The 55,345-nt window shown below is 74.4% G+C and carries 55 protein-coding genes (1 of these 55 cut by a window edge); 21 read left to right on the top strand and 34 right to left on the bottom strand.

Features of this window, described 5'->3' with window-relative positions; all coding sequences use genetic code 11:
• A protein-coding gene (locus KME80_RS20205) for an acyltransferase family protein (RefSeq protein WP_219507364.1) crosses the window boundary here: on the top strand, nucleotides 1–221 show its 3' end. The gene continues 1,015 nt to the left of window position 1, outside the view; 221 of the gene's 1,236 nt are visible here — the last part of the coding sequence; its start codon lies off the left edge, out of view; its stop codon occupies nucleotides 219–221.
• Between the two features lies 1 nt (nucleotide 222).
• On the opposite strand, the gene KME80_RS20200 is transcribed toward KME80_RS20205, so the two are convergent.
• The gene (locus KME80_RS20200) at nucleotides 223–954 is read right to left on the bottom strand and encodes an alpha/beta fold hydrolase (protein WP_219507363.1); all 732 of its coding nucleotides are present in this window, start codon (nucleotides 952–954) and stop codon (nucleotides 223–225) included.
• 78 nt (nucleotides 955–1,032) lie between these two features.
• Nucleotides 1,033–1,455, bottom strand: a complete 423-nt coding sequence (locus tag KME80_RS20195) for a DUF4279 domain-containing protein (RefSeq protein WP_504739716.1) — start codon at nucleotides 1,453–1,455, stop codon at nucleotides 1,033–1,035.
• Nucleotides 1,456–1,893: 438 nt separating this feature from the next.
• Between KME80_RS20195 and KME80_RS20190 the strand changes: the two genes are divergently transcribed.
• The 3 genes from KME80_RS20190 (at nucleotide 1,894) to KME80_RS20180 (ending at nucleotide 5,559) form a co-directional block, all read left to right on the top strand.
• Nucleotides 1,894–2,940 (top strand): serine hydrolase domain-containing protein, encoded by a 1,047-nt coding sequence (locus tag KME80_RS20190; protein WP_219507361.1) that lies wholly within the window; start codon nucleotides 1,894–1,896, stop codon nucleotides 2,938–2,940.
• A 150-nt stretch (nucleotides 2,941–3,090) separates the two neighbouring features.
• Nucleotides 3,091–4,257: an FAD-dependent monooxygenase gene (locus KME80_RS20185; RefSeq protein WP_219507360.1), complete on the top strand. Its 1,167-nt coding sequence runs from the start codon at nucleotides 3,091–3,093 to the stop codon at nucleotides 4,255–4,257.
• Nucleotides 4,258–4,413: 156 nt separating this feature from the next.
• Nucleotides 4,414–5,559, top strand: a complete 1,146-nt coding sequence (locus tag KME80_RS20180; RefSeq protein WP_219507358.1) for a mandelate racemase/muconate lactonizing enzyme family protein — start codon at nucleotides 4,414–4,416, stop codon at nucleotides 5,557–5,559.
• Nucleotides 5,560–5,625: 66 nt separating this feature from the next.
• Here KME80_RS20180 and KME80_RS20175 read toward each other — a convergent pair whose 3' ends face one another.
• The 10 genes from KME80_RS20175 to KME80_RS20130 form a co-directional block, all read right to left on the bottom strand.
• Nucleotides 5,626–6,633, bottom strand: coding sequence for a dihydrodipicolinate synthase family protein (locus KME80_RS20175; protein ID WP_219507356.1), 1,008 nt, complete (start codon nucleotides 6,631–6,633; stop codon nucleotides 5,626–5,628).
• 1 nt (nucleotide 6,634) lies between these two features.
• Nucleotides 6,635–7,660, bottom strand: a complete 1,026-nt coding sequence (locus KME80_RS20170) for an NAD-dependent epimerase/dehydratase family protein (protein ID WP_219507354.1) — start codon at nucleotides 7,658–7,660, stop codon at nucleotides 6,635–6,637.
• Complete coding sequence (locus KME80_RS20165) at nucleotides 7,647–9,113, bottom strand: beta-N-acetylhexosaminidase (RefSeq protein WP_219507353.1); 1,467 nt, start codon at nucleotides 9,111–9,113, stop codon at nucleotides 7,647–7,649. Before KME80_RS20165 ends, KME80_RS20170 begins: the two co-directional genes overlap by 14 nt.
• On the bottom strand, nucleotides 9,110–9,880 hold the full coding sequence (locus KME80_RS20160; RefSeq protein ID WP_219507352.1) for a sugar phosphate isomerase/epimerase family protein: 771 nt from the start codon (nucleotides 9,878–9,880) through the stop codon (nucleotides 9,110–9,112). The genes KME80_RS20165 and KME80_RS20160 overlap by 4 nt, the downstream gene beginning before the upstream one ends.
• The gene (locus KME80_RS20155) at nucleotides 9,877–10,884 is read right to left on the bottom strand and encodes a Gfo/Idh/MocA family protein (protein ID WP_219507351.1); all 1,008 of its coding nucleotides are present in this window, start codon (nucleotides 10,882–10,884) and stop codon (nucleotides 9,877–9,879) included. The genes KME80_RS20160 and KME80_RS20155 overlap by 4 nt, the downstream gene beginning before the upstream one ends.
• A 36-nt stretch (nucleotides 10,885–10,920) precedes the next feature.
• Complete coding sequence (locus KME80_RS20150) at nucleotides 10,921–11,733, bottom strand: carbohydrate ABC transporter permease (protein ID WP_219507350.1); 813 nt, start codon at nucleotides 11,731–11,733, stop codon at nucleotides 10,921–10,923.
• Nucleotides 11,726–12,658 carry a carbohydrate ABC transporter permease gene (locus KME80_RS50440; RefSeq protein ID WP_219507349.1) on the bottom strand — a complete coding sequence of 311 codons (933 nt, stop codon included), beginning with the start codon at nucleotides 12,656–12,658 and terminating at the stop codon, nucleotides 11,726–11,728. The genes KME80_RS20150 and KME80_RS50440 overlap by 8 nt, the downstream gene beginning before the upstream one ends.
• Nucleotides 12,655–13,950 (bottom strand): ABC transporter substrate-binding protein, encoded by a 1,296-nt coding sequence (locus tag KME80_RS20140; RefSeq protein WP_219507348.1) that lies wholly within the window; start codon nucleotides 13,948–13,950, stop codon nucleotides 12,655–12,657. Before KME80_RS20140 ends, KME80_RS50440 begins: the two co-directional genes overlap by 4 nt.
• A gap of 169 nt (nucleotides 13,951–14,119) precedes the next feature.
• The gene (locus KME80_RS20135; protein ID WP_219507346.1) at nucleotides 14,120–15,241 is read right to left on the bottom strand and encodes a GntR family transcriptional regulator; all 1,122 of its coding nucleotides are present in this window, start codon (nucleotides 15,239–15,241) and stop codon (nucleotides 14,120–14,122) included.
• Nucleotides 15,242–15,368: 127 nt separating this feature from the next.
• The gene (locus KME80_RS20130; protein WP_219507345.1) at nucleotides 15,369–17,579 is read right to left on the bottom strand and encodes an Ig-like domain-containing protein; all 2,211 of its coding nucleotides are present in this window, start codon (nucleotides 17,577–17,579) and stop codon (nucleotides 15,369–15,371) included.
• A 230-nt stretch (nucleotides 17,580–17,809) separates the two neighbouring features.
• Between KME80_RS20130 and KME80_RS20125 the strand changes: the two genes are divergently transcribed.
• Nucleotides 17,810–18,994, top strand: a complete 1,185-nt coding sequence (locus KME80_RS20125; protein WP_246645263.1) for an SGNH/GDSL hydrolase family protein — start codon at nucleotides 17,810–17,812, stop codon at nucleotides 18,992–18,994.
• Between the two features lie 26 nt (nucleotides 18,995–19,020).
• Here the strand turns inward: KME80_RS20125 and KME80_RS20120 are convergent, their stop codons facing one another.
• Complete coding sequence (locus KME80_RS20120; protein ID WP_219507341.1) at nucleotides 19,021–19,359, bottom strand: transposase; 339 nt, start codon at nucleotides 19,357–19,359, stop codon at nucleotides 19,021–19,023.
• 168 nt (nucleotides 19,360–19,527) lie between these two features.
• Here KME80_RS20120 and KME80_RS20115 point away from each other — a divergent pair, with 168 nt between their 5' ends.
• A complete protein-coding gene (locus KME80_RS20115) occupies nucleotides 19,528–20,382 on the top strand; it encodes an NmrA family NAD(P)-binding protein (protein WP_219507340.1) in 855 nt (284 codons plus the stop codon).
• 6 nt (nucleotides 20,383–20,388) lie between these two features.
• Here KME80_RS20115 and KME80_RS20110 read toward each other — a convergent pair whose 3' ends face one another.
• On the bottom strand, nucleotides 20,389–21,741 hold the full coding sequence (locus tag KME80_RS20110; RefSeq protein ID WP_219507339.1) for an MFS transporter: 1,353 nt from the start codon (nucleotides 21,739–21,741) through the stop codon (nucleotides 20,389–20,391).
• 123 nt (nucleotides 21,742–21,864) lie between these two features.
• Between KME80_RS20110 and KME80_RS20105 the strand changes: the two genes are divergently transcribed.
• Nucleotides 21,865–22,419, top strand: coding sequence for a TetR/AcrR family transcriptional regulator (locus KME80_RS20105; RefSeq protein WP_246645262.1), 555 nt, complete (start codon nucleotides 21,865–21,867; stop codon nucleotides 22,417–22,419).
• On the opposite strand, the gene KME80_RS20100 is transcribed toward KME80_RS20105, so the two are convergent.
• On the bottom strand, nucleotides 22,416–23,258 hold the full coding sequence (locus KME80_RS20100) for an alpha/beta fold hydrolase (RefSeq protein ID WP_219507335.1): 843 nt from the start codon (nucleotides 23,256–23,258) through the stop codon (nucleotides 22,416–22,418). The two genes, KME80_RS20105 and KME80_RS20100, sit on opposite strands and share 4 nt — an antisense overlap.
• Nucleotides 23,255–23,845, bottom strand: a complete 591-nt coding sequence (locus KME80_RS20095) for a TetR/AcrR family transcriptional regulator (protein ID WP_219507334.1) — start codon at nucleotides 23,843–23,845, stop codon at nucleotides 23,255–23,257. The genes KME80_RS20100 and KME80_RS20095 overlap by 4 nt, the downstream gene beginning before the upstream one ends.
• A gap of 78 nt (nucleotides 23,846–23,923) precedes the next feature.
• On the opposite strand from KME80_RS20095, the gene KME80_RS20090 reads away from it, so the two are divergent.
• Nucleotides 23,924–25,282, top strand: coding sequence for a CoA transferase (locus tag KME80_RS20090; RefSeq protein ID WP_219507333.1), 1,359 nt, complete (start codon nucleotides 23,924–23,926; stop codon nucleotides 25,280–25,282).
• Between the two features lie 19 nt (nucleotides 25,283–25,301).
• On the opposite strand, the gene KME80_RS20085 is transcribed toward KME80_RS20090, so the two are convergent.
• Nucleotides 25,302–25,949, bottom strand: coding sequence for a TetR/AcrR family transcriptional regulator (locus KME80_RS20085; RefSeq protein ID WP_308125844.1), 648 nt, complete (start codon nucleotides 25,947–25,949; stop codon nucleotides 25,302–25,304).
• Between the two features lie 87 nt (nucleotides 25,950–26,036).
• On the opposite strand from KME80_RS20085, the gene KME80_RS20080 reads away from it, so the two are divergent.
• Entirely contained in the window at nucleotides 26,037–26,414 is a 378-nt protein-coding gene (locus KME80_RS20080) for a nitroreductase family deazaflavin-dependent oxidoreductase (protein ID WP_219507331.1), read from the top strand.
• A gap of 7 nt (nucleotides 26,415–26,421) precedes the next feature.
• On the opposite strand, the gene KME80_RS20075 is transcribed toward KME80_RS20080, so the two are convergent.
• A complete protein-coding gene (locus KME80_RS20075; protein WP_219507330.1) occupies nucleotides 26,422–27,645 on the bottom strand; it encodes a cytochrome P450 family protein in 1,224 nt (407 codons plus the stop codon).
• A 46-nt stretch (nucleotides 27,646–27,691) separates the two neighbouring features.
• The gene (locus tag KME80_RS20070) at nucleotides 27,692–28,312 is read right to left on the bottom strand and encodes a TetR/AcrR family transcriptional regulator (protein WP_219507328.1); all 621 of its coding nucleotides are present in this window, start codon (nucleotides 28,310–28,312) and stop codon (nucleotides 27,692–27,694) included.
• Between the two features lie 168 nt (nucleotides 28,313–28,480).
• Between KME80_RS20070 and KME80_RS20065 the strand changes: the two genes are divergently transcribed.
• The gene (locus tag KME80_RS20065) at nucleotides 28,481–28,813 is read left to right on the top strand and encodes a hypothetical protein (protein ID WP_219507327.1); all 333 of its coding nucleotides are present in this window, start codon (nucleotides 28,481–28,483) and stop codon (nucleotides 28,811–28,813) included.
• Nucleotides 28,814–28,870: 57 nt separating this feature from the next.
• On the top strand, nucleotides 28,871–29,470 hold the full coding sequence (locus KME80_RS20060; RefSeq protein ID WP_219507325.1) for a DUF305 domain-containing protein: 600 nt from the start codon (nucleotides 28,871–28,873) through the stop codon (nucleotides 29,468–29,470).
• Nucleotides 29,471–29,476: 6 nt separating this feature from the next.
• Here KME80_RS20060 and KME80_RS20055 read toward each other — a convergent pair whose 3' ends face one another.
• Genes KME80_RS20055 through KME80_RS20045 form a run of 3 tightly spaced genes read right to left on the bottom strand, consistent with a single transcriptional unit; the run spans nucleotide 29,477 to nucleotide 31,991 of the window.
• A complete protein-coding gene (locus KME80_RS20055) occupies nucleotides 29,477–30,427 on the bottom strand; it encodes a M56 family metallopeptidase (protein ID WP_219507323.1) in 951 nt (316 codons plus the stop codon).
• A complete protein-coding gene (locus KME80_RS20050; protein WP_219507322.1) occupies nucleotides 30,424–30,798 on the bottom strand; it encodes a BlaI/MecI/CopY family transcriptional regulator in 375 nt (124 codons plus the stop codon). The genes KME80_RS20055 and KME80_RS20050 overlap by 4 nt, the downstream gene beginning before the upstream one ends.
• Nucleotides 30,798–31,991 carry an NAD(P)/FAD-dependent oxidoreductase gene (locus tag KME80_RS20045; RefSeq protein ID WP_246645261.1) on the bottom strand — a complete coding sequence of 398 codons (1,194 nt, stop codon included), beginning with the start codon at nucleotides 31,989–31,991 and terminating at the stop codon, nucleotides 30,798–30,800. The genes KME80_RS20050 and KME80_RS20045 overlap by 1 nt, the downstream gene beginning before the upstream one ends.
• A gap of 132 nt (nucleotides 31,992–32,123) precedes the next feature.
• Between KME80_RS20045 and KME80_RS20040 the strand changes: the two genes are divergently transcribed.
• The gene (locus KME80_RS20040; RefSeq protein WP_219507321.1) at nucleotides 32,124–32,333 is read left to right on the top strand and encodes a heavy-metal-associated domain-containing protein; all 210 of its coding nucleotides are present in this window, start codon (nucleotides 32,124–32,126) and stop codon (nucleotides 32,331–32,333) included.
• A 78-nt stretch (nucleotides 32,334–32,411) separates the two neighbouring features.
• Here KME80_RS20040 and KME80_RS20035 read toward each other — a convergent pair whose 3' ends face one another.
• The 5 genes from KME80_RS20035 to KME80_RS20015 are packed head-to-tail and all read right to left on the bottom strand — an operon-like array spanning nucleotide 32,412 to nucleotide 35,805.
• On the bottom strand, nucleotides 32,412–32,549 hold the full coding sequence (locus KME80_RS20035) for a hypothetical protein (RefSeq protein WP_219507320.1): 138 nt from the start codon (nucleotides 32,547–32,549) through the stop codon (nucleotides 32,412–32,414).
• Nucleotides 32,550–32,575: 26 nt separating this feature from the next.
• Complete coding sequence (locus KME80_RS20030; RefSeq protein ID WP_219507319.1) at nucleotides 32,576–32,908, bottom strand: cupin domain-containing protein; 333 nt, start codon at nucleotides 32,906–32,908, stop codon at nucleotides 32,576–32,578.
• 43 nt (nucleotides 32,909–32,951) lie between these two features.
• Entirely contained in the window at nucleotides 32,952–33,338 is a 387-nt protein-coding gene (locus tag KME80_RS20025; protein WP_219507318.1) for a VOC family protein, read from the bottom strand.
• A gap of 26 nt (nucleotides 33,339–33,364) precedes the next feature.
• Nucleotides 33,365–34,579: an MFS transporter gene (locus KME80_RS20020; RefSeq protein ID WP_246645260.1), complete on the bottom strand. Its 1,215-nt coding sequence runs from the start codon at nucleotides 34,577–34,579 to the stop codon at nucleotides 33,365–33,367.
• A complete protein-coding gene (locus KME80_RS20015; RefSeq protein WP_219507317.1) occupies nucleotides 34,576–35,805 on the bottom strand; it encodes an MFS transporter in 1,230 nt (409 codons plus the stop codon). Before KME80_RS20015 ends, KME80_RS20020 begins: the two co-directional genes overlap by 4 nt.
• An 80-nt stretch (nucleotides 35,806–35,885) precedes the next feature.
• On the opposite strand from KME80_RS20015, the gene KME80_RS20010 reads away from it, so the two are divergent.
• The 7 genes from KME80_RS20010 (at nucleotide 35,886) to KME80_RS19980 (ending at nucleotide 42,627) form a co-directional block, all read left to right on the top strand.
• Nucleotides 35,886–36,779 (top strand): LysR family transcriptional regulator, encoded by an 894-nt coding sequence (locus KME80_RS20010; protein ID WP_219507316.1) that lies wholly within the window; start codon nucleotides 35,886–35,888, stop codon nucleotides 36,777–36,779.
• Nucleotides 36,780–36,792: 13 nt separating this feature from the next.
• Nucleotides 36,793–37,812, top strand: a complete 1,020-nt coding sequence (locus tag KME80_RS20005; RefSeq protein WP_219507315.1) for an ornithine cyclodeaminase family protein — start codon at nucleotides 36,793–36,795, stop codon at nucleotides 37,810–37,812.
• A 65-nt stretch (nucleotides 37,813–37,877) separates the two neighbouring features.
• Nucleotides 37,878–38,252, top strand: coding sequence for a helix-turn-helix transcriptional regulator (locus KME80_RS20000; RefSeq protein WP_246645267.1), 375 nt, complete (start codon nucleotides 37,878–37,880; stop codon nucleotides 38,250–38,252).
• Between the two features lie 10 nt (nucleotides 38,253–38,262).
• On the top strand, nucleotides 38,263–38,679 hold the full coding sequence (locus tag KME80_RS19995; RefSeq protein ID WP_219507313.1) for a VOC family protein: 417 nt from the start codon (nucleotides 38,263–38,265) through the stop codon (nucleotides 38,677–38,679).
• A 132-nt stretch (nucleotides 38,680–38,811) separates the two neighbouring features.
• Complete coding sequence (locus tag KME80_RS19990) at nucleotides 38,812–40,953, top strand: amylo-alpha-1,6-glucosidase (protein ID WP_219507311.1); 2,142 nt, start codon at nucleotides 38,812–38,814, stop codon at nucleotides 40,951–40,953.
• Between the two features lie 44 nt (nucleotides 40,954–40,997).
• Nucleotides 40,998–42,119 carry a glycosyltransferase family 4 protein gene (locus KME80_RS19985; RefSeq protein WP_219507310.1) on the top strand — a complete coding sequence of 374 codons (1,122 nt, stop codon included), beginning with the start codon at nucleotides 40,998–41,000 and terminating at the stop codon, nucleotides 42,117–42,119.
• A 73-nt stretch (nucleotides 42,120–42,192) separates the two neighbouring features.
• A complete protein-coding gene (locus KME80_RS19980) occupies nucleotides 42,193–42,627 on the top strand; it encodes a DUF2267 domain-containing protein (RefSeq protein ID WP_219507308.1) in 435 nt (144 codons plus the stop codon).
• A 13-nt stretch (nucleotides 42,628–42,640) separates the two neighbouring features.
• Here KME80_RS19980 and KME80_RS19975 read toward each other — a convergent pair whose 3' ends face one another.
• The 3 genes from KME80_RS19975 to KME80_RS19965 form a co-directional block, all read right to left on the bottom strand.
• Nucleotides 42,641–43,213, bottom strand: coding sequence for a hypothetical protein (locus tag KME80_RS19975; protein WP_219507307.1), 573 nt, complete (start codon nucleotides 43,211–43,213; stop codon nucleotides 42,641–42,643).
• Between the two features lie 86 nt (nucleotides 43,214–43,299).
• Nucleotides 43,300–43,959: a lytic polysaccharide monooxygenase auxiliary activity family 9 protein gene (locus KME80_RS19970; RefSeq protein ID WP_219507306.1), complete on the bottom strand. Its 660-nt coding sequence runs from the start codon at nucleotides 43,957–43,959 to the stop codon at nucleotides 43,300–43,302.
• A 248-nt stretch (nucleotides 43,960–44,207) separates the two neighbouring features.
• Nucleotides 44,208–44,576 carry a peptidase inhibitor family I36 protein gene (locus KME80_RS19965; RefSeq protein WP_308125845.1) on the bottom strand — a complete coding sequence of 123 codons (369 nt, stop codon included), beginning with the start codon at nucleotides 44,574–44,576 and terminating at the stop codon, nucleotides 44,208–44,210.
• A gap of 239 nt (nucleotides 44,577–44,815) precedes the next feature.
• On the opposite strand from KME80_RS19965, the gene KME80_RS19960 reads away from it, so the two are divergent.
• Nucleotides 44,816–47,209 (top strand): glycoside hydrolase family 3 N-terminal domain-containing protein, encoded by a 2,394-nt coding sequence (locus KME80_RS19960; RefSeq protein ID WP_308125843.1) that lies wholly within the window; start codon nucleotides 44,816–44,818, stop codon nucleotides 47,207–47,209.
• Nucleotides 47,210–47,214: 5 nt separating this feature from the next.
• Here the strand turns inward: KME80_RS19960 and KME80_RS19955 are convergent, their stop codons facing one another.
• Nucleotides 47,215–51,384 (bottom strand): nSTAND1 domain-containing NTPase, encoded by a 4,170-nt coding sequence (locus tag KME80_RS19955; RefSeq protein ID WP_219507302.1) that lies wholly within the window; start codon nucleotides 51,382–51,384, stop codon nucleotides 47,215–47,217.
• A 290-nt stretch (nucleotides 51,385–51,674) separates the two neighbouring features.
• Here KME80_RS19955 and KME80_RS19950 point away from each other — a divergent pair, with 290 nt between their 5' ends.
• Nucleotides 51,675–51,842, top strand: coding sequence for a hypothetical protein (locus KME80_RS19950; protein WP_219507301.1), 168 nt, complete (start codon nucleotides 51,675–51,677; stop codon nucleotides 51,840–51,842).
• Nucleotides 51,843–52,089: 247 nt separating this feature from the next.
• On the opposite strand, the gene KME80_RS19945 is transcribed toward KME80_RS19950, so the two are convergent.
• From KME80_RS19945 to KME80_RS19935, 3 genes are all read right to left on the bottom strand, one after another.
• Nucleotides 52,090–52,599, bottom strand: coding sequence for a hypothetical protein (locus KME80_RS19945; protein WP_219507299.1), 510 nt, complete (start codon nucleotides 52,597–52,599; stop codon nucleotides 52,090–52,092).
• A gap of 573 nt (nucleotides 52,600–53,172) precedes the next feature.
• Nucleotides 53,173–54,333, bottom strand: a complete 1,161-nt coding sequence (locus KME80_RS19940) for an acyltransferase family protein (RefSeq protein WP_308125842.1) — start codon at nucleotides 54,331–54,333, stop codon at nucleotides 53,173–53,175.
• A gap of 274 nt (nucleotides 54,334–54,607) precedes the next feature.
• Nucleotides 54,608–55,345 (bottom strand): alpha/beta hydrolase (locus KME80_RS19935; protein WP_219507297.1); only part of this gene is annotated, 738 nt, incomplete at its 5' end.

Genomic DNA, 55,345 nt, shown 5'->3' with positions numbered 1-55,345 from the left:
TGCTGCCCCTGTACGTGCTGCACCAGCCGGTGGTGGTCGCGGTCGCGTTCTGGGTGGTGCGGATGGAGGCGCCCATCGCGGTCAAGTACGTGATCATCGCGGTCGTGTCGTCGGCCCTGACGCTGCTCGCCTACGACCTGCTGGTGCGGCGGACCCGGGTGACGCGGTTCCTGTTCGGCATGCGTACCCGGGAGAAGGCCGCGGCGGCCGAGCGCGCGTGACTCAGGCCAGCCAGGCGCGCACCCGCTCGGCGAACCAGGCCGGGCGCTGGAGCGGGATGCCGTGCCCGGCCCCTTCGACGATCTCCAGCCCGCTGCCCGGCAGCGCCTCGTGCAGCAGCCGGGCCGACGCCAGCATGACGCGCCGCTCCCGCCCGCCCGCGAGGACCAGCGCCGCCCGGGGGAAGCGCGCCCACCCCGGCGGGACGGTGAAGCGGATGTTCTCGCCCACGGCCGCCAGCAGGGTCTGCTTCGACACGGCCGCGGACGTGCGGACATAGTCGCCGAGCAGCTCGTCCGGCACGAACAGCGCCTTGGCCTGCGCCCTGGCGAACCACTCCCGGCCGGCCAGCCCCGCCGTCGCGCCGAGCAGGCCGAGCGTGAGGCCGGGTGCCGCGCTGGGCCGGGCCTGCGCGCTCACCACCATGACCCGCTCCACCAGCTCCGGCGCCTCGGCGGCCAGCAGGACGGCGAGCTGGGCGCCCAGCGAGAACCCCGCCACGCGGACGCGCCCGCCCTGCTCGCCGAGGACCCGGATCAGCGCCTCGACCGTGCGGCCGTGGGAGTGGTACGGCTCGCCGGCGCTGCGGTCATGGCCTGGCAGGTCCGGGACGATCAGCCGGTGATCGCGCGACAGCCGCTCGCGGACCGGCTCCCACATCCAGCCGGCGACCCCGCCCCCGTGCAGCAGGAGCACCGGCGGCGCGCCGGCCGGACCGTACGTCTCGACATGCATCCGAACAGCTCCCCGTATCACCTGCGGCGGACCGCCAACCTATCGCGCCGGGCCGGGGCGCCTCGGGGGCGGTGCCGGTCACAGGTCGTGGCCGTACTCGTCGACGTCGAGCTCGGCGCGGGTGGCGCGCAGGAAGTCCAGGACGTGCCGGTCCAGATGCCATCCCAGCGGCCGGTCCGGGGTGCCGGCGGCGGGGGCCTCGTCGGTGAAGAAGCGGACCACCTGGAGGGTCGCCGAGTTCCCCGGCTCGCGCCGGTCCAGCTCGCCGGCCAGGTCGCCGATCGCCTCCGCGTACGGATACAGGCGCTCCACCAGGGTCAGGATCATGTCGTCCAGCGGCAGGCTCGACCGGGGCGGGCCGTCGACCCGCCACACGTGCACGGCCGGGTGGGGCGGGTCGGGCAGTTTGCCGCCCATGACCGTGATCCTGTCCGGTTCGAGGGCGAGGCGGGCCGTCATCTCCGCCGCTGGCATGCGTTCACTCTTCAGTGCGAAATACACGTACTGCTCGACCTGCACGGCCCTCCGTTCCCGAACGTGTCCCCGGCCGCCCGGACGTGCCCGGTCCAGGGCGTGATCCGTCGGCCGAGGGTGCCGCCCGACAGCATGTCATGATCGGCCACACGGCTGTCGCGTCGCCGCACCGGCCGGCGGCCCGGACACCGGCAGCGGGCTGACCTGCCGGGGACGGAACTCTCCGGCCCGGACAGGACCCGCGCCGTGACGGATCCGGTGATTAGCAGCAGTACGGCACACGACACGATGGCCCAGCCCCGTCGGCGCACGGCCGTAGAAGGTAGCAGAGCGGTGGAAACGGCTGGCCGCCCCTGTTCCGGTAGGGCCCGCCCTACCGGAACAGACGCGCCCGCATGACTGATCTTGACCCCGGAACGCCCAAAGATGAGGACATTCACCACCTAACGCAGGAGATGTCCTCTGATGCACAAGCACCTCGCCGTCGCTGCCGCCGCTGTCACGCTGCTGGGAGCCGTCGCCGCGCCCGCCGCGGCCGCCACCCCCCTGAGCGTGCAGCAGCAGGCCGACCGGTTGACCCGGCAGGACGGCCTGGCCGGCGCGGTGGTCTCGGTGCGGGAGCGCGACGGCCGGACGGCCACGTGGACCTCCGGCACCGCCGAGCGGGGCACGGGCAGGCCGATGGTCGGCGGCGACGGCCGCTTCCGCGCCGCCAGCGTGACCAAGCCGGTGATCGCGGCGACGGTGATGCGCCTGGTCGCGGCGGGCAAGGTGAGCCTGGACGAGCAGGCGGAGCACTACCTGCCCGGCTCGCTGGGCGGCGCCCGCGTCACCGTGCGCCAGCTGCTCCAGCACACCAGCGGCCTGCCCGAGTACTTCGACCTGGTCGACTGGACCAAGCCGGCTTCCCCCGCCGAGCACCTGGCCCTCGCCCTGACCCGCCCGCTGGGCAAGCCGGGCGCGCAGTGGTCCTACTCCAACACCAACTACCTGGTCATCGGCATGATCATCGAGAAGGTGACCGGCAAGGACTTCCGGCGCGTGTCCGAGCAGGGCGTGCTCAAGGGCCTGCCCGGCACGTACTGGCCCAAGCCGGGCGAACTGGGCATCCGTGGCCGGCACGCCCACACGTACGGGCTCAACCCCGCCGCGCCGGAGGACGGCGAGACGGACACGACGCGGCTTCCCGCCCACGCCTTCGGCGCCGGCGGCGGCCTGGTCTCCACGCCGGACGACCTCAACCGCTTCTGGCAGAGCATCCCCGAGCGCACCCTGCGCACCATGCTCGCCGGGGCCGTCCCCGCCTCCGACCCCCGGGGCAGCCGGTACGGGCTCGGCGTCTACACCTATCCGCTGAGCTGCGGGCGGGTCTGGATGCACGACGGCGGGCTGCCGGGCACGCGCGTGCTCAGCGGGCGCACCCGCGAGGGCCGGGCCGCCACCGTCTACACCACCGGCACCCCGAAGAGCGACCGGCACCTGTTCGCCACCCTCGACGCCGCCCTGTGCTGACTTCGGTGAATCCGGGAGTCCGCGCCCGCCGCGCCCGCCGTGCCCGCCGCGCCCCCGCCGTGCCCCCGCCGTGCCCCCGTGCGGAGCCCTTGCTAAGATCACCTTTCGTACCATACGGGATGGTATGTTGATCACGCTGGGGGTAAGACGGTGACTTCCTCGTCCGCGCTCGTCGTCGGCGGCGGCATCGGCGGTCTGGCGACCGCGATCGGGCTTCGCCGTAACGGCTGGCAGGTGACGCTGCTGGAACGCGCGCCCGCGTTCCGGCCGCTGGGCTCCGGCATCACCCTGGCGCCCAACGCCGTGCGCGCGCTGGACGCGCTCGGACTGGGCGCCGAACTCCGCGCCAGGGGAATGGCGCAGGGCTCGGCCGGGCTGCGCAGGCCGTCAGGGCGCTGGATCATGCGCGGAAGGGTCCAGGACCTGGAGCGCCGCATGGGCGTGCCGGCCTTCGCGCTGCACCGGGCCGACCTCCACGACCTGCTGATCGGCGCACTCCAGGACGCCGACATCCGGCTCGGTCACACGCTCACCGGCCTGCCGGGACCGGGCACGGTGGCCTTCGACGGGCCCGACGGCCCGGGGGAGCTGACCGCCGACCTGATCGTGGGGGCGGACGGCATCCGCAGCAAGCTGCGCCGGATCCTGTTCCCCGCCCATCCGGGCCCCGTCTACGCCGGCTACATCACCTGGCGCGGCATCGTCGCCGCAGATCGCACTCCCCCCGGGATGCCCAGGTCCATCACCGAGAGCTGGGGACGTGGACGGCGCTTCGGCGTGATCCCCCTGGCCGACGGGCGCGTCTACTGGTACGCCACCCAGTCCTGCCCCGAGGGCGCCGGGGCGGGCGACACCCTGGCCCAGCTCGGGGCCCGGTTCGCGAGCTGGCACCGGCCCATCCCCCAGCTCCTCGCCGCCACCTCGCCCGACGCCCTGATCAGGCACGACATCCACTCCCTCGTCACCCCCTTGGAGACCTACGTCTCGGGCCGGGTGGCCCTGCTGGGCGACGCGGCGCACGCGCTGACCCCCGACCTCGGGCAGGGCGCGGCCCAGGCGCTGGAGGACGCGGTCACCCTGACGGCATTCGCGAGCTCCCGCGGCGGCATCGAGGAGGCGCTCGTGCGCTACGACCGGGCGAGGCGGCCCAGGGCGCAGCAGGTGGTGCGGACGTCGGCCCAGGTCGGCCGCATCATCCAGCTCCGCAACCCCGTGGGCGCGGCCGTGCGCGACACGCTCGCCTCCCTGGTCCCGGCCGACACCTACCTGAACGCGACCGCCCGGACCCTCGACTGGCACCCGCCCCGCCCGGCCTGAGCCGGCCGCGGATCGGCAATGGCCGGACTTTCGCCCGGGGCGCCGTTGTTCCGGACCCATGAATTCATTCCGTGAATTATGCCTTTTCTGCCTTCATGCTATTTTGGCATTTCGCGATAAAAGAAAAGGCATCAATTCATGCTGTGGGAGTCGTCGATGGATTCGCTGGTCGTCGAGCGGGTGGAGACCTTCGTCGTGGAATTGCCGGCGATCCGGTCGTTCAGCATCTCGGGCGGGAGCGTCACCAGCCCCGACCGGCCCGCCGTCCGCGTGCTGGTGAAGGTGACCGCCGGTGGGCTCACCGGCTGGGGTGAGGCGACGCCGACGCCCGCGTGGACGTACGAGACCACCGAGTCGATCTCGACGACGATCCACCACTACCTCGCCCCGGCCCTGATCGGCCGGCCCGCCTGGGACTTCGACGGGGCCGGCGCGGCCTTCGAGAGGGTGATCAACCGGGGGCTGACGATCGGCTCCCCGATCGCCAAGTCGGCGCTCGACCTGGCGCTGCACGACCTGATCGGGCGGGCGCTCGGCGTGCCCGTCGGCGTGCTGTGGGGGCAGCGCAGGCTCGACCGGATCAAACTGGGCTGGATCGTCGCGGGTCAGACCGCCGACGAGGTGCGGCGGGCGGTCGAGGAAGGCCGCGAGCACGGCTACGGGGCGTACAAGGTCAAGGTGGGGCTGCACGACGAGGCGACGGACTTCGCCGTCGTGGCGGCGGTCCGGCGGGCCGCGCCGGACGCGCCCGTCTGGGTGGACGCCAACCAGGCCTACACCGTCGACGGCGCGCTGCGGATGGCCCGCAGGCTGGCCGACCTGGACGTGTCGGCGTTCGAGCAGCCGCTGCCCGCCAACGACCTCACCGGCCTGCGGCGCCTGCGCGACCACAGCCCGCTGCCGGTGGCCCTGGACGAGAGCCTGCGGCACCCGTCGGACCTGGCCACGTTCGTGAAGCTTGACGCGGTGGACATCGCCATCGCCAAGGTGCAGCGGTCGGGCGGCCTCACGCTGTCGCGCCGCCTGTGCCAGCTCGCCGAGGACGCCGGGCTCCGCATCATGGGGTCGGGGCTGACCGACACCGACCTCGGGTTCGCCGCGTCGCTGCACCTGTTCGCGGCGTTCGGCGTGGACACGCCGGTGGACCTGAACGGCCGGCAGTTCGTCCGGTCGGCGTACGTCGGGGGGAGCACGGTGGAGGTCGTGGACGGCGCCGCACTGGTGCCGTCCGGTCCGGGGCTCGGGGTCGAGGTGGACGAGCAGGCCGTCCGCTCGCTGGCCACCGCCCACTGGACCGCCTGACCCCTCGAACGGCCGGAAGGACCGGGGCGGTCCTCCCGCCCCGGCCCTTCCGGCCCGCGCGCCGGGTCAGCGGAGCCAGTCGTCCAGGTGGGCGGCCACGAAGTCGTCGTCCACCAGCCACGGGTACGCCGCTCGCACCCGGGCGATCTCCTCCGCCTGCCCCGGCGACAGGGTCTCCTCCGGGTCCAGGCACCACGTCCCGGCCAGCAGCCCCTGCCCGCGCAGCACCTCGTGCACGCCGGCGACGCAGCCGCGGAAGCCGCCCGCCACGTCGAAGACGGCGCCGTTGGCGTCGGTGAGGTCGGCGGCGCGGGCCAGCAGCGAGCGCAGGGCCGCGTCGTCCCCGGCCCGCGCCCGCCGCACCTCCTCGAACATGAGCACGGCCGCCCGGGTCCACACCGCCCACTGGCCGAGCAGCCCGCCGGCGACGCGGTGGCCGGCGAACGAGGTGAGCAGGTCGCCCAGGATGTTGTCGTCGTTGCCCGTGTAGAGGGCGACGTCGCCGCCGCGGCCGGACTCGGCGACCGCCCTGGCCACGTCCACCGTGCGGTAGCGGTCGAACGGCGCCGTCTTGATCGCCACCACGGACTCCTGCCGGCTCAGCCCCCGCCAGAAGGCCGGGCTCAGCCGCTGCCCCCCGACCGCCTCCTGCAGGTAGAAGCCGATGACCGGCAGCACCTCGCCCACCGCTCTGGCCCGCTCCAGCAGCTCCGGCTCGCTCGCGCCGGGCACGGAGGGTGACAGCAGCACCGCGTGGTAGCCGAGCGAGGCGGCCAGCTCCGCCTCGGCGACGGCCTGGGCGGTGCCGCCGCAGGCCCCGGCGACCAGCACGAACGGCCGTCCGGACTCCTTGGCCACCACCTCCGCGGCGAGCTCCAGGACCGGCCGGAGCAGCCCGGCCTCGCGGATGGCGAACTGCGTGGTGTGCACGCCGACGGCCACCCCGCCGGCCCCGGCGGCCAGGTAGTAGCGGGTGAGCGCGCGCTGGCGGCGCTCGTCCAGGGTGCGGGCGGCGGTGAGCGCCAGCGGGTGGGCGGGGATGACGCTCCCCTCCCTGAGCAGGTCGATCGACACGTCAGAACCTCCCGTCGCGTACGGAGAACTTGGTCGGCTTGCCCGCCAGCGGCAGGCCGCGCGTCAGCCAGGCGGCCTGCCAGGCGACGAGGGTGTCCAGGGGGACGTCCGGGTAGCCGAACAGGCCGTGGCAGCGGGAGGCGTCGCTGAGCAGCGCCGTGCCGGACTCCTCCCCGGCGAAGCGGGGCCCGGCGCCGAGGAGTGCGGCCAGCCGGGTGGCGGCGCGCCGCACGGAGGCGGTCTCCGGCCCGGTCAGGTTGAGCACGAACGGCTCCGGGGCGCGCGCGTGCAGCAGCGACCGCAGCGCGACCTCGTTGGCGTAGCCCTGCCAGACGACGTTGACGTGGCCGGTCGTGACGTCCACGGGCCGGCCGTCCCGCACGGCCGAGGCGAGGTCGGCCAGCACGCCGTAACGCAGGTCCACGGCGTAGGACAGCCGCAGGATCGCCACCCGCGCGCCGAGGACGGCGGCGGCGTGCTCGAAGACGCGTTCGCGGCCCAGGCAGCTCATGGCGTACTCGCCGACCGGGCCGGGCTCGTCGTCCTCGGCGCTGCCGCCCCGGGCCACGTCCACGAGCGGGTACACGTTGCCGGTGGAGAACGCGGCGATGGCGGCGTCGCGGTAGCGGCGCCCGACCGCGGCAGGCAGCGCGGCGTTGACCGCCCACGCCCGGTACGGCTCGGCCGAGGTGCCGAACTTGGCCCCGGCCAGGAACACGACGCCGCCGGCGTCGGGCAGCCCGGCCAGGTCGTCGCCGCCCATGAGGTCGTGGCGGACGACGTCCACCCCGTCCTCGCGCAGCGCCCGCGCCGCCGCCTCGTCCGACCAGCGCGAGACCGCGTGCACGCGGGTCCCGGAACGCCCGGCGGCGTCCAGGGCGCGGCGGGCCAGCCGGGCCAGGCTGGGGCCCATCTTGCCGCCGGCGCCGAGGAGGACGAGGTCGCCGTCGAGCCGGGCGGCGTCGGCGACCAGCGCGGCCGACGGGGTGGCCAGCCGCTCCTCGAGCTCCTTCTCAGACCCGAACATGCCGCGCTCCTTCCGCGAGGCCGGAGGCCCCGGCGTGGCCGGGCCGCCGGTAACGCACGCCGAGCTCGTCGAGCAGCGGCAGGTGGGCCGACAGGCGGCGGGTGAAGCCGCCCAGGTCCCGGCCCCGTGACCAGGCGGCCTCGGCGACCGCGCACAGCCGGGGGAAGGCGTTGTAGTCGAACCGCTCGCGCGTGGGCAGGTACTCGCCCCATAGCTGGGCCTGCAGGCCGAGGACGGCGTCACCGGCGTCGAACCCGTAGACGGTCTCCAGCGGCAGCGGCCCGGAGATGCTGACGGGCTCGCCCGGCCCGTCGGACTCGGCGTAGTCGAGGTAGGTGTGCGTGTGCGGGGCGGCGACCACGTCGTGCCCGGCGCGCAGCGCGGCCTCCACCCGGTCCACGCCCCGCCACGCCATGATCACCATGTCCTCGGGCGGGTCGTGGTCGAGCATGTCGTCCCAGGCGACCGCACGACGGCCGAGCCCGCGCAGGTGACCGGCCAGCAGGCGGCCCCACCAGCCGAGCAGGGCGGCGGGACCGGGCAGCCCCTCGTCCGCCACGCGCCGCGCGGCCTCGGGGCTGCGCGCCCACTCCTCGCCGCGGACCTCGTCCCCGCCGATGTGCACGTACGGGGACGGGAACACCTCGCACAGCTCGTCGAGCACGTCGCGGGCGAACGCGACGGCGCGGTCGCCGACGTTCAGCACGTGCGGCGAGATGCCCCAGGTGGTGCGCACCTCGACGGGCTCGTCACCGGGGTGGCCGAGCCACGGGCAGGCGGCAACGGCGGCCTGGGAGTGGCCGGGGAACTCGATCTCGGGGACCACGGTGACGCCGCGCGCCGCCGCGTACGCGGCCAGTTCCCGCAGCTCGCGCTGGGTGTAGAAGCCGCCGTGCGGGGTGTCGTCGGACACGCCGTCGCGGGCGTGCCCGGCCGGGGACCGCCTCCGGTACGCGCCGGCCTCGGTGAGGCGGGGATGGGCGCGGACCTCGAAGCGCCAGCCCTGGTCGTCGGTGAGGTGCAGGTGCAGGACGTTGAACTTGTGCAACGCCAGCAGATCCACGTACGCGTACAGGAAGGACAGGGGCCGCCACCAGCGGGCGACGTCGATCATGACGCCGCGCCAGGCGTGCCGGGGGACGTCCCGCACGGCGCCGCACGGCAGGCCGGCGGGGGTGCGGAGCTGGCGCATGGTCTGCACGCCCCACCGCAGCCCGGCCTCGGCGGCGGCGGCCACGTCGGCGCGCTCGGGGGTGACGGTGAGGACGTAGCCCTCCGGACCCAGGGCGGCGTCGTCCACGAGCCGCAGCGTGATCTCGGCCGGGCCGTCGCCGTCCGGGGGCAGGCCGAGCAGGTCGCGGGCGAGCCCCGCCTGCGGCCCGCGCACCCGCGCGCCGGCGCCGAGCGGGAACAGCCCTGCGCCGGGCCGCCACGAGGTGACCTGGGGGATCATCGGCCGAGCACCTCCCGGAAGGCGGTCAGGGCCGCGCCGACGGGCGGCGCGTCGGGGTACCAGACGCGCTCCCACTCCAGGGCCAGGTAGCCGGCGTAGCCGATGCGGTCCAGCTCGGCCAGCACGGCGGGCACGCCGACGGCGCCGTGGCCGGGCAGCACCGGCGCCAGGTCGGCGGGCGAGGCGGCGTCCTTGATCTGCACGTGCCGCAGGTGCGGCGCGAGCAGGTCGGCGGTGCGCGCGGGCGGCTCGCCGGCCCGCCACGGGTTCACGACGTCCCACAGGGCGCCGACGCGCTCCGAGCCGACCCCGGACAGCACCGCCGCCACGGCCTGGCCGGTGAGGAACACGTCGTGGGTCTCCAGCAGGACGTCCACGCCGTTACCGGGCAGCCGGGCGGCGACCTCGGCCAGCCGCTCGGTGGCGGCCGGGGCGGGGTCGGCCTGGCCTTCGACGCCGCCGAAGACGCGGACGTAGCGGGCGCCGAGCGCCTCGGCGATCTCGACGTGGCGCAGCACCTCGGCGACGGGGTCGCCGTCGGGGCGGGCCACACGGGTGTAGGAGCAGACGGCGACGATCTCGACGCCGGCCTCGGCGAAGGCGCGCTCGACCGCGCGCAGCTCGGCGGCCGTGCTGTCAGGCGCGATGAGGTCGCCGTCGGCGCACCGCAGCTCGACGCCGGCGCAGCCGTGTTCGGCGGCGATCCGGACGACCTCGTCGACAGGGGCTCCGGGGGTGCCGAGCGTGCTGAAGGCGAGCGGGTTCACGGGTGTCCTTTCACGGTGACGGTGGAGCCGAGACGGGCCGACTCGTAGACGGCCAGGGCGACGTCCAGGACGGACAGCGCGTACTCGGGGGTGACCTGGGGCGGGGTGCGCCCGGCGCAGGCGCGGGCGAAGTCGTCGAGCTGGGCGGCGAAGGCCGCGGCCATCTCGCCGGGCTCGGGGGCGGCCACCTGGGTGGCGGCGCCGGCGCGGAAGGACCACACGCCGTCGCCGCGGCTGATCCGCACCGCCCCCTCGCCGCAGACGATCTCGGTCTCGTCGGTGAACGGCAGGCCGGTGCCGGTGACGTTGATCGTCGAGCGGGTGCCGTCCGCGTGCCGGGCCAGCGCGACCGCCTCGGTCTCCACGGCCTTGCCGCCGGGCACGGCCACGTGCGCGGTCACCTCGGTGATCGGGGAGCCGACGAGCATCTGGAGCTTGTCGATGCTGTGGGTGCCGACGTTGAGCACGATCCCCCCGCCCGCCATGCCGGCGTCGAGGAACCAGCGCGGCCGGGCCGGGTCGGCGTAGTCGGCGGTGCGCCGCTCGGAGGCCACCACGACGCCGCCCAGCTCGCCGGAGGACAGGTAGGCCGCCGCGGCGCGCAGCGTCGGCACGAAGCGCAGCACGTGGCCGGCGGCGAGCACGACGCCGGCGGCGCGGCACGCCTCGATCATGGCGAGGGCGTCCTCGCGCGTGGTGGCGATGGGCTTCTCCACGAGCACGTGCAACCCGGCCGCGGCGGCGTCGAGCGTGATGGGGGCGTGCAGGGCGTGCGGGACCGTGACGACGACCGCGTCGAGGCCGCCCGCGTCGAGCATCGCCCGATGGTCGGTGTGGACGCGGGCGCCGGCCTCGGCGGCCAGCTTCTCCGCCGCCTCGGCGCGCACGTCGCACACCGCGACGACGTTCACCCGCCCGGCGCTCCGGCGGGCGGCCGCCAGGTGGAACTCGGCGATGGTGCCCGCGCCGATGACGCCCAGGCGCAGCCCGGATGTAATGGTCACGATGTCCTTTCTGAGGTGGACGGGGCTGAGAGGGGCTCAGCCCTTGAGTCCCGCGGACATGGTTCCGCGGACGAAGTAGCGCTGGGCCAGCACGAACACCACGAGCATCGGCAGGAGGCTCATCATGGCCGCGGCCGTGACGAGCTGGTCGTTGCCCACCCACTGCCCCTTGAGGCTCAGCACGCCGACGGGCAGCGTGTAGTTCTCCGGCGAGGTGAGGTAGATGACCGGCTCCAGCACGGCCTTCCACGAGGTGGTGAACGTGAAGACGGCCAGCGTGGCCAGGGCGGGCTTGGCCAGCGGGAGGTGCACCCGCCAGAACACCTGCCACGGGTTGGCGCCGTCCAGGCCGGCGGCCTCCTCGAAGTCCCTGGGGATGGCCAGGAACGTCTGCCGCATCAGGAAGATCCCGATGGGCGTGGCGAGCCAGTACGGCACGATGAGCGGCAGCAGCGTGTCCAGCCAGCCCAGCGACCGGAACAGCAGGAAGTTCGGCACGATCGTGATGACGGTGGGCAGCATCATCGTGCCGAGCGCCATCGTGAGCAGGGCCTGCTTGCCCGGCAGGCGCATCCTGGCCAGGGCGTGGCCGACGGTCGCGCTGGTGACGACGTTGCCGATCACCGCCAGCACGGCGATCACGAGGCTGTTGGCCAGGTAGATCCCGAACGGGGCGCGTTCCCACACCTCGGCGTAGTTGCTCCACTGGACGGGGTCGGGGACCCACACCGGCGGCACCTGGATGTACTGGGCGAAGCTCTTGAGCGAGTTGCCCAGCGCCGCCAGGAACGGCACCAGCATGACCGCCGCCCCCGACAGGACCAGCAGGTACGACAGCGTCTTACGCATAGTGCACCCACCTGCGCTGGAGCCGGAACTGCACCAGGGTGAGCACGAGCACCAGCACGAACAGCACCCACGCCACGGCCGAGGCGTAGCCCATCTGGAAGAACTGGAAGCCCTGCCGGTACAGGTAGAGGACGGTCAGCTCGCTGGCGCCGTGCGGGCCGCCGTCGGTCATCACGTACACCTGCTCGAACGACTGCAGCGTCTCGATGGAGGTGAGCACCAGCACCAGGAACGTCGTGCCGGAGATCCCGGGCAGCGTGATGTAGCGGAAGCGGTTCCACGCCGAGGCGCCGTCGATCTTGGCCGCCTCGTACCGCTCCTCGGGGATGGCCTGCAGCCCGGCCAGGAACAGCACCATCATGTAGCCGACGCCCTTCCACACCGCGACGGCGGCCAGGGTGGGGATGACCAGGGCCGGGTCCTGCAGCCAGTTCTCGGCCGGCAGCCCGACCAGGGCGAGCACCTGGTTGGCGATGCCGGTCTGCGGGTTGAACACCGAGTCGGCGACGTAGGCGACCACCACCCACGAGGAGACCACCGGCACGAAGTAGGCGGCCCGGAACAGCGCCATGCCGCGCAGCCGCTGGTTGAGCGCCATCGCCAGCAGCAGCGCCAGCGCCGTCTGGGTGGGCACGAACAGCACCGCGAAGTAGGCGGTGTTGCCGAGCGTGCGCCAGAACACCTCGTCGCCGAGCAGCCGGGAGAAGTTGCCGAACCCGACGAACGTGGGCGGGGACATCAGGTCGTAGTCGGTCATGCTGAAGAACAGCGAGGCCAGCACCGGCCAGGCGGTCAGCGCCACCAGGTGGAGCAGGTAGGGGGAGGCGAAGGCCAGGGCCCAGGCGCGTTCCCTGGCCCTGCGCGTGCGCGCCGTCGCGGGAGGCCCGGCGGCGACCGGCCGCGCCTTGCGGGTGAGGACCGTCACTGCGTCTGCCCCGCGTAGAAGCGGTCGATGACCTGCTGGGCCTCCTTCTGCCCGGTCGCCAGCGCCTCGGCCACCGGGGTGGCGCCCGACAGCGCCTCGTTGACGCGCTTGGCCAGGGCCTCGGTGTACTCCGACCAGACGGCGTTGGTGCCGAGCGTGTCGGAGGCGTCCAGCGCCTCCAGGAACACCGGGCCCCGGTCGGCGGGCAGCGCCGTGGCGGCGGCCTTCTTGTTGATCGGGATGGCCTCGCCGAGCTCGGCCCAGCGGCTCTGCGGCTTCTCGCCGGAGAAGTACGTGATCCACTTCCAGGCGGCGTCGGCCTGCTCGGGCGTGGCGGCCTTGCTGACCACCCACGAGTTGACGATGGCGACGTTCCCCCGGCCGCCGGGCCCCTTGGGCAGCGGGGCGACGCCGAAGTCGACCTTCGCGCTCATGGCGGGCAGGGTCCGGGCGTAGATGCCGTACGACATGGCCACGCGGCCGGTGGCGAACAGCGTGTGCACGGCGCCCTTGCCGAAGGACTCGGTGGTGACGTAGTCGGGGGCGAACCCGTCCTTGCCCATCGCGGCCAGCATCCAGTCGAGCGCGGCCCTGGACTCGGGGGTGTCGATGGCGACCTTGCGGTTGCCGTCGGTGACGACGTCGCCGCCGAACGCCTTGACGATGGGCCACCAGCTCTCGGTGAAGCCGGGGGAGTAGGCGCGGAAGCCGTAGGTGTCGGGCCTGCCGTCGCCGTTGGTGTCCTTGGTGAGCTTCCTGGCGGCGGCGGCCAGGTCGTCGTAGGTCCAGTCGGCGGTCGGCTCGGCCACGCCGGCCTCGGCGAACAGCTTCTTGTTGTAGAACAGCACGGGCGTCTGGGCGCCCTGGGGGAAGCCGTGGACGCGGCCCTTCCCGTCGCGGTTCAGCTCCAGGCCGGAGTAGGCGGCGGCGTCGACGGTCCTGACGCGGTCGGTGAGGTCGGCCAGCGCGCCGCGGGCGGCGAACTCCTGCACGAGCACGCCGTCCGACAGCCACACCTGCGGCGCCTGGCCGCCGGCGATCTGCGTGCGCAGCCGCTCGAAGAACTTGACGTACGGTGCGACCTCCAGCTGCACCTTGATCGACGGGTTGGCGGCGGTGAACTCCTTGACCAGTTCCCGCATGAGCGTGTCGGCGGGGTCTCCGGCGCCGGCGTAGAAGCCAAGGCGCAGGGTGACGGCGCCCGGCTCCCCGGCCGGGCCGCCTCCGCACGACGCCGTCCCGGCCAGGGCGAGCACGGCCAGCGTGCCGGCGGCGAGCATGCGAACTTTCATGGGTCCTCCACGGGCGAAGGGGGGATCAGGGGGGTGAAGGGGACGAGCGCGTGCCTGGGACCGCGCGCGCCTCTCGGGGGGCGTGCGCGGTTGCCGGACCGTGCGCGTTCTGGGGGTGTGCGTTCTGGGGGTGTGCGTTCTGGGGGTGTGCGTTCTGGGGGTGTGCGTTCTAGGTGGGGACGCGTACTTCCACGAGGCTGCCGGAGGCGGCGCCGCAGGAGGCGCGCACGGCCAGGCGGGGCTGGAGCACCACGCGGCAGACCGGGGCGGCCGGGCCGAGCTCGATGCGGCGCAGCAGCAGCTCGGTCGCCATGCGGCCGACCTCGGCCTTGGGCGGCGACACGGCCGTCAGCGGCACCTCAGACAGGTCGGCGACCTCGTCGTCGTAGGCGACCACGGCGATGTCGTCGGGGACGGTGAGCCCGACCCGGCGCAGGTAGGGCAGCAGGGCGGTGGCCTCGCGGTCGCCCAGGCACACGACGGCGCGCACCTTCTCGGCGACCAGGGCGTTGGCGTAGGCGAGCAGGTCGGGGCCGGTCCAGACGGCCTGCCGGGCCGTGGCCGCCGGGATCTCCGGCAGGCCGAGGTCGGCGACGGCGCTGCGGAATCCGGCGAACACCTGCTCGGAGGTCGCGGTGCCGACGCGGCCGAGGTAGCCGATCCGGCTGCGGCCGAGCCCGCTCAGGTGCTGCACGGCCGCGTAGCCGCCGCCGGGCACGTCGGTGCAGACGTAGGAGGTCGGGTCGGCCGGCCTGGGGTCGGCCGGCCGGCGCTCGACCAGCACGTACGGCACCGGCAGCGTGCGCAGCCTGGCCAGGTGCGCGGCGGGGTCGGCGGCCAGGTGCAGGTTGGGCACCAGCAGCAGGCCGGCGACGCCGACGTCCACGAGCTGCTGGAGCTGGGCCGACTCGGTGGCGGGGTCGTAGTTGGAGCACGCGAGCACGAGCCGGACGCCGGCCGCGGTGGCGGCCCGCTCGATGCCCTCGACGATCCGGGGGAAGTAGTAGGTGGTGGACGGGACGAGCGCACCGATGAGCCGCGGCCCGGCGCCCGGGGTGGCCGTGACGGAGTTCGCCACGAACGTGCCCGACCCCTGCCGCCGGCGGACGAGCCCCTCCTCGACCAGGAGGTCCACGGCGCGGCGCACGGTGTTGACGCCGACCGCGTAGGTCCGGGCGAGCTCGGCCTCCGTCGGGAGTCTCGCGCCGACCGGCCAGCGGCCCTGGGCGATCTCCTGCCGCAGGCGGGCGGCGAGGGTGCGGAAGCGCCGACCCCTGGGGAGGGAATTCATTCCATCGGATGGCTCCATGACCGGATTCTTCGCCATATTCCGTCCATAAGTCAATCCTGAATTCATGCTTTATCCATTCGATAAATAGCATGAATTCATTCCTTTATTGCGGGCGCGCGTGCAGGGGTCACCAGGACGCGGTGACGTCCCGGTCGCGGTCATAGGCGCCGGCCCAGTAGCGGTCCGGGGCCGTCAGACGGTGCACGGCGAAGCCGGTCTCGCCCGTCGCCTGCTTCAGCGTCTCCGACGTGGCCGTGGCCCATCCGCCGGCGTCGGCGGTCACCGTCACGTACCGGCCGGCGGAGAAGGTGAACCGGCCCCGCACGGTGGCGGCCACCGGCTCCCCGGTCTCCTGGTCCACCACGCGCAGCCGCACCCGCGCCACGCCGTTCTCCAGCGTGACCGCCATCGACTCCACCACCGCCGGGCGCAGGCCGGTGCCGCCCGTCGTCACCGTCACCGGGGCGGAGGCGGGGCCGCGGTTCCCGGCCACGTCCACCGGGACGACCCGGTAGTGGTAGGCGGTGCCCGGCAGCAGCCCCGTGTCGGTGTGCGTCAGGCCGCGCGCCCGCCCGGCGAGCGTGTCCGCCCCCGGCGTGAAGCCCGCCCGCGCCGACCGGTGCACCTCGTAGAAGGCCACCTCCGTGTCGTCGCCGGCCCGGCCGTAGGCCAGGTCGACCGTGGCGTGCTCGAACGCCGTGGCCGTCGGCGGGGAGGCCACGCCGGTCGGCGGGCCCGCGTCGGCCGGCGGGTCCGGCCACCGGGCCGACGGCCCCCAGACCGTGGGCAGCTCGCGGTAGGAGTCGTAGTGGTGCAGCGCCACCCCGGCGAAGGCCGGGCTCGCCGAGAACGCCGTGTAGACCTTGGCCAGCTCGGCCTCCAGGGCGTCCCTGCCCTCCTCGCGGAAGGTGATGCTGGAAGGGTCGCCGCTGGTGGCGATGTCGAGCGTCTCGACCCCGACCACGACCGACAGCGGCTTGCCGATGCGCTCGGCGTAGGCCAGCTCGCCGGCGGCCTGCGCGATGATGCCCGCGCTCCCGTCGGCCGTGTCGCGGTAGTCCATGATCGCGATGTAGTCGGACAGGTCCTGCACGTGCTCCGACAGCGGCCGGGTGACGCCGCCGTACGGGACGGCCGTGCAGCACGCCGACACGTCCAGCCAGCGGGGCACCGCCGGCCCGAACAGCAGCGGCTGGCCGGAGGCGTCCCGTCGGGCGATCATCGCCCGCAGCGTGTCCAGCCACTGGATCTGCGGCTCCGGCTTGGCGCTGGCGAACCACGGCAGGATGTACGGCTCGATGTCCACGTTGATCCCGTCGAAGCGCTGCTCGGGCGCGGAGGACAGGTTGTAGTTCAGCACCCGCTCCATCTCCCGCACCGCGCGGTCGCGGTAGCGGGGCAGCGCCCCCAGGTACGGCGGCCGGGTGCCGCCGGCGACGGTGGCGTGCACCCGCATGCCGCGGCGGTGCGCCCAGGCCACGAAGTCGCGCAGCCGGGGCCGGGCGTCCTCGATCACGTCGCGCCCGGCGTGGACGTCCACGCCCAGGTAGATCGTCGAGCCAGGGTCGAGGACGGTCTCCAGCAGGCGGCGCGAGCCCGGGTTGAGCACCAGGTTGTAGGAGGCCTTCTCCCAGATCCACATCGCCCGGTCCTGCCGGTGCGGCACCGGCCGTTCCTTCTCGGCCGTGCCCAGCAGCACGTACCTGGTCGCGGACCGGGACACGTGGCCGCGCGCGTCCACCGCCTCGGCCTCCAGGCTCGCCGCCACGTCACCGTGGTGGGAGGGGGTCAGCAGCGCCGTGTAGCGCCCGGCCGCGCCGGTGGCGCGCGTCCACGGCCCGCCGTTGACCCGCACCCGCACCGTGCGCACGTCGTGGTCCCGCACGTCCACGCGGATCGGGGTGGGTTTGGAGAGCCGGGCGCCGTCGGCGGGCGCGGTGATCGCCACCTCGGGCGCGCGGGCCGCCGGGTCGTCCAGCCGCAGCGTCGTCGGCCGCGACCACACGCCGTAGCGGGTGCGGGCGTCGCTCGCCCTGGCGTAGACCTCGACGTCCCCGTGCAGGTCGCGGGTGTCCAGGTCGTAGGACCAGGTGCCGGTGTCGTCGGCGTCGGGGTCGCTGACGCGGGCCCGTTCGATCCGCTCGCCGCCGACGACGAGGGTCACGTCGTACGCGCCGGTGAATCGCCCGGCCAGGCGGACGACGCCGGGAGCCGTCTCGGCGGAGTCGATCACCACCGAGGGGGGTTCGACGGCGCCGGCGGCGGGCGGCGGCAGGGCCGCGACCCCGGTCAGGGCGAGCAGCAGCCCGCCGGAGATCCGCGAGAACCGTAAAGGCATGGGAGGCCACCTCCATAGGAATGAATCACGGTCGGAGGAAGGAATGTCCGGGCAGAGCGCCCAGGAATGGCGCAACAATAACGGGAGGTTTCCGGAATAAAAATGGCGTGAATTCCCTCCTGCACGGCAGGCGACATAAGAGCGGCCGCCGACAGAAATGTTTCAATCGCCTGACATGCGGCTTGTATGCTGCTGCGGACCCATCCCCCGAAAAGTTTCGAGGTGCCGGCTTGCCGGACGAGCCCCGCTGGGTGACCACCTGGGCCTCGGCCCCCCAGCTCACCGAACCGGGCGACCTGCCGCCCGCCCCCTACACGCGCGACGGCCTCGCCCTCGCGGGCAGCACGCTGCGGCAGACCGTGCGCGTCTCCGCCGGTGGGCCGAGGATCCGGCTGCGGCTGTCCAACGCGTTCGGCGGCGCCCCGCTGCGGCTCACCCGCGTCCTGCTGGCGCTGCCCCGCGACGGCCGGTCGGGGGAGCGCGCCGTCCGGCCGGGCACGTCCCGGCCGGTGACCTTCCACGGCCGGACCCCGGCCGTCGTGCCGCCCGGCGCGCACGTCGTCTCCGACCCGCTCGACCTGGACGTGCCGCCGCGCGCCGCGCTCACCGTCACCCTCCACCTCGCCGGCGGGCACCCGGCGGCGGGCCTCACCTCCCACCCCGGCTCCCGCACCACCTCCCACCTCGCTCCCGGCGACCAGGCAGGCGCCGCCGACCTGGCCGGCGCCACGCCCGTCGACCACTGGTACCTGCTCAGCGGCGTCGAGACGTGGTCCACGGCCTCCGCGCTCGCCCTGCTCGGCGACTCGCTCACCGACGGCCGGGGCTCCACCACCAACGGCGACGACCGCTGGCCCGACCGGCTCCTCGACCGGCTGCCGCCGGGCGCGGCCGCCGCCGTCGTCAACCAGGCGGCGGGCGGCAACCGGGTGCTCGCCGACGGCCTCGGCCCCGCCGCGCTGTCCCGCCTCGACCGCGACGTGCTCGCGCAGAGCGGCGTCGACCGGTTGCTCGTCTTCGAAGGCGTCAACGACCTCGGCACCGCCCCGCCCGCCCCGGACGCGCAGAAGGACGTCACCGGCGAGCTGATCGCCGCCTACCACCAGATCGTCGTGCGCGCCCAGGCGCGCGGCATGCTCGTGTACGGCGCCACGCTCACGCCGTTCGGCGGCCACGTCCCGTACGACGATCCGGACGGCCACCGCGAGGCCGCCCGGCAGGAGGTCAACGCCTGGATACGCGGCGGCGGCGCGTTCGACGCGGTGGTGGACTTCGACCGGGCGGCCCGCGACCCGGCGGACCCCCGGAGGCTGCGCCCGGCCTACGACGAGGGCGATCACCTGCACCTCAACCCGGCCGGCTACCGGGCGCTCGCCGCCGCCTTCCCGCTGGATCTGCTCACGGCGGCGCGGTGACGGGCCACGTCTCTTTTGGTGATTTTTCAGTCGTAAACACGTGATGACGCGCAGTCACGGATCACCCGCGTCCAGTCGGCCAGCGCGGGATCGCCCGCCGTGGCCTCGCACAGCCGCTGCCACAGACCGGCCCTGGTCCAGCGGGTGAACCAGCGATGCGCCGTGGGCACGGTGACGCCGAACGCCGCCGGCAGGTGCTGCCACGCGCAGCCGCTCGTGACCACGTACACGACCGCCGTCATGACCGTGCGCGCGTCGGCGGCGGCCCGGCCGCCGCCCTGGCGGCGGGGCGGCGGCTCCGGCACCAGCGGACGGACCGCCTCCCACAGCTCATCAGGGACCAGACGCCGGGCGAGTGCCTCCATGACGCAGATCCTCCTCCATGATCCGCGCGCACGCGCGCTGAGCTGCCAAATGAGACGTGAGCCGAGGTGCGCGACGGCGATCGGCGCGGCTAGCCTCGGCGCTCGATCGGCGGCCCCCGGCCGTCCGCCGAGGGGACTCTCGGCGCCATCGACGAACGGAGCACAGCTATGACGATCCTCGTGACCGGCGCGACGGGCACGGTCGGGCGCATCGTGGTCGACCGCCTGCTGCGGGCCGGGCAGCGCGTCCGGGCCCTGACGCGCAACCCGGCGGGCGCCGCGCTGCCCGACGGCGTGGAGCTGGTGGCCGGGGACCTCGCCGGCGCGGCGGCGGCGCTCGACGGCGTGGACCGGGTCTACTACCTGGCCGGCATGCTCGCCCCCGAGACCGCGGCCGAGCAGGCCCGCGCCTTCGCCCGGCGGGCGGCCGAGGCCGGGGTGACCCGCGTGGTGACGATGACCGGCGTGGCGGTCACGGTCCGGCGGCCCGGCAGCTACGAGATGCTGCTCGAGGTGGAGGAGGCCGTCGAGGCGTCCGGCCTGGAATGGACGCACGTGCGGCCGGGCGAGTTCGCCGCCAACAAGCTGGACCTGTGGGCGCCGTCGATCCGGGCCGAGGGCGTGGTGCGCAGCGCCTTCCCCGACGCGCTGGGCGTGCCGATCCACGAGGCCGACATCGCCGAGGTCGCCGTCGCCGCCCTGCTGGAGGACGGGCACGCCGGTCGCGCGTACTCGCTGAGCGGCCCGCAGGCGCTCAGCCATCGCGAGCAGGCCGCCGCCATCGGCGACGGGCTCGGCCGGACCCTGCGCTTCGAGCCGCTCACGTACGGGCAGGCGCGCGCCGCCTGCATCACCGCGGGCATCCCGGCCGAGATCGCCGAGTACCTGCTCGGCTACCAGGCCGAGTACGCCGAGGAGCCGCCCGCGGTGCTGCCCGACGTTGAGCGGGTGCTCGGCCGGCCGGCGCGCACGCTCGCCGAGTGGGCCGCCGACCACCGGGCCGACTTCACCCCGGCCGCGTAGCGCCGGTCAGCGGGCCGCCTGCTGCGCCACGGGAGGACGGGCGCGCTGCGGGCGGGGGAGGAGCTGGACGAGCCCGGCGACGGCCAGCGCCACGGCGATCACGTAGATCAGCCCGTGCTGGAACGCCTGGCTCACCCCGCCCGCCAGGCCGCCGTAGAAGACGATTCCGACGATCCCGACGCCGAGCGCGGCCCCGACCTGCTGGACCGTCGTCAGCACCCCGGCCGCGGACCCGGCGTGGCGGGGCGCGACCCCGGCCAGCACCGTGCCCATGATCGGCGCGAGCCCCAGCCCCATGCCGAACCCGTCCACGGCCAGGATCGGCACCAGCCACCCGAGCGGCACCTGCGCCGCCACGGCGGCGAACAGCACGGTGAGGGCGACCGCCCTGGTCAGCCCGCCCACCGCGATCGCCTGACGGCCGAGCCGCGCGACGAACCTGGGCGCGAGCCGCGAGGCCGCCAGATAGCCGAGCCCGATCGGCGTGAAGACCAGCCCGGCCTCCAGCGCGTCCAGCCCGGCCGCGCCCTGCACGTACAGGGCGAAGATCAGGAAGTACGCGGCCATGCCCATGGTGAAGGCGAGCTGGGTCAGCAGGCCGGCGGTGAACGCCCGCTCGCGGAACAGGGCCAGGTCGATCAGCGGCGAGGCGTGCCGGCGCCGGCCGTAGGAGGTGAAGAGCGCGAGCGCGACGAACGGCGACAGCCACGTCCACAGCGGCCAGCCCTGTTCGCGGCCCTCGATCAGCGGCAGCAGGGTCGCCACCAGCGCGCCGGTGACCAGGGCGGCCCCGCCCAGGTCGAGCCGCGCGGCCGTGCCGGCGCGGCTCTCGGGCACCACGGCGCGGGTCAGCGCGAGCGCCGCCACGCCGATCGGCACGTTGATCAGGAAGCAGGCCCGCCAGCCGAGCCCGAACAGGTCGGCCTGGATCAGCACGCCGCCGATGAGCTGCCCGAACACCGCGGCCAGCCCCATGGTCAGCGCGTAGGCGTTGAGGGCCCTGGCCTGGGCGGCGCCGCTGTAGGCGGTGCGCAGGATGGCGAGCACCTGCGGGGTGAGCGCCGCAGCGGCCAGCCCCTGGGCGACGCGGGCGGCGATGAGCGTGCCGGCGTCGGGGGCCAGGCCGCACGCCAGCGAGGCGAGCGTGAACAGGGCCAGCCCGATGGCGAACACGCGGCGGCGGCCGAACAGGTCGCCGAGCCGTCCGCCGAGGATCAGGCCGGACCCGTAGGCCAGGCCGTAGCCGGCGACGATCCACTCGACCTCGGCGGCTCCGGCGTGCAGGTCACGCTGGATGGCGGGGATGGCGACGTTGACGATGAAGAAGTCGAGGATCGTGACGAACACACCGGTCAGCACGGTGGGAAGGGTGCCCGCGCGGGGCATGGCAGCTCCAATAGATAGAACGATCGGTATACGTCGCCATTAGATAGAATGGTTGGTCTAAGTGTCAATCCGCCGTTCTTCGATCGGATGCGTGTGATGAGCAGACCGGGCCCGCGCGAGCGGCTTCTCGAAGCCGCCAGCGACCTCACCTACGAGCACGGCGTCCACGTGGGCGTGGACGCGATCCTCAAGCGGGCCGACGTCGCCCGCCGCTCGCTCTACCAGCACTTCGGCGGCAAGGACGGGCTGATCGCCGAGACGCTCGCGACCGCCGGGCTCGACGCCCGCTACCGGCAGGTGATGGACGGCGCCGGCGACGACCCCCGGGACCGGGTGCTGGCCGTCTTCGACGCGCTGGACGAGATCACCACGCGGCCGACGTTCCGCGGCTGCCGCTACACGGCGGCCGACCTGGCCCTCACCGACCGGGACCACCCCGCCCACGCCGAGGTCCGCGCGTACAAGGAGAGGCTGCGGGGGCTGTTCGAGGACGAGCTGCGCCGCCACGGGCACCCCGAGCCCGGCTTCGGCGCCGACCAGATCCTCGTGCTGATCGACGGGGTGCTCGCGCACGCCGTCACCCGCCCCGGCGCCCACCCCGCCCGCGCCGCCCGGGCGATGGCCGAGGCGGTGCTCGACCGGCGCGGCTAACCGGCCAGCGTCTCGCGGAGCAGCTCGGCGAACGCGGCGGGGTGGGTGCTGAGCCCGGTGTGCCCGCCGGGGAAGTGCACGAGCTCGGTGCCGAACCGCACGGCCAGGCAGGCGGCGGGGCGGTAGGGCAGCTCGCCGCGCGATTCGTCGCCGGCCGCGAGCACCAGCCGGCCGGCCAGGGCCGCCAGCCGGTCCACGTCGGGGGCGTAGGCCATGAAGGCGGGCACGATCCGGCCGAGGAAGTAGGGCAGGTTGGCCATCGTCCGCTCCGCCCGGGCCGCCGCGCCGGGCGGCAGCTCGGCCGGGGCGGCGGGCCCGGCGGGTTCGGCGCCGCCCGGCCGCCGCAGGGCCGCCGCGAACTCGGCGACCGCCGGCATCAGGCCCTCGCGGTGGAAGGTGTCCTGCACGCGGGCGAGCATCGCGCGGTGCTCGGCGGCGTCGGGCAGCACCTCCACCACGGGCGGCTCGTGCGCCACCACGCGCTCGACCCGGTCCGGGTGGGTGGCGAGCAGGTGCAGCGCGACGATCGCCCCCGAGCTGCACCCGGCCACGCGGGCGGGCGCACCGGGCGACAGCAGCTCGATCAGCCGGTACGCGTCGTCGGCGTGCGAGGCGACATGCTGCTCGGCGCCGGGGTCGTCGAGCGGGCTGCGCGACATGCCGCGCGCGTCGTACGAGGCCACCGTCCAGTCGGCGGCCAGCACGTCGGCGACGCCGTCGTAGGAGGCGGCGTCGCCCGCGCCGCCGGGGATCAGCAGCAGGAGCGGGCCCTGCCCGCGCACCTCGTAGTGCAGGGTCGCGCCTGCCACGCGCAGGCGGCCGGTGGCGGGGACGGTCATGACGGATCTCCTTCACGTGCGGGCCAGCGCTCCAGGAGCGCGTGCAGGGCGTCGAGGCAGCGGGCCCAGGAGTCCGCAGCGGGCCGCGCGTGCGCGAACCCGCCGGCCGCCTCCAGGCTGACGAAGCCGTGCAGCGTGCTGCGCACCAGCCGGACCGCGTCGGTCAGGTCGGGCTCGGCCAGCGCGTAGGCGCGCAGCATGCTGTAGGTGAGCTCGATCGCGCGCCGCGGCCCGGGGGCCCGGGCGGCCAGCTCGGGATCGATCCGCGCCGGGACCTGCGTCGCGGTGTAGCGGCCCGGGTGGTCGTGGGCGTAGGACCGCCACGCGTCCGCGAACGCCACCAGCGCGTCCTTCCCGGCCCGCCCGGCGGTCGCCTCGGCGATGCGGATCGTCTTCTCGTCCGCCGCCAGCAGCGCGATCCGGCCGCGCAGGTCCTCAAGTCCGCGTACGTGCACGTACAGGCTCGCGTCCTTGACGCTGAGCCGCCGCGCCACCGCCGACATGGTCACGTGCTCCAGCCCGACCTCGTCCGCCAGCTCGGCGCCCGCGGCCGTCACCCGGTCCGCCGTCAGCCCTGCCCGCGCCATCCGCACTCCTAGAGTCGCTAAACAAAACCTAATGGTCCTAGGCTATTCCTTGCTGTTCCAGGATGGCAAACTGGTTCGATGACGTACGAACAGGACGCGGCGACCGCTCACGCCTGGGCCGCGCTCGGCGGGCCGCCCGAACTGGCGGCGACGGTCGCGTACGAGGGGGCGGGCGACGTCCTGGCCGCGCGGCTGCCGGTGCGGGAGCTGGCCCGGGCGAGCGTGGGCGTGTGCTCGCTGGCGGCGGCCGAGCTGCTGGCGCGGCGCAACGCGACGCCGCTGCCCCCGGTGCGGGTCCGGGAGGCGGCGGTGGCCACGGCCTTCGTCAGCGAGCGGCACCTGCGCGTCGGCGGCAAGTCCCCGCGGGCGTTCGCGCCGCTGTCGCGCTTCTGGCGCGCGGCCGACGGCTGGGTCCGCACCCACGCCAACTACCCGCACCACCGCGCCCGGCTGCTCGGCGCCCTCGGCGTGGCCGACACGGGGGACGACCCGGACCTGGCCGAGACCCTGGCCGCCGAGCTGGCCGCCCGCCCCGCCCGGTGGATCCAGGAGACCGTCTACGCGGCCGGCGGCCTGGCCGTCGCCGTCGCCCCGCCCGGCGGCGCCGCCCACCCGCTCGTCGAGACCGCCCCCTCGGACGTGAGCTGCCGGGCCCCGCTGCCCCCGGCGCCGCTGCCCGCCGCCGGGGTGCGCGTCCTGGACCTGACCCGGGTCATCGCCGGCCCCGTCGCCACGCGCACCCTGGCCCTGCTGGGCGCCGACGTGCTGCGCGTCGACCCGCCGAACCTGCCGGAGAGCGCCGACAGCCACGCCGACACCGGGATGGGCAAGCGCTCGGCGCTGCTGGACCTGACCGCCGCCGACGGCCGGGCCGCCTTCGCCGAGCTCGTCGCCACTGCCGACGTCGTCGTGCACGGCTACCGCCCCGGCACGCTGGAGGCGCTCGGCCTCGGCGACGTGCTCGCGCGGCGTCCCGGCCTGATCGTCGCCCGGCTGTGCGCCTGGGGCTGGTCGGGGCCGTGGGCCGCGCGGCGCGGCTTCGACAGCCTGGTGCAGGCGGCGAGCGGCATCGCCGTGATCGAGGCGGGACCCGACGGCAGCCCCGGCGCGCTTCCCGCCCAGGCGCTGGACCACGGCACTGGCTACCTGCTGGCCGCCGCCGTCCTGCGCGCGCTGACCGACCGGCAGCGCACCGGGCTCGGGCGCTCGGTCCGGCTCTCCCTCGCGGGCACCGCGTCCTGGCTGATGAACGACCTGCGTCCCGTCCCGGCCGAGGGCGACGGCTACGACGCGGGCCCGTGGCTGGCCGAGACCGGCTCCCCGTACGGGCGGCTCCGCCACGCGCTGCCGCCGGTCCACTACGAGGGCGCGCCCCGCACCTGGCGCACCCCGCCGTCCCTGTGGGGCGGCGACGCACCCGCCTGGACGCCCGCCTAGCCGCGCCGCATCCCGGGCGCTATCCGCGCCGGGCCTCGAGCGCGTCCAGGATGAGGTCGAGGCCGTAGCCGAACTCCTCCGCGTAGTCGTAGCCCGGCCGCAGCGCGTGGCCGGTGATCATCTCCCGCAGGTACGGCAGGCCGTCCGGGAGGTGCTCCAGGATGTCGCCGGCCACGTCCTCCACCTCGGCGGGCGTGGACAGCGGCAGGTTCGCCTCCTGCAGCACGAACCCGCCGACGTAGCTGTCGACGAGCGAGACGGCGTGGGCGGCCATCGGCAGCGAGAACCCCGCCTCCCGCAGCACGCCGAGGACGGCGTCGTGGTGGCGCAGCGTCGCCGGGCCCGGCCGGCGGCGGGAGTCGATCAGGCCGAGGGCCCAGCTGTGCCGCGAGAGCACCGCGCGCGCGGAGCCGGCGCGGGCCCGGATCGCCGCGCGCCAGTCGCCGTCGCCGGGCCGGGGCAGCTCGATCGCCGCGAACACCGCGTCGACCACGCCGTCGAGGATCGCGTCCTTGTTCGGCACGTGGTGGTAGAGCGACATCGCTTCCACGCCCAGCTCCTGCGCCACCCGCCGCATCGTGATCGCCTCGGCGCCGCCGCGGTCGGCGACCCGGATCGCGGCCTCCAGCACGAGCTCCCTGCTGAGCGGCTGGCGAGGTGGTGACACGACGGCTCCCGGGGCGGCGGCAGGGGTTGACAGCCTTACGAGTGTAAGTCAGCCTTACGGGCGTAAGCCCGAGATGAGGAGATCCCGATGCCGATGCCGCTGTGGTGGGGGCGCCTGAACAAGCGCGTGTTCAACCCCCGGGCGGTCGCCCGGGGGTCGTGGCCGGTCCTGACGCACGTCGGCCGCGTCTCCGGCGCCACCTACCGCACGCCGCTCGACGCGCACCCGGTCGACGGCGGCTACCTGTTCGTCCTGGTGTACGGGTCGGGCACCGACTGGGTGCGCAACATCCTGGCCGCCGGGGAGGCGCGGCTGCGGGTCGGCGGCAAGGAGGTGGCGCTCACCGCCCCGCGCGTCGTCGGGCGGGAGGAGGCGTTCCGGGCGCTCCCCGCCGGGGTCAGGCGCCCGCCGAGGCTGCTGCGCATCACCGAGTTCCTCCGCATGGACACGATTCCGCTGGGCTGAGGATCCCTCAGGACGCGCCGCCGTCCGTGCGCACCGGCAGCGCGGTCAGGGCCCGCTGCATGCCCGGCCGCCAGCCGATCTCGGCCGCCGGCACGGCCAGCTCCAGGCCGGGGAAACGGTCGATCAGCGTGCGCAGCGCGATCTGCGTCTCGGCCCTGGCCAGCGCCGCGCCCAGGCAGTAGTGGATGCCGTGGCCGAACCCCAGGTGGGCGTTGTCCTCGCGGCCCACGTCGAGCAGCTCCGGCCGGTCGAAGCGGCGCGGGTCCCGGTTCGCCGCCGCGTACACCACCTGCACCGCCTCGCCCGCCGGGATGCGCGTGCCGCCGAGCTCCACCGGCTCGAGCGTGTAGCGCATCACCGCGATCTCGGCCGGTCCGGTGGCGCGCAGGAACTCCTCCACGGCCGCCGGGACGGCGTCCAGGTCGTCGCGCAGGCGCGCGAGCAGCTCCGGGCGGGTCAGCAGCAGCCGCACGCTCTGGCTGATGAGCGAGACCGTGGTCTCGTGCCCGGCGATCAGCATGCTGATCCCCAGCGCCACCAGCTCCTCGTCGGCCAGCCGGTCGCCGTCGTCCTCCTGGACGCGGACCAGCGCCGACAGCAGGTCCTCCGCGCCGTCGACGCCGTCCGTGCCGGCGACGCGCTTGGCCGCGACCAGCTCGCTCATGTACGCGACCAGGCCCCGCGCCCCGGCGGCGATGCGGGCGGGGTCGGGCGCGGTCAGGTCGCCGGCCCACGCCCGCCAGATGTCGCGGTCGGCCGAGGGCACGCCGAGCAGCTCGCAGATGACCTGGATGGGCAGCGGGTACGCGAACCGCTCGATCAGGTCGAACTCCGCCGGCAGCCCGTCGAGCAGCGCGTCGGTGATCTCCTGGATGCGCGGGCGCAGCCGCTCCACGCGCCGGGCGGTGAACCCGCGCGACACCAGCCGCCGCAGCCGCGTGTGGTCCGGCGGGTCGTAGGCGCCGAGGGTGCGCAGCAGGTAGGGGGCCACGTCGTCGGGCAGCCCGGCGGCCGCGGCCACGTCCAGCTTGGACTGCCGGGAGATGTCGCTGCTGAAGCGCGGGTCGGTCAGCGCGGTCACGCACTCGTCGTAGCCGGTGACCAGCCAGATCAGGGTGCCGTCCAGGTAGCGGCCCTGGCTGACCGGTCCGTTGCCGGCCAGCCCGGTCAGGAAGGCGTCGCGGTCGGCCGCGGTCATCAGGCCGAGGATCTGCGGCTCGGTGGTGCTCATGCTCATGACTCCAGAAGGTCGAGGGGAAGGGGAGGGGGAGGCGCCGTCATGGGGACCGCCGCTCCTCGCGGACCGCGTCCCAGGCGTCCAGGACGCGGTCGTCGGCGAACAGGCCGCGGGTGAAGATCTCGATCCCGGCGCGGGAGGTGCGCAGCGTCCGGTCCGTCTCGGACCCGCCGCCCGGCAGCGCCCGCGCGAGGTGCTCGCCGAACGTCAGCGGCGCCAGCAGCCACGTCACGTAGACGGCGGCGCGGGCGCGCGGGTCGTCGCTGGGACGCACCCGGCCGGTGCGCACGCCCTCCTCCAGCCAGCGTTCGGCCGCCGCGACGATGTCGTCGAACAGCGCCGCCGCCGCCGGGCTGCCGTCGAGGAACGCGCGCCCCAGGTAGAGCCGCATCGCCGAGCTCGCCTCCAGCATGGCCGCCAGGCCGCTGACGTCGTCGAGGTCCGCGCCGGGGCCGCCGCGCACCATCTCGACCACGTACGCGTCGCACGCCTTGCGCAGCCCTTCCTTGGAGCCGAAGTGGTGCAGGACCAGCGCGGCGGACACGCCCGCGCGGGCGGCGATGGCGCGCACGCTCACCCGGTTGACCCCTTCGGCGCCGAACAACTCCAGTGCCGCGTCCCGGATCCGGGCCCGCCCGGTCAGGTCACTGTCTGAACGCATGAACAGGATGCTAAACGATTGTTCAGCTCGATGGGAAACTACTAACTGGCTTAGTAGCTGGTCGGCATGTCGCTGCTGGGTTTATGAGTTTCTTACTATGGCGCGTAGTAGCCTGCCGTTCTGGTCGTCACAGGAGGAGCGGTGGGAGTTCGGCAGCGGCGTCTCGCGATGCGTGTCGCGCGTGCCGTCCTGCTGGTCGCCGTCGCCCTCGGGGTCTACGGCATGCACACGCTCGGCCACCACAGCGGCCACCAGGCTGGCGGGCATCACGCGCACGAGCCCGGGTTCGCCCAGGGGCAGGAGCTGCCCGATCTCGACCCGGCCGCCGTGTGCCTGGCGGTGCTGACCTCGTTCCTGATCGTCGCCACGGCGGCGGCGTGGATCGTGCGACGGCGGGGGAGCGCGACCCCTGGGCGGGCCCCCTCGGCGCGGCGGGTCGCCAGGCCGCCGCCCGACCCCGTCTCCGTGCGCCTGGCACGACTCTCGGTGCTGCGCATATAGGCCGGCGTCCGCCTCCGCGACGGATGCCCGTACCCACGAACCGAGAGAACGACAACCATGCGCACCAACCGTACGATCACGATCACCGTCACCGCCGGCGCGCTCGCGCTTCTGACCGCGTGCGGCGCCACGGCCTCGAACGACGCCGCTCCGGCCGCGAGCGCCACCGCCACCGCCGCTACGGCGGCGACGCCGTCGCAGGCCGGGTTCAACGACGCCGACGTCATGTTCGCGCAGATGATGATCCCGCACCACGAGCAGGCGGTCGAGATGGCCGAGCTCGCCCCGGACCGCGCGGGCGACCCGCAGATCAAGGAGCTGGCGGCCCGGATCAAGGCGGCGCAGGACCCCGAGATCGCGACCATGCAGGGCTGGCTGACCACGTGGGGCAGGCCCGCCCCCGAGGGAGGCATGGGTCATGAGATGCCCGGCATGATGTCCGAGGCGGACCTGGCCAAGCTGAAGTCCGCCAAGGGCGCGGAGTTCGACAGGCTCTTCGCCGAGCAGATGATCGCCCACCACAAGGGCGCGATCGAGATGGCCCGCACCGAGCAGGCCGGCGGCGCCGACCCGGCCGCCAAGGAGCTCGCCAAGACGATCGAGACCGCCCAGCGGGCGGAGGTGGCCGAGCTGCGGAAGATCCTCGACCGGCTCTGAGCCGGGCTAGAAGGGCAGCACCGCGTGACAGTGGTGCACCAGCAGGGCGCTTAGCCCGGGCGCCGCGGCCAGCGTCGCGGGCCCGGCGAGCAGCAGCGTGACCGTCAGCCCCCCGGTGAGCCGCTCACGGCGGCCGAGCGGGGGCTGCGGGCTCAGCATGCGGCGGATCCGCAGCAGGGCCGTCTCGCCGCCCGCCCCCAGGGCGGCGGCGGGCGCCCGCCCGGTGGCGAGGCGGACCAGGGCGGCGGCCAGGTGGGCGCGCGGATGGCGGCGGGCGGCCACGTCGTCGGCCAGCAGCTCGACCAGCCGCGCTACTTCCGCCCGCGCCTCGGCGAACAGCGGCACCCGGGGGCAGGCCCGCGCGAACGTCTCGGCGGCGGCCAGCAGCAGATGGTGGCGGCCGCGCAGGTGCGCCCGCTCGTGCGCGAGCACGGCGGCGACCTGCTCGGGAGCCAGCGACCGCAGCGCGCCGGTGGTGATGACCGCCTGCCCCCTGCGGCCGGGCACGCAGTAGGCCAGGCGCTCGTCGTGGTCGACGACGAGCGCGCCGAGCCGGTTGTCGTGCCGCCCGAGCAGCGACAGCGCCTCGGCGTGCCGCGCCCGCTCCCGGCGCGCGCCCGCCAGGACGGCCCCGCCCGCGCACGAGCCCCACACCACCACGGACGTGGCGACGGCGAGCGCGGCCAGGACCCGCGCGAGGTCCGGGCGCGCGTCACCGGCGAACATGGCCGCGCAGATCTCCAGCCATCCCGCGAGCCCGTGACCCACCACCGGCCCCGGCACGGCGGCCGCGAACACCGCGAGCAGTGCGGACACGGGCACCGACCCGCAGGCGGCCAGCCACATCGCGATCGCCCGCCGGGGCGCCCGGTCGGCCCAGCCCGCCCGCCGCAGCAGCCGGGGCAGCGCCAGGGCCCCGGCGACGCAGTGGAGCGCGAGGATCACCGCGACGATCACGTGTCGCGTCCCCCCGGGGGGTATACCTGAAGGGCCGCCTCCAGGGCCTTGGCCTCCTCGGGCGTGAGCCGTTCGAGGAAGTGCACCAGCGTGGCGGCCCGGTTGCCGCTCCCGGCCAGCGACGCGCGCATGACCTCGGCGGTGTAGGCCTCCTTGGAGGAGACCACCTCGTAGACGTAGGCCCGGCCGACCGGCTCGCGGCGCAGCAGCCCCTTGGTGTGGAGCTTGTCCATCACGGTCATCACCGTCGTGTAGGCGATGGCGCGCTCCCGGCGCAGGTGGGCGAGCACGTCGCGGACCGTGGCGGGCTCGTTGGTGGCCCACAGATGATCCATGATCGTGGATTCGAGCTCTCCCAGACCCCGCGCCATCACCCCATGCTAGCGGCGAGCACCGACTCCAGCGGGTCACCGGCCGCGACGGCCCGCTTGATCCGGACGAAGTCCCTCGGCGCGTCGACCCCGACCACGCCGACCAGCGTCCCGGCCCTGGCGAACGCGACGGCGAACCGGCCCTCCTCCGGGTCGCCGGCGGCCACGCGCGCCTCGTCCGCCAGGTGCGGCAGCCCGGCCGTCTGGACGCGGACGCCGTGCACGTGCGTCGCGAACGCGGGCAGCCCGGCGTAGGGCGTGGCGTCCTCCCTGCCGGCGAGCAGGTTCAGCGCGGCGGCGGCGCCCTGCTCGTTGGCGTTCGCCCAGTGCTCGACGCGGACGGACGCGCCCCCGTACCGGGCGTGCGGCCAGCGGGCGACGTCGCCCGCCGCCACCACGCCGTCGGCGCCGGTCGCGAACAGCGCCGCGTCGCACACCACCCCGTCGTCGAGCGTCAGCCCGCTGCCGCGCAGCCAGCCGGTGTCGGGGACCACGCCCGTCGCGGCGATCACCAGGTCGGCGGGGAGCGTGCGCCCGTCGTCCAGCCGCACCCCGCTCACCCGGCCGGCCCCCTCCAGGCCCGTCACGCGGCGGCCGGGGACGAGGTCCACGCCGTTGCTCCGGTGGTGACCGGCCAGCCAGCGCGAGGCCAGGTCGCCCAGCACGCCGCTCATCGGGTACGGCGCCGCGTCGACGAGGGTGACCGCCAGGCCGAGCGAGCGGGCGGTGGAGGCGACCTCGCCGCCGATGAAGCCGCCGCCGACGACCACGACGCGGCGGTGCCCGGCGGCGAGCTCGGCGCGCAGGGCGAGGGCGTCCTCGACGGTGCGCAGCGTGTGGACGCCCTCGAGGGCGCCGGGCAGCGGGCGCGGCCGGGCGCCGGTGGCGATGACGAGCCCGTCGTAGCGGACCTGCGTGCCGTCGTCCAGGGTGACGAGCCGGTCGGCCGTGTCCAGCCGCACCGCGTTGCGGCCCCGCAGCCAGCGGTCGCCCAGCTCCTCGGCGCCGGGCAGGGTGATCTCGTCGTCGCCCCTGAGCATGCTCTTGGACAGCGGCGGCCGGTTGTAGGGCAGGTGGCGCTCCGCGCCGACGACGACGATCTCGCCCGCGAAGCCGGCGCCGCGAAGGGTCTGCACGGCACGGAGCCCGGCCAGTGACGCGCCCACGACCGTGATGGTGTTCAACGTTGTCATGCCGGGGACTATATACCGGGAGGGGGTATGAGCCATACCCCTGCGGGGTTGGGGTTGCGCCGACGCGCATCGTGCCGTAGGTTCAACCCGGCGATACCCGATGGGGGTATCCGGGACCGAAGGGGAGTCGGCATGAGCAGCAGCATCTACACCGTGAGCGGGATGACGTGCGGCGGCTGCGCGGGCACGGTGAAGACCGAACTGGGCAAGATCTCCGGCGTCACCGCCGTGGACATCGAGCTGGCGACCGGCCGGGTGACCGTGACGGGCGACGGGCCCGTGGACGAGGCCCTGGTGCGCGACGCCGTCGAAGGGGCGGGCTACGAGCTCACCGCCGTCTGACCTGCGGGGCGAGCGCGGGCGGCCACCGGTTGGGTGTGGCCGCCCGCGCCCCTTTCCCGGGCGCCGGCCTCTGGGGCGTCAGCGCGTCTGGACGCGGAGGGAGATGATCGTGCCGGGCGGGATGGTGGCGGACGAGACGGCCCCGGGGGAGACCCACGGGCCGACGTTGTAGACGTAGCCGACGGCGGGGTTGACGTGCAGGACGGTGATCGCCACCTGGTGCTGGCCGTCCCCCGGCCGGGTCAGGGCAGCTTGGCGACGGTCAGCAGGACCGCGGAGTCCTCCAGCGCCTCCAGGTCGTGGCGGGCGTCCGGCACGATGAGCAGGTCGCCCGTGCGCCCCTCCCACGACTGCGCCCCGGCCGACATGCGGACCCGGCCGTGCAGCACGTGCACCGTCGCCTCGCCGGGATTCTCGTGCTCCGCGAGCCGCGCGCCCTGCCGCAGGGCGATGACCGTCTGGCGCAGCACCTTCTCGTGCCCGCCGTAGACCGTGCCGGCCGCGTGACCGGCGGTGGTGCCGGCCGCCCGGTCGGCTTGCTGACGGGCCAGGGCGACGAGCGAGATCTTCTGCATGCCGCCATTATCGCAACCCGCCCCGCCGCCGCCCGGGCGCGGCTCAGCGCTCGGCGTCCTGCGGGTACCAGCGCAGCTCGACGGTGTTGCCGTCGGGGTCGAGCACGTACACCGACTGCGCGGTGCCGCGCGCGCCGAACCGGGGGACCGGCCCCTCCAGCACGGTGAAGACACCGGAGTCGATCACCTCCTGCCAGTCCAGCGGCTCCACCACGAGGCAGAGGTGGTCCACGTTGGACTCGCCGCGCGGCTTGGCCACCAGGTCGATGATGGTGGACTCGCTGACCCGCACCGACGGGAACGGCGCCCTGCCCGCCCGCCACTCCTCGACCCGCACCTGTGCCAGGCCGAGCGTCCCCGCGTAGAACTCCAGGGACCGCTCGACGTCGGCGACGTTGAGCACCAGGTGGTCGAAGTCCTTCACGCGCATCTCGTTCTCCCGTTCTCTCAGGTGGATCACTCGCCGGCGGTCAGCACGTCCTCGCGGGCGGCGGGCGCCTTCCCGCGGCCGGTGCCGAGTGTGAGGAGCAGCGAGGCCGCTGTCAACGCGACCCCGAACCACACCACGCCGGCGACGCCCAGCCGGTCGGCGAACAGCCCGCCGAACAGCGCGCCGAGCGCGATGGAGGTGTTGTACGACATCGTGTTGAGCGACATCGCCGCCTCGAAGGTGTCCGGCGCGGCGGCCTGCGTCATGTTGACCTGGCACAGCTGCACCACGCCGAACGAGACGCCCCACAGGACCAGCGCGACGACCGCGCCGACCGGTCCGTCCCCGATCGCGAGCAGCAGGAGCAGCGACCCGACGAGCCCCGCGCAGCCCGCGACGAAGCTGCCGCGCAGGCTCCTGGTCACCGTGTAGCCGGCGATGAAGTTGCCCGCCGCGCCGCCCGCGCCGTAGACCATGAGCACCGCGGTGACGAAGAACGGCGTCGCCGACGCCGCCTCCTCCAGGTAGGGGCGCACGAACGTGTACGCGCCGAAGTGGCCCAGCACGAACAGCATCACGGTCACCAGCACCAGCCGCAGCGGCACGTTCCTGAGCGGCAGCCCGAAGACCTCCCGCACCGAGACGGCGTTCGCCGACGGCAGCGACGGGATCAGGGTGACGACCGCGACGAGCACCAGCGCGCTCAGCCCCGCCCAGATGAGGAACGTGGTCCGCCAGTCCGTGAGGCTCTCCAGCACCGTCCCCAGCGGGATGCCGACGACCGCGGCGATCGAGATGCCGGACATGACGATCGCCGCCGCCCGGCTCGCCTGCCGCTCCGGGACCAGCCGCATCGCCATGCTCACCCCGATGGCCCAGAACACGCCGCTGGCGAAGCCCATGACCAGCCGCGTCACCAGCACCAGCGGGTAGTTCGGCGAGATCGACGTGACCAGGTTGCCCGCCACCAGGATCACCAGCAGCACCGACAGCAGCACCCGCCGGTTGACCCGCCTGGTCCACGCCACGATGAACGGCACGCCCAGCCCGGCCGAGACGCCGTACAACGTGACCATCAGCCCCGCGACGCCCACGGAGATGGCCAGGCTCGCGCTCACCGGGGTGAGCAGCCCGACGGGCATCAGCTCCGTGGTGAGGAAGACGAACAGGCTCGCGGTGATCGCGGCCACCCCCAGCCAGCCTCGCAGGGCCGAAGGGGACGGCGTTTGCGCAAAAGTCATGATTCTTCCTTGTCATCGATCCAACGTCGTGCGGAAAGGCGTTCCAGCGCCCACACCGCGAAGGTCGCGGCCGACAGGGCGCCGCCCAGCAGGCTCACGCCGGTCCAGCCGGCCGCGGTCCAGGCCGCGGAGCCGAGCGCCGACCCGGCCGCGCCGCCGAGGAAGAACGCGGTCATGAAGGCGGAGTTGAGCCGGTTGCGGCTCTCGGGGCGGAGCGCGTAGACGACGTGCTGGCCGGCGTTCAGCACCGCCTGCTGGGCCATCGTCAGCAGGAGCACCCCGGCGACCAGCCACCCCGCCGACACCGGGCCGCGGCCGATCAGCGCCCACGACAGCGCCAGCACCGCCGCGCCGATCCCGCTGACCCGCTGCACCCACCCCCGGTCGGCCAGCCGGCCCGCGATCGGCGTGACGATCACCCCGGCGACCCCGGCCAGCCCGAACAGGCCGATCCCCGCCTCGCTCCAGCCGTACGGCGGGCCGGACAGCAGGAACGTGACCGCCGTCCACAGCGCGCTGAACGCGGCGAACGACAGCGCGCCCATCGCCGCCCGCAGGCGCAGCGCCGGCTCGTCGCGGAACAGCGCGACCGTCGAGCGCAGCAGCGCCGGGTACGACAGCCCGATCGGGGTGTGCAGACGCGGCAGGAAACGCCACAGCAGCACGGCCACGACCGCCACCAGCACCGCGTTCACCCAGTAGATCGTCCGCCAGCCGCCCAGCTCGGACAGCGTGCCGGAGACCGTACGGGCCAGCAGGCCACCGAGCAGCAGCCCCGCCATCACCGTGCCCACGACCCGGCCCCGCTCGGCCGGCGCCGCCAGCGTGGCCGCGTACGGGACCACGACCTGCGCGGCCACGGACGCGAGCGCCGTCAACGCGGTGCCCGCCAGCAGCACCGGGGCGCTCGTCGCGAGCGCCGACACCACCAGGAACACCGCCGTGGCCGCGAACAGCACCACCGCCAGCCGGCGGCGCTCCACCAGGTCGCCCAGCGGCACCAGCAGGATCAGCCCCAGCGCGTAGCCGCCCTGCGCGGCCGTCACGACCAGCGCCGCCGTCGTGGCGTCCAGCCCCAGCTCCCGCCCGATCACGTCGAGCAGCGGCTGGGCGAAGTAGTTGCCGGCGACCGACAGCCCGGTGGCGACCGACATCAGCAGCAGCAGCCCGCGGCCCAGCCGGGCGGGAGCCTCCCCCGGGGGCGCGTGCCGCGCGGTTTCCGTCATGCCTCAAGGGTGGGGGAGCACCGATCAATGAGTCCAACACATAGTTTTCATGGAGATCGATCGTGATGCATCATGGATCGGTGGAACTGCAGCAGCTGAGATACGTCGTCGCCGTCGCCGAGACGAACAACTTCACCCGCGCCGCCGAGCGCTGCCGCGTCGTGCAGTCGGCGCTCAGCCACCAGATCGCCGCCCTCGAACGCGAGCTCGGCGCCCGGCTGTTCGAGCGGACCAGCCGCCGCGTCCGGCTGACGGCCGCCGGGGAGGCGTTCCTGCCCGAGGCCCGCCAGTGCCTGGAGGCCGCCGACCGCGCGCGGGCCGAGGTCGCCGCCGCCGGCGGCGAGATCCGCGGGCGGCTCGCCGTCGGCGCCATCCCCACCGTCGCCGCCGTCGACCTGCCCGTCGCCCTGCGCGACTACCGCCGCCGCCACCCCCGCGTGCACATCACGCTCATCTCCGCCGGCAGCGAGGACCTCATCGAACGCGTCCGCCGCGGCGGCGTCGACGTCGCCTTCCTCGGCCTGCCGCCCACCACCGAGCCCAAGGGCGTGCGCAGCCGCCCGCTCGGCGGCGGCGAGCTCGTCGCCGTCGTCGCCCCCGGCCACCCCCTGGCCGGCGGCGAGGCCGACCTGCGCGCCCTGGCGGGCGAGCCGTTCATCGACTTCCGCGCCGGCCACGCCGGCCGCCAGCAGTCCGACGACGCCTTCGCCGCCGCCGGCGTACGGCGTGAGGTGCCGTTCGAGGTCTCGTCCGGCGACTTCATGGCCGACCTCGTACGGCAGGGCCTCGGCGTCGGCATGCTGCCCGCCGCCTACGCGCCCCGGTTCGCCGATCTGGGCGTCATCCGGCTGCGTGACGCGCCCACGCGGGTCGAGCACCTGATCTGGGACACCCGGCCGTCACCCGCCGCCGCGGCCTTCCTCGACCTCGTCCGCGAGACCCGGCCCGAGCGGGAGGAGACCGGGGCGGGCTGAGATCATCGACCGCATGACCCGGATCCTCACCCGCCGCGACCTGACCGCCCTGCTCGACCCCGCGGCCTGCCTCGAAGCCCTGCGCGACGGCTTCACCCGCGGCGACGCGGCCGTCCCCGGGCAGCGGATCCGCACCGACCTGCCGTTCCCCGGCACCGCCACCGCGCTCGTCCCCGGGCTGCTGCCGGGGATCGACGCCTACACGGTGAAGGTCAACGCCAAGTTCCCCGCCGCCACGCCCGCGCTGCGCGGGGTCATCTGCCTGCACAGCGGCCACGACGGCGAGCTGCTGGCGCTGCTGGACTCGGCGACGGTCACCGCCTGGCGCACCGGGCTGGCCGCCGCGCTCGGCACCCACACCCTGGCCGCCGATCCCGGGGGAGAGGCGGTCGTCGGCGTCATCGGCGCGGGCGCCCAGGCCGACCTCATGGTCACCGGCCTGCGCCGGCTCCGCCGCGTGACCAAGCTCCTCGTCCACGACACCGACGAGCCCCGCGCCCACGCCTTCGCCGCCCGCCACGCCGGCGCCCCCGCCCACTCCGCCGCCGCCCGCCCCGGGGCCGGAGCCGCTCACCCCGGCGGGTTGGCGGTCGAGGTGGCCGGGTCGGCGGGGGAGGTGGCCGAGCGGGCGGGGATCGTGCTGCTCGCGACCTGGTCGCGGGCCCCGCTGCTCCGCCTGGCCGACACGCGGCCGGGTCAGCACCTCACCAGCCTGGGCGCCGACGAGCCCGGCAAGTGCGAGCTGGCCGCCGACGTGCTGGAGGCCGCGCTGGTGGCCGTGGACGACCGGGAGCTGGCCGCCGCCATGGGCGCCCTGGCCGCGGCCGGTCTCCCGGCGGAGGCCGCCGACGCCACCCTCGGCGAGATCCTGCGCGGCGAGCACCCCGGCCGCACCGACCCGGAAGCGCGCACCGTCTACGCCCCGGTGGGCCTGCCGTGGCAGGACCTGGCCCTGTCCTGGCTCGCCTACCAGGAGGCCGGACGCCGCGGGATCGGCCTGGAGGTGGACCTTTTGGACACCCCCACCGGCTGACCTTGTGGGATGCTGGTGGGGTGACGCTGGAGGACCTGGTCCGGCTGCGCCGGGCCCGCGACGCGATGGACCGCGACTACGCCGAGCCGCTCGACGTGCAGGCGCTGGCCCGCGTCGCCCTCATGTCGCCCGGCCACTTCTCGCGCAGCTTCCGCGCGGCCTTCGGCGAGACGCCCTACAGCTACCTGATGACGCGCCGGATCGAGCGGGCCAAGGCGCTGCTGCGGCGGGGCGACCTGACGGTGACGGAGGTCTGCTTCGCCGTCGGCTGTACGTCGCTGGGCTCGTTCAGCTCGCGGTTCACCGAGCTGGTCGGCGAGACGCCGAGCGCCTACCGCGCCCGCGCCCACGACGAGGGCGCCGCCATCCCGGCCTGCGTGGCGAAGATCTACACCCGCCCGATCCGAAACGCCGATTCGAAGCGCACCTCCCGCCCGTAGTGTGGCAGGCATGGACATCAGGCTTTCGCAGTGCTTCATCGCCGTCGACGACCACGACAAGGCGCTGGCGTTCTACCGCGACGCCCTCGGCCTGGAGGTCCGCGCCGACGTGGAGTTCGAGGGGATGCGCTGGGTGACCGTGGGCGCGGCGTCGCAGCCGGGCGTCGACATCGTGCTCGAACCGGCCGTCACCGACCCCGGCGCCTCGCCCGCCGACCGGGAGGCCATCGCCGCCCTGCTGGCCAAGGGCCTGCTGCGTGCCGCGATCTTCGAGACCGACGACTGCGACGCCATGTTCGAGCGGGTCCGCGCGGCGGGCGGCGAGGTGCTGCAGGAGCCGGTCGACCAGCCGTACGGGGTCCGCGACTGCGCCTTCCGCGACCCGGCGGGCAACCTGGTGCGCGTCAATCAGCCGCTCGCCCGCTGACCCCGGGCGCCCCGCCGTAGCGCCTGCCGTATTGCCGGTATTTGCGCAGGTCATGGCAATGGTTCCGCCTGTGCCGCGTGGCCCGTCCGAGCGTGGGTAACGTGCCTGCGCAGGAGCGGAGGGGGCACGAGGGTGAACGCGTGGACCTTTGAGGGGCAGCCGGGGGCGCTGGGCGACACGGTGACGCTGGTCGAGGGGCCGTCGTTCTGCGTGTGCTCCCGGGGCGGCGACATCCTGCCGGGCCAGGCGCAGGGCGTCTACCACGCCGACACGCGGCTGCTGTCGTGGCTGGAGCTGCGGGTGGACGACGTGCCCGTCGAGGCGCTCCAGGTGATCCCGTCGGAGCCGTACCACGCCACGTTCCTCGGCAAGGCCGGGCCGCGCCCGGGGCGGGTGGAGAGCACGCTGCTGGTGGTGCGCGACCGCTACGTCGGCGGCGGCCTGCGCGAGGACCTGACGCTGCGCAACCTCTCGGACGAGCCGATCGGCTGCGCAGTCTCCGTCAACCTGGGCTCCGACGTGGCCGACCTGTTCGAGGTGAAGGCCGAACGGGTGCGCCACGCCACCGACGTGGAGATGACGCCGCAGGGGGCGGGGCTGCACATCTTCTCGGCGAGCCGGGCGCGCGGCGCCAGGGTCGTGGTGGAGCCCGCGGACGTGGGGGTGACGGCGGCGCCGGGGCTGCTGGCCTTCCGCGTGGTCGTCCCCGCGCGGGGGGAGTGGCGGGCCACGATCCTCGTCAACCCGATCATCGAAGGGGTGGAGACGTCGGCCTGGTTCCCCGCCAGCCACGCGATCGAGCACGCCGGCCCGGCCAGGCGGCTGGCCGACTGGACCCGCCGAGGCCCGGCCCTGCGCACCGCGAACAAGGGCCTCAACGAGGTGCTGCGCCGCTCCCGCCAGGACCTCGGCAGCCTGCGGCTGTTCGACCCGGACCATCCCGAGGACCCGCCGGCGATCGCCGCGGGAGCGCCCTGGTACATGACGCTGTTCGGCCGCGACTCGCTGCTGACCTCGTGGATGTCGCTGCCGCTCGACCAGTCCCTCGCGCTCGGCACGCTGCGCAGGCTCGCCCGCCTCCAGGGCGCCAAGGTCGACCCGCTGACCGAGGAGGAGCCCGGCAAGATCATGCACGAGCTGCGCTTCGGCGTGGGCGGCGGCGTCCCCGCGGACGGCGGCCAGGCGTACTACGGCTCCGTCGACGCCACCCCGCTGTTCGTCATGCTGCTGGGCGAGCTGCGCCGCTGGGGCCTGCACCCCGACGCCGTCGAGGAGCTGCTGCCGCACGCCGACGCCGCGCTCGGCTGGATCGAGCGCTACGGCGGCCCCGACGGCCTGCTCTGGTACCAGCGCAAGACCGACCACGGGCTGATCAACCAGGGCTGGAAGGACTCCTTCGACGGCATCACCTTCGCCGACGGGACCGTCGCCCGCCCGCCGATCGCGCTGGCCGAGGTGCAGGGGTACGTGTACGCCGCGCACGTCGCCCGCGCCCACTTCGCCAACGCCTTCGGTGACGCCGAGACCGAGCGGCGCTGCCTGGAGCGGGCCGACGAGATCCGCGCCCGGTTCAACGAGCGCTTCTGGCTGCCCGGCCGCGGCTACTACGCGATGGGGCTCGACGGCGCCGGGCAGCCCATCGACGGGCTCGGCTCCAACATGGGCCACTGCCTGTGGACCGGCATCGTCGACGAGGACCGGGCCGCGTCGGTGGCCGCGCACCTGATGTCGCCGGAGATGTTCACCGGCTACGGCGTGCGCACGCTGGCCTCCTCGATGGGCGCCTACAACCCGATGAGCTACCACAACGGCTCGGTGTGGCCGCACGACAGCGCGATCGTCGCCGCCGGGCTGATGAGCTACGGCTTCACCGAGGAGGCCCAGCGGCTGGCCGCCGGGCTGCTCGACGCCGCCCAGGAGCTCGGCGGCCGGCTGCCGGAGCTGTTCTGCGGCTTCGACCGGTCGGAGTTCGCCCAGCCGGTGCCGTTCCCCACCTCCTGCTCGCCGCAGGCGTGGGCGGCGGCGGCCCCGATCCACCTGGTGCGCTGCCTGCTGCGGCTGGACCCGTGGATCCCGGCCGGCAAGATCTGGATCGCCCCGGCCTTCCCCGAGGGCCTGGGCGACGTGCGCATCTCCGGGCTGCCCATCGCGGGGGCGCGCCTGGACATCGAGACCGCGGACGGCGGCCGGTCCGCCACCGTCACCGGCCTGCCGGACGGCATCGAGCTGATCGGCGAGCCGCGTCCACCCATCAGCACCGTGTGCAGGCGCTGACCTGGGGTAGCACTCAGCGCAGCCTTGCGGGGAGGGGGCTCGGCATGGGCTCATTGATCGATCTCGCGCCACAGCGGGTGCGGTGGCGCGCGGGTACGGCGGCGGGTCTGCGCATCGTGATGGTCGCGCCGCCGTGGCAGGAGGTGCCCCCGAAGGCGTACGGCGGCATCGAGGCGATGCTGGCCGACCTGATCACCGGCCTGGCCGGGCGCGGCCACGACGTGACGCTGATCGCCGCCGGCCGCGGCGGCGTGCCCGCGCGCTTCCTGCGCACCTACCGGGAGCCGCCGTCGGCGCGGATCGGCACCGTGCTGCCGGAGGTGCTGCACGCGGCCTGCGCCCAGCGGATGCTGTCGGCGCTCGAGGCCGACGTGGTGCACGACCACTCGCTCACCGGGCCGCTGACGGCCGCCGCCCGCGCGATTCCCACCGTGGTCACCTGCCACACGCGCTCCGACGGCGAGTACGGCGAGTACTACCGGGCGCTCGGCAGCCCGCTCGTGGCGATCTCCCACGCCCAGCGGGCGCTCGCGCCCGACCTGAACTGGGCCGGGACCGTGCACAACGCCCTGGACACGGGCTCGTTCCCGTACCGCGAGAGGAAGCAGGAGTGGGTGCTGTGGCTCGGCCGCTTCGGCGACGACAAGGGCGCGCACCTGGCGATCGACGCCGCCCGCGCGGCCGGGCGGCGCATCGTGCTGGCCGGCAAGCTCACCGAGGAGGTCGAGCGGGCCTACTTCGACGAGCACGTGCGCCCCAGGCTCGGCCCGGACGCCGTCTACGTCGGCGAGGCGGACGCCGCGCACAAGCGTGAGCTGCTGGCCGCCGCCCGCTGCCTGGTCTTCCCCATCCAGTGGGAGGAGCCGTTCGGCATGGTGGTGATCGAGGCGATGGCGTGCGGCACGCCGGTGGTGGCGCTGGCCCGAGGCTCGGTACCGGAGCTGGTCGTCGACCGCGTCACCGGTTTCGTGCTCGGCTCGCCGGAGGAGCTGCCCGCCGCCATCGAGGCGGCCGGGTCGCTCGACCCGGGCGACTGCCGCCGGCACGTGGAGCGGGCGTTCGGCGTCGGCGTGATGGTCGACGGGTACGAGCGCGTCTACCGGCGGATCCTGCGCTCGGCCACCGGCGGGCGGCCCGACCCGTACAAGAACCTGACCTCGGGCTAGCGTCACGCCCGATTTGTAGTGGTTTGTCGTTTTCGGTCGACGGGTAGCCGACCCAGGAGGGTGAGGAGGAGCCATGAGACACGACGAGTTCATCGGACAGGTACAGGCCCGCGCCCACCTCGGCGGGCGCGACAAGGCCGAACGCGCCAGCCGGGCGACGCTGGAGACCCTGGGCGAACGCGTCCCGGAGGGCCTGGCGGACAAGCTCGCCGCCCAGCTGCCCCACGAGATCGGCGAGAACCTGCGGCGCACCGAGGTCTACGGCGGCCTCGGCACCGGCGAGCACTTCGGCCGCCACGAATTCGTCCAGCGCGTCGCCGCAAGGGCGGGCGTCGACGAGCCCCGCGCCCTCTACCTCGCGCGGGTGGTGCTGGAGGTGACCGGCCAGGCGACGCAGGGCGGCATCATGAACAAGGTGCGCGACAGCCTCCCCGAGGACCTGCGCGACCTCGTCACCTCGGGCAGCCGGGGCGCCATCCACCACGGCGCCACCCATCATGGCGACTGACGCGGCGCGGCTCTCAGGCCGTCGCCACCCACGGCAGGTCACCGGCCGGGATGTGCAACCGCGCGGCCTCAGGCCGTGCGGTTTCGGATGCGGTTTCGGGTTGGGCGCCTTCGGTCTGTACGGGGCCGGTCCGTACGGGGTCCGTCCTCACGGCGCCGGGCCGCAGCGGGTCCGGCTGTTCGGGTGAGGCGACGCAGCGCCAGCACAGGGCCGGGCCGTCGGGCGGCACCGGGTGCCCGCAACTGCGGCACGCGCCGCCGCCGCACCCGCCACAGGCTCCCACCTCGGCGCCCGTCGAGTCCCGGGGCGGGGTGCAGCCGTCGAGGCAGCGGACCAGGCCCATCTCCCGGTCGCTGAGGATGCGCCGCAGGTCCTCGTGATGGATCGGCTGCAGCGCGGCCAGCAGATCGGCGAGCGCGGCGTGGATGTAGGCCACGGCCTGCTGCAGCTCCTCGCGGTCGGTGGCGGGCGCGGGCGCGAACCCGAGCTGCCCGGTCAGCGTGCGCAGCCGGGCGCCGAAGCGCGCGCACTCGCCGATGACGCACGCCGCCATGTCGACCGGCTCCTGCGGCGGGTGATCAGTCATGTACCCACAGTAAGACGGGCGTCCCGGTTTCGCCGCGTATGACGCGCTGGCCCGGGACGCCCGGCTGACACCAGACGTCGGCGTCGTCAGAAGGTGACGTCGCTGCAGATGTAGTACGTCTGGTCCATGTGCGAGGCCTTCCACACCGTGTAGATCACGTGGCGGCCGGTGCGGCCGGAGGCGCTCAGGTTGCTGATGACGTAGTTCTGGCTGGGCGCGTAGCGGGGCGTCTCACGGATGAGCTCCAGGTGGTTCCAGCCGAGGGGCGTGGTCGTGGCGTCGTAGCCCTGGCGGGTGAGGTAGACGCGGATGTAGTCGGCGCCGTGGCTGGCCTGGTCGTACAGGTTGATGGTGAAGGTGCCGCCGAGGCTCGTCGTCTTCCACGGGCCGGGCGTGTCGAGGGAGCGGTAGCGGGCGCCCTCGGTGAGGCCGCCGCTGCACAGCTGGCCGTTGGGGACGGCGGCCTGATGGTTGCCGCCGACGTTGTTGCGGTAGAGCCCGTTCCAGTTCCACATGGCGTTGGGGTTGTCCTGCCAGGCCTGCCAGCACATCGGGTCCTGCTGCTGCATGGCCGGGTTCTGGAAGTCGGAGCCCCAGCGCTGCCAGCAGCCGTAGTTGCGCGAGGCGGGATCGACGACCGATCCGTGTGCCGAGGCGCCGCCGGCGAGGGGGACGACGTTGAGCAGGGCTACGGACAGCAGCACGACTGCGGCGCGCAGGGCCCAGTGAGTCTTGCCGTGGGGCATGGTGGCGGTCTCCGTGTTCCGGTCAGGGGGTTCCGGGGGAGCGCTCCCGCGTGGGTTGAGGGGGACGCTATCTGACCGGGGTACTGTCAACAACTGACTGACCCTGTAAGCCATCTGCCGGGCGACCGTGATCAGCGGGGCGAGCAGCGGAAAGGCGTACGGTGATCCGGTTGAAAGTTTCACCGTCCGCCGGCCTGGAGACGCCGGAGCCCCCGCCCGGGCGGGCGGGGGCTCCGGAGAGGGTCGGATCAGGACTCGGGCGGGACGTAGCAGGACGGGCCGTTCGGGCCGCCGAAGCGGACGCCGTCGAAGAAGTCGCGGTAGTCGATGTAGAAGTTGCCCTTGCCGCCGGCGCTGGTGGTGGCGGTGCAGCCGCCCCAGTTCGCCTCGGAGTAGAGGTGGACCCTGGTGCTCGTCCGGTTCCAGTCGGACTTGGCGCGGTCGGCCATGCCCAGGACGGCCAGGTCGGGCGTGTCGCTGGTGATCTGGATGATGTCACCGGTGCCGTCGAGGCCGGAGAACATGCAGTAGTTCCCCACCTGGCACCGGTCGTACCCTTCGGCAGCCTGGGCGGGAGCGCTCATCAGGGAGACCATCGCGAAAGCCGCGATCGGCACAGCCAGCAATTGAAGCTTCTTGCCCACCATTCCTCCATGGGTGAAACTTTTCTTCGGAACGGCTCGAACATACCTCGCTCGATCTTGCGCGGGAAGGGGTGATCGTCCGCTAATTCCGCCGCGTGAAAATTTCACCGCGACCGCCCTGGTGGGAGGCCGTGCGGGTGCTCCGGTGATGGCGGCAGCCGGTGGGGACGGCCTACCGTGGGAGCGCTCCCAACGCTGAGGAGGCGGAGGCCGTGCGCATCCACCGGGCCGTCGTGACCCTGCTCGTCGCCGCCGGCATGGCGGTCCCCACCGCCGCCGATCCCCCCTACAAGGACCCCGCGCTGCCCGTCGCCACCCGGGTCGCCGACCTCATGTCCCGCATGTCGCTCGACGAGAAGCTCGGCCAGATGACCCAGGCCGAACGCGGCTCCGTCAGCGCCGCCGACATCACCGCCTACCGGCTCGGCTCCGTCCTGTCCGGCGGCGGCTCCGCGCCCTCGCCCAACACCGCCGCCTCCTGGGCCGACATGTACGACAGGTTCCAGAACGCCGCCCTCGCCACCCCGCTCGGCATCCCCATCCTGTACGGGGTCGACGCCGTGCACGGGCACAACAACGTCCACGGCGCCACGATCTTCCCGCACAACGCCGGACTCGGCGCCACCCGCGACCCCGCCCTCGTCGAACGCATCGGCCGGGCCGTCGCCGAGGAGGTCACCGGCACCGGCGTCGACTGGAACTTCGCCCCCTGCCTCTGCGTCGCCCGCGACGACCGGTGGGGCAGGACGTACGAGTCCTTCGGCGAGACGCCCGAACTGCCCGCCGCGATGGCCACGCTCGTCACCGGCCTGCAGGACGGCCCCGCCTCCGTGCTCGCCACCGCCAAGCACTACCTCGGCGACGGCGGCACCGCGGGCGGCGACGACCAGGGCGACACCCGGCTGAGCGAGAGCGAGCTGCGGGCCGTGCACCTGCCGCCCTTCGAGGCCGCGATCGCCCGCGGCGTCGGCTCCGTCATGATCTCCTTCAGCAGCTGGAACGGCGTCAAGGTGCACGGCCACCAGTACTTGATCACCACCGTGCTCAAGGGCGAGCTCGGCTTCTCCGGGTTCGTCGTGTCCGACTGGAACGGCGTCGACCAGATCGACGGCGCCCCCGGCCTGTCCGCCCAGGACGTGCGCACCGCGATCAACGCCGGGATCGACATGGTGATGGCCCCCACCGACTGGCGGCGCTTCATCGACCTGCTGCGCGCCGAGACCCAGGCCGGACGGGTGCCCCAGACGCGGATCGACGACGCCGTACGCCGCGTCCTGACCAAGAAGTTCGAGCAGGGCCTGTTCGAGAAGCCTCTCACCGACCGGTCCTACACCGCCACCGTCGGCAGCTCCGCCCACCGCGCCCTGGCCCGCGAGGCCGTCGCCAGGTCCCAGGTCGTGCTCAAGAACAGCGGCGGCGTGCTGCCGCTGCCCCGCGACGGCCGGATCTTCGTCGCCGGCAAGAGCGCCGACGACATCGGCTACCAGAGCGGCGGCTGGACCATTTCCTGGCAGGGATCGCCCGGCGACATCACGCCCGGCACCACGATCCTGGACGGCATCAGGGACACCGGCGCCACCGTCGCCTACAGCCGCGACGGCCGCGGCGTCGACGGCTCCTACGACGTCGCCGTCGCCGTCGTCGGCGAGCCCCCGTACGCCGAGGGCGACGGCGACCGGCCCGGCGGCCTCGGCCTGGACTCCGAGGACCTCAACACGATCGCCACCCTGCGCGCCGCCGGCGTCCCGGTCGTCGTCGTGCTCGTCTCCGGCCGCCCGCTCGACGTCGCCCCGCACCTGTCCGGCTGGGACGGCCTTGTCGCCGCCTGGCTCCCCGGCACCGAGGGGAACGGCGTCGCCGACGTGCTGTTCGGCGCCGTCCAGCCCACCGGCAAACTGCCGTTCACGTGGATGAGCAGCTCCTCCCAGCAGCCCATCAACGCGGGCGACGGCAAGACGCCGCTGTTCCCGTACGGGTTCGGCCTCACCTATGAGCCGGCCGGCGAGGACACCGACCCGCCCACCGCCCCCGGCGCTCCCTCGGCCTCCGCCGTCACCTCCTCCTCGGCCACCCTCACCTGGGCCGCCTCCACCGACGACGTGGCGGTGACCGCGTACGACGTGGTGCGCGTCCAGGGCACCGCCGAGACGACCGTGGCCACCACCGCCGCCGCCACGGCCACCCTCACCGGACTCGCCCCCGCCACCGCCCACACCTTCGCCGTCTACGCCCGCGACGCCGCCGGCAACCGGTCACCCCGCTCCGCCACGGTCACCGTCACCACCGCACCCTCGGGAGGCGGCGGCTGCTCGGTCACCCCGGCCATGCAGAGTCAGTGGGACACCGGCTACGTCGTCCAGGCGAACGTCACCAACACCGGCACCGCCCCGCTCAACGGCTGGAGCGTCACCCTCACCCTGCCGCCCGGCCACCGCATCACCGGCCACTGGAACGCCGTTCCCACCACCAGCGGGCAGACGGTCACCCTGCGCAACGCCGCGCACAACGCCACACTGGGCCCGGGCGCGACCACGTCGTTCGGCTTCCAGGCCACCCGCCCCTCCGCCGACCCCGCCCTGCCCTCCGCCTACACCTGCGCCCCCTGACCCGGCTACCCGCCGCAGGGCGGGTCGTAGTCCAGGACCGGTGACACGTACTTCCTCCACAGCTCCGGCGTCATCGCGTGGCGCGTCGACCCGCACAGGAGCGCGAACGCGCGCTCCGGGTCGGCCTGCCAGAGCCGTACGGTGCCGTCCTGGCCGCCGCTGACGAGCACGTCGCCGCGCGGGCTGAACAGGACGGCGTTGACCGCGCCGTTGTGGCCCGTGACCGGGAGCCCGTGGGCGGAGGCGGCGGCGGGGGCTGAGGTGTCCCAGAGCCGGATCTGGCCGACCGCGCCGCTGGCGAGCAGCCTGCCGTCCGGGGCGAAGCTCACGCTGGAGACCACGCCGCCGGCGGGCAGCGGCCCCCCGACGGACTTCGGGGAGCCCGGCCGCGACAGGTCCCACAACCGGACCAGGTTGTCCCCGCCGCCGACGGCCAGCAGCGAGCGGGCGCTGACGTCCAGGGAGATGAGCGTCTGGTTCGTGGCCACCTGACCGGCCAGCGCGGGAACGGCTCCGTCGCCCGTCCGCCAGACGTGGACGGTGCCGAACACCTCGCTGCTGTAGACGTACGGCCCCCGGGGCGCGGCCGTCATGCTCTTGATCGGCAGCGGCTGCGCGCGCAGCTCACCCCCGAGCGCGGTGGGGCGGGCCGGGTCGCTCACGTCCCAGGCGCGCAGCGTGCCGGAGTAGCCGCCCTGGAGATCCATCGAGGCGGCGGCCAGGGTGTGCCCGGTGGCGTCGAAGGCCAGCGCGGAGATCATGGTGAGCTGCCTGCCGGGCGCCTCACCGAGATCCACCGGACGGGCCGGCGCGGAGACGTCCCACAGCCGTACGGAGCCGCCGCGGTTGCCCGTGGCCAGGATCGTCTTCCCGGACGTGCCCGGCCCTTGCCTGATCGCCAGTGCCTCCACGACGAACAGGGACTGCGGAAGCGCGCCGACCGGGGTCAGGCGCGCCGGGTCGGAGACGTCCCAGAGCGTGACGTGGAACCCGGAGGCCACCGCGAGCAGGCGGCCGTCGCCCGTGGTCGCCAGCGCGTTGACGCTCAGGCCGCCGCCCGTGACGGCCAGGGCCGGGGGCAGGCGCCAGAGCCGTACGGTGCCGTCGCCGCTGGCGCTGGCCAGCCTGCTTCCCGTGGCGTCGAACGCCAGGCTGCTGACGACGCTGGTGTGCCCGCGCAGCGGCGGGCCGAGCGTCCTGGCATGCGCCGGGGAGCCGGTGTTCCAGAGGTAGATGCTGCCCGAGTTGTCGCCGGAGGCCAGCACACGCCCGTCAGGGCTGAAGGCGACCGCGCTCACCGTGGTGGACAGGAACAGGGTGTTGCTCACCTTCGGCCGTTTCCGGTCCGCGAGGTCCCAGAGCAGCACGCGGTTGTCGCCTCCGGCGGTGGCCATCACGTGCCCGTCAGGGGCGAACGCGACCTGGTGCACGACGCCTGCGTGCCCGCCCAGCTCGCCGCCCAGCGGCGCAGGCCGGGCCGGGTCGGACACGTCCCACAGCCGGGTCAGCAGCCTGCGCCGATCACCCGGGCCGGTGCCGCCGGTGACGACGAGCGTGGCCCCGTCCGGGCTGAACGCGACGGACGTGACGCCCTCGCGCTCCCGGGACAGCACCGTGCTCAGCCGCCGGGGCCGCCGGGGATCCGCGACGTCCCACAGCTGCACGGTGCTGGCCGTGGTGCCGGGAGTGTCCGCCCTGGTGCCGAGGGCCAGGGTCCGGCCGTCGGGACCGAACCTCAGGCTCACCACCATGCCCTCCGACACGGTCACCGGGTCCGACAGCGCCACCGGGCGCCGGGGATCGGAGACGTCCAGGAGCCGGATGGTGCCGTCGGAGCCGCCGCGCGCCAGCAGGTCGCCTTCCGGGCTGTAGGCGAGCTGCTGCACGAAGACCCGCTCACCGGCGCTGAGCTCCTCGGTCAGCGGGGCCGGGCGGGCCGGGTCGGAGACGTTCCAGAGCCGCAGCCGCCTGGAGCCGGTCGCCAGGGTGCCGTCCCGGCCGAAGGCGACCACGGGGGAATGGGGGTAGTGCCCCGGCAGCGCGGTGGAGAGCACGGACCCCGCCTCCGTCATCAGCCGGGTACGCAGGGCGGGCGTCGGCCGCATCCGATACGCGGTCAGGTCGAGCTGCGCGGCCAGCTCACCGTTGGTCTCACGCTGACGGTCGGCCTCCGCCGCGACCCGTTCGAAGATCGCGTTGTCGCGTTCGGCGACGGCTGCGCTCTGCTTGTCGAGGGCGAACACGGCCAGCCCCGAGGCGATCAGCGCGAGCACGCACACCGTGGCCACCGCCGCGCGCCGGATCCGGCGGCTGCGCCGCTCGTGCCGTTCGGAGGCCTCGACGAACTGCCTGACGAGGGGCGTGACCTCCGCGCGGCTCGCCGCCGCCGCCCAGCCGCGGGCCAGCTCCAGCCTGCTGCCCCGGTACAGGGCGGTGACGTCCTTGCGCCGGCCGCGTTCCCAGGCGACGGCTGCGTCCTCCACCTCCTGGCGGATCAGGGCGTTCGTCCCCTTCTCGCCCCGGCCGATCCAGTCGTCACGCAGCTTCGGCCAGGCCCACAGCAGCGCCTCATGGGTGATCTCGACGGTGACCGAGCCGCCCGCCCGCTCCACCCCCTGGCTGAGCAGCCGGGCGCGGGTGAACCGCTCGGCCGCTTCCTGCACGCCCCCCGGGTCGGCGGCGGCCAGCATGAGGTCTTCCTGGGTCCGGCGGCGGCTGGTGACCTCGCCGTTCTCGCCGACCCTGACCAGAGCCAGGAACAGCGTCCGCGCCGCCTCCCGGGCGGCCGGTGACAGCTCCCCGAACTCCTCCTCCGCGCTGGCCGCGACCGCGCCGTCGATGCCGCCGGACGCGTGGTAGCCCTCCAGGGTCAGGGCATCGCCCTTACGGTTCAGCCACGTCACCCACAACGCGTGCGCGAGCAGCGGCAACCGCTCCGCCCTGTACGCGCCCTCGTACGGGCCCGCCGCGCCACGCAGGTCGCGCAGGATGACGTCGACCACGCCGGGCGCGAGCGACAGGCCGCTCCGCCTGGCCGGCTCCGTCACGGCCCGGCGCACCTCGTCGCCCGTCATCGCGCCGATGAACACCTGATGGTTCGCCAGCACGTCACGAAGATGGGAGATACCGGCGCAGGAGCCGTAGAAGTCCGCGCGCAGCCCGTACAGGGCCAGCGCGACGGGCTCCTCGGCGCGGGGCTGCTCGACGTCGGGCTGCTGGGCGGCGGGTTGCTCGGCGCGGGGCTCCTCGGCGCGGGGCTGCTCGGCGGCGGGCCGCTCGGCGCGGGGCGCCGCCGTCGCGGTCAGGCGGGCGAGGGCGGCCACGAACCGGCGCCGCACGGACTCGTCCGGGCACAGCGTGAACAGCTCCTCCAGCTGGTCGACGACCAGGACGATCCTGCCGCCGGGCGGGAGCTTGAGCCGCTCGCGTATCAGAGCCGCCGGCCCGGCGGAGCCCTCCAGCGCCGTCGCGACCCGCGCCTCCTCGGCCCCCGTCAGTGCCGCGAGCTTCGCCACGAGCTCCCCGAACGGATCGGCCGTAGGTGTGAGCACCAGTCGCGGCCAGTGCCGGGAGCCGGGCAGTTGCCCCCTGGCCAGCGCCGGAAGCACCCCGGCGTGCAGCAGCGACGACTTGCCCGCGCCCGAGGGCGCCACGACGGCCAGCGGGCTGCGGTCGGCAAGACACCGTTCGAGCCGGTCCATGACCCTGCTGACCAGCGCCTCCCGCCCGAAGAACCACTCGGCCTCGTCCCCGGTGAACGCGCGCAGCCCCGGGTACGGGCACGTTTCCCCCGCCGCCGGGCGAAGCCCCGGTCGCTCCTGCACGCCGGCGGCGCGGGCCTGCTCCCAGCGCTTCTTCCACAGCTCGTGCTGGCTGCGCCACCAGGCGTGCCTCAGCTCATAGGCGGGCGGGCTGCCGGCGTGCTCCAGCAGCACGCGGACCAGCGTCCACAACGGCACGAAATCCTGGGCGGCGCTGCCCCGGGTGAGCCAGTCGCTGACCGTCTGCGGGGTCAGCCTCGCCGCCGCCCGCTGCGCGATGAGCAGCTCGTTGGCCCGGTCGATCACGTCCCGGCGCCGCAGCCCCGGGGCACGCTCCCGGGCCGCCTCCTCCAGCGCCTTCAACGCCTCCCGCAACACCGCCCGCGCGGCAGGCAGCTCCCCATCACCCGCCATACACGCGACCCCCCACGACGACCGCCCATCCGGTCGGTCCTGCCGGTCCGGTGGGTCCTGCCGGTCCGGCCCATCCGGCCCATCCGGCCCATCCGGGCGGTCCGGCCCATCTGGCCCATCCGGCGCGTCCGGACCGTCCGGCCGGACGGGCGCCGGAAGTGGCTCTGACCTGGGCCGGAAGGCTCTCCATCCGGCCCGTCCGGGAACCGTTGGCCGCATGCCGCCCCCACGATGAACTGGCACCCACCGCAGCCGATCCTCCGGCTGCCGAGCGCGGGAGGGACACCTCGATGAACCCTGCGGAATGGGTGCTGGTGCCGATCGTCAGCCTGGCGTGCGTGGCCACGGCCGCCGTCCTCATGGTCTGGGTGGCCACCCGGGGATGCGCCTCGGCCGACCGCGCCCGCATCCTGCGAGCGATCGCCGAGGTGATCCGCGCGGTGTGGGGCAGGCGATGACACGCCAGGGCCGCGCGACAGCGACCCGTGAAGCTGACGTCCAGTGTCAGACCACCCTTCGCCGACGACCCGGGCGACACCGCCGGCACCGAGATCTCCCGCAACCTTGATCACCACAAGGCAGGAAAATCGTAATGCACCGATCACACCCCGTGAGATGGAACGGCCGAACTGGCCTCACCTCCGCAGCTTCGGCCCTACATATTCGCGGGCACGGCCGCACATCGGTGGGAGCGGGGGCAGGGGATCAGCCGCCGGGGCCGGTCGGGTTCAGCGGCGCCATGTCACCGTGGCTCGGCAGGTCACCACGCTCCACCGGGGCCGGCGGCGGTGACGGCGTGCCCTCGGTGACGACCGGACGGGCGCCCTCGGCGGCCTCCCGCAGCACCGCACGGTCGACCCGCTCCACGTCGCCGATCAGCCGAAGGTGATGACGTTCGCCGACGGCCACGTACTCGTGCCTGCCCTCGTGCACCGCGTACCAGCCGTCGCCGTCCCGCTCGCACGTGCCCACGCACCGGTACGGGCCTCGGTCGACGCGCAACTCCACCTGCCCGCCCTCGGCCGAGGTGTAGAACGCGCCGAACCCCTTCTCGTTCACCACGCCGATCGACTGCTCGGCCAGCTCGTACCCGGGCAGCTCCACCAGGTAGATGAGATCCGGCGCCACCCCCTGCCCGAGCACCCGGTCCATCGTGGGGCCGCTCAACGCCGCCCCCTGCCCGCAAGCCGCCGTCACCAGGAGCAGCAACAGCACGGGAACCCATCGGCGCGACACACCCCGCAGTCTCCTCGCCCGACGACCAGACCGCCATCCTCCGTACGACCTTGTAATCAAATGCACAACCCAGGCGAAACCTCACCCCCGGAAGGCGTCTAACCCCTGGGAGCGGGTCTGAGCGCGGGAAGGGGCCTCACCGCGACGGGGTGTTACCTCCAGGCGGAACCTCACCCCGAAAGGAGTGCCACCCCCGGAAGAAATCTGAGCGCGGGAAGGGGCCTTACCCCGACGGGGCCTCACCCCTCGGGCGGGGCCTCACCCCCCGGGAGGGGCCTGAGCGCCGGAAGGGGCCTCACGCGACGGGGTCTTACCAACAGACGGGGCCTCGCCCCCGGAGGCGCCAGCGCAGGGAGGGGCGTTACCCCGGGCGGGGCGCTATCCCGGGCGGGCCTTACCCCCCGATGGGGCCGTACCCCCGACGGGCCCGTACCCCGGAGGAGTCATACCCCCGGCGGAGCCTGTACCCCGAAGAAGCCATACCCCCCGGCGGGGCCTGTACCCCGGAGGAGCCAAACCCCCGGCGGGGCCTCACCTCGGGAGGGTGCGGCCTCAGCCTGGGCGGGTGCGGCGTCGGCGGGGCGGGCGGCGGCGCTCGTACGCGTGAAAGGCCAGCACGCACACCGCCAGTGCCGCCGCGAACGCCGGCAGCCACGCGACCCGCCACGCCACCCACCCGAACCCGTCCGGCACGGTGTGCAGCCCGGTCACCGCCGTCCCGGACTTCAGCGCAACGGCGGTGACCGCGATCATCGCCGTCTGATGCCACAGGAAGATCGTCATCGCGCCCAGGTTCACCAGCGCCACCCCCGCCCAGAGGCGCGGTCTTCGCAGCGCCCGCCGTAACGGCCCGGCCAGCAGCGTCGCCGCCCCGCACTGCGCCAGTCCGAACGCGACCGCCGCCAGCGAAGGCGGGTCCAGGTTGGACACCGCCGCCCCCGGCACCCCCACCATCGCCGCCGGATACCCACCCCACCCGACCAGCCCCGCGGCCACCACCGCCCCGCCCGCCAGCAGCCCCCACCCGGCCGCCCGCCCGCGTGGCCGCCCCTGCGCCCAGGCCGCTCCCAGGCAGTACGGGACCAGCCACCCGCAGACCACGTTGACCCCTTCGACCCACCCGGCCACGCCGTCCCACCCGGGCGCGGGATCGTTCAGGCCGTAGCGGACGAGGTCGCTCAGCGCTACGGCGGCGAGCGGCCACCACGGGCTGAGCCGGGCGGCAAGCGGCGTCAGCGCCGTCAGCAGCGCGAGCACCAGCAGGAACCACAGCGGCGACCACACCAGCTTGACCAGCGCCCACACGGTGTCCTGGTCGGCCCCGGCGGCGAGCATCGCGACGGCCGCCACCGCCCACACCGCCGCCACCACGACGACCGGCCGCGACAGCCGGGCCAGCCGAGGCCCCAGCCACTGCGTGTACGTGCCGCCCGCAGCGCGCGCCCGCACGTAGCCCTGGGTGCTCACGCGGCCCGCCACCAGGAAGAACACCGCCAGCGTCTGCAGCAGCCAGGTCAGCGGAGTGAGCTCCGGCAGCTGCTTGAGCGGGCTCGTCACCCGCAGCGTCCCGCTGTCGGCCACCACGGCGGTCACCAGCCAGTGCCCGAGCACCACCCCCAGGATCGCCAGCGCCCGCAACGCGTCGACCCCCCGGTCACGATCGGCCGGGGTGGCGTCGGCGATCCGCCGCACGAACCCTCGCGCCGGAGGCACACCGCCGCCCCCGCCACGGCTCTCACGACGGCCGGCCGAGGCGTCCTTGGCGACCCGTGGGACAAGCCCAAGCGTCCGCCGCCGCGCCGAGCCCGCGGCCGGCCCGCCAAGACGACGGCCTCCGGAGATCGGCGTCCCACCCTGCCGCCCGGACCGTCGGCCGGCAACAGGCGCACTTCCCGATGGGGGTGGAGACTGCGGGGTGGAGACGGAGAGGCCCGCTGGTGCCGGGGACCGGGTGCTCGCAGGCGGCAGGGCCGGGCGGGCTGGGAGGTCAGGCACGGGGAGCCTCGCCGGTGACGATGCGGGCGATGTTCGCCAGCGACACGGACCCCGCCTTGAGGTAATCGCTGTGACCCCCGTCGCCCGCCGCGAACACGCGGGCGCCGAACCCGGGCGTGACCGGGTCGGGGCCGAAGCCGAACGGGACGGGCAGGTGCGGGACGCGGCCGATCCAGTCGCCGCCGCCCCGGCCGGCCCACACGGTGGCCCGGGTGCGCAGATCCGTGACGTCGTCGGCTCCCGCGCCTGGGCTGCCGTAGAGGACGAGGTGGGCGACCTCCAGCCCGGGCGCCGCCCGCCCGCACACCACGGCGCCGTACGAGTGGCACAGCAGCGAGATCGTCGTGCCGGGTTTGACCCCCGCCAGCTTCCGCACGAACGTCCGCAACGCCGGTGCGGCTTCGTCGGCCAGGGCGGTGGTCAGGGTGTCGAGGCTGACGGTCCGGGGCGTCGCGTAGCCGAGCCAGGTGACCACGGCCCCGCCGTCGCCGAGCGCCTCCGCCAGTCGCCTCGCGCCGCCGCGCAGCAGCCCGTACTTGTCGAGGCTGGTGTCGGCGCCGGGCACCACCACGGCGATCCGCCGGGCGGCGGCCAGATCGCCGAACACCTCGACGACCCGGCCGCCGTCGCGCCCGTCGAAGGACAGGAACCGCCGCCCAGGATCCGCCATGACCCGCAGCGCCGCGGCCCGGCGCCGGTCGCCGTGGGCGGCGGCGGTAGGCGCGGCCGC

The organism is Nonomuraea ceibae (assembly GCF_019396325.1).
GTDB classification, from domain to species: Bacteria; Actinomycetota; Actinomycetes; order Streptosporangiales; family Streptosporangiaceae; genus Nonomuraea; species Nonomuraea ceibae.
Note: the sequence above shows the minus strand (reverse complement) of the source record. Positions and strands in the feature narration are given on the sequence as shown.

Bases quoted from the DNA above. Each gene is read 5' to 3' on its own strand.
- KME80_RS20200 (WP_219507363.1), bottom strand. From the start codon at position 954: ATGCATGTCGAGACGTACGGTCCGGCCGGCGCGCCGCCGGTGCTCCTG.
- KME80_RS20190 (WP_219507361.1), top strand. From the start codon at position 1,894: ATGCACAAGCACCTCGCCGTCGCTGCCGCCGCTGTCACGCTGCTGGGA.
- KME80_RS20180 (WP_219507358.1), top strand. From the start codon at position 4,414: ATGGATTCGCTGGTCGTCGAGCGGGTGGAGACCTTCGTCGTGGAATTG.
- KME80_RS20170 (WP_219507354.1), bottom strand. From the start codon at position 7,660: ATGTTCGGGTCTGAGAAGGAGCTCGAGGAGCGGCTGGCCACCCCGTCG.
- KME80_RS20165 (WP_219507353.1), bottom strand. From the start codon at position 9,113: ATGATCCCCCAGGTCACCTCGTGGCGGCCCGGCGCAGGGCTGTTCCCG.
- KME80_RS20150 (WP_219507350.1), bottom strand. From the start codon at position 11,733: ATGCGTAAGACGCTGTCGTACCTGCTGGTCCTGTCGGGGGCGGCGGTC.
- KME80_RS20140 (WP_219507348.1), bottom strand. From the start codon at position 13,950: ATGAAAGTTCGCATGCTCGCCGCCGGCACGCTGGCCGTGCTCGCCCTG.
- KME80_RS20135 (WP_219507346.1), bottom strand. From the start codon at position 15,241: ATGAATTCCCTCCCCAGGGGTCGGCGCTTCCGCACCCTCGCCGCCCGC.
- KME80_RS20130 (WP_219507345.1), bottom strand. From the start codon at position 17,579: ATGCCTTTACGGTTCTCGCGGATCTCCGGCGGGCTGCTGCTCGCCCTG.
- KME80_RS20120 (WP_219507341.1), bottom strand. From the start codon at position 19,359: ATGGAGGCACTCGCCCGGCGTCTGGTCCCTGATGAGCTGTGGGAGGCG.
- KME80_RS20115 (WP_219507340.1), top strand. From the start codon at position 19,528: ATGACGATCCTCGTGACCGGCGCGACGGGCACGGTCGGGCGCATCGTG.
- KME80_RS20105 (WP_246645262.1), top strand. From the start codon at position 21,865: ATGAGCAGACCGGGCCCGCGCGAGCGGCTTCTCGAAGCCGCCAGCGAC.
- KME80_RS20100 (WP_219507335.1), bottom strand. From the start codon at position 23,258: ATGACCGTCCCCGCCACCGGCCGCCTGCGCGTGGCAGGCGCGACCCTG.
- KME80_RS20095 (WP_219507334.1), bottom strand. From the start codon at position 23,845: ATGGCGCGGGCAGGGCTGACGGCGGACCGGGTGACGGCCGCGGGCGCC.
- KME80_RS20090 (WP_219507333.1), top strand. From the start codon at position 23,924: ATGACGTACGAACAGGACGCGGCGACCGCTCACGCCTGGGCCGCGCTC.
- KME80_RS20080 (WP_219507331.1), top strand. From the start codon at position 26,037: ATGCCGATGCCGCTGTGGTGGGGGCGCCTGAACAAGCGCGTGTTCAAC.
- KME80_RS20075 (WP_219507330.1), bottom strand. From the start codon at position 27,645: ATGAGCACCACCGAGCCGCAGATCCTCGGCCTGATGACCGCGGCCGAC.
- KME80_RS20070 (WP_219507328.1), bottom strand. From the start codon at position 28,312: ATGCGTTCAGACAGTGACCTGACCGGGCGGGCCCGGATCCGGGACGCG.
- KME80_RS20065 (WP_219507327.1), top strand. From the start codon at position 28,481: ATGCGTGTCGCGCGTGCCGTCCTGCTGGTCGCCGTCGCCCTCGGGGTC.
- KME80_RS20060 (WP_219507325.1), top strand. From the start codon at position 28,871: ATGCGCACCAACCGTACGATCACGATCACCGTCACCGCCGGCGCGCTC.
- KME80_RS20050 (WP_219507322.1), bottom strand. From the start codon at position 30,798: ATGGCGCGGGGTCTGGGAGAGCTCGAATCCACGATCATGGATCATCTG.
- KME80_RS20045 (WP_246645261.1), bottom strand. From the start codon at position 31,991: ATGACAACGTTGAACACCATCACGGTCGTGGGCGCGTCACTGGCCGGG.
- KME80_RS20040 (WP_219507321.1), top strand. From the start codon at position 32,124: ATGAGCAGCAGCATCTACACCGTGAGCGGGATGACGTGCGGCGGCTGC.
- KME80_RS20030 (WP_219507319.1), bottom strand. From the start codon at position 32,908: ATGCAGAAGATCTCGCTCGTCGCCCTGGCCCGTCAGCAAGCCGACCGG.
- KME80_RS20025 (WP_219507318.1), bottom strand. From the start codon at position 33,338: ATGCGCGTGAAGGACTTCGACCACCTGGTGCTCAACGTCGCCGACGTC.
- KME80_RS20020 (WP_246645260.1), bottom strand. From the start codon at position 34,579: ATGACTTTTGCGCAAACGCCGTCCCCTTCGGCCCTGCGAGGCTGGCTG.
- KME80_RS20015 (WP_219507317.1), bottom strand. From the start codon at position 35,805: ATGACGGAAACCGCGCGGCACGCGCCCCCGGGGGAGGCTCCCGCCCGG.
- KME80_RS20005 (WP_219507315.1), top strand. From the start codon at position 36,793: ATGACCCGGATCCTCACCCGCCGCGACCTGACCGCCCTGCTCGACCCC.
- KME80_RS20000 (WP_246645267.1), top strand. From the start codon at position 37,878: ATGGACCGCGACTACGCCGAGCCGCTCGACGTGCAGGCGCTGGCCCGC.
- KME80_RS19995 (WP_219507313.1), top strand. From the start codon at position 38,263: ATGGACATCAGGCTTTCGCAGTGCTTCATCGCCGTCGACGACCACGAC.
- KME80_RS19985 (WP_219507310.1), top strand. From the start codon at position 40,998: ATGGGCTCATTGATCGATCTCGCGCCACAGCGGGTGCGGTGGCGCGCG.
- KME80_RS19980 (WP_219507308.1), top strand. From the start codon at position 42,193: ATGAGACACGACGAGTTCATCGGACAGGTACAGGCCCGCGCCCACCTC.
- KME80_RS19975 (WP_219507307.1), bottom strand. From the start codon at position 43,213: ATGACTGATCACCCGCCGCAGGAGCCGGTCGACATGGCGGCGTGCGTC.
- KME80_RS19970 (WP_219507306.1), bottom strand. From the start codon at position 43,959: ATGCCCCACGGCAAGACTCACTGGGCCCTGCGCGCCGCAGTCGTGCTG.
- KME80_RS19955 (WP_219507302.1), bottom strand. From the start codon at position 51,384: ATGGCGGGTGATGGGGAGCTGCCTGCCGCGCGGGCGGTGTTGCGGGAG.
- KME80_RS19950 (WP_219507301.1), top strand. From the start codon at position 51,675: ATGAACCCTGCGGAATGGGTGCTGGTGCCGATCGTCAGCCTGGCGTGC.